At 62.5% G+C, this 56,873-nt stretch carries 51 protein-coding genes, 3 tRNA genes and 1 pseudogene (1 of these 55 running past the window's edge); 32 read left to right on the plus strand and 23 right to left on the minus strand.

Annotated features, from left to right (window positions below; genetic code table 11):
- The 5 genes and pseudogenes from FF80_RS21765 to tilS form a co-directional block, all read left to right on the plus strand.
- Window positions 1-656, plus strand: a pseudogene (locus tag FF80_RS21765) (hypothetical protein); the annotation flags it as partial.
- A 60-nt stretch (window positions 657-716) separates the two neighbouring features.
- Window positions 717-2,027 (plus strand): Tol-Pal system beta propeller repeat protein TolB, encoded by a 1,311-nt coding sequence (gene tolB / locus FF80_RS00010; protein WP_052153002.1) that lies wholly within the window; start codon window positions 717-719, stop codon window positions 2,025-2,027.
- Between the two features lie 225 nt (window positions 2,028-2,252).
- A complete protein-coding gene (gene pal, locus FF80_RS00015) occupies window positions 2,253-2,741 on the plus strand; it encodes a peptidoglycan-associated lipoprotein Pal (protein ID WP_035096984.1) in 489 nt (162 codons plus the stop codon).
- A 182-nt stretch (window positions 2,742-2,923) separates the two neighbouring features.
- Window positions 2,924-3,919 carry a tol-pal system protein YbgF gene (gene ybgF, locus FF80_RS00020; protein ID WP_035096614.1) on the plus strand — a complete coding sequence of 332 codons (996 nt, stop codon included), beginning with the start codon at window positions 2,924-2,926 and terminating at the stop codon, window positions 3,917-3,919.
- Window positions 3,904-5,178 carry a tRNA lysidine(34) synthetase TilS gene (tilS, locus tag FF80_RS00025; RefSeq protein WP_052153003.1) on the plus strand — a complete coding sequence of 425 codons (1,275 nt, stop codon included), beginning with the start codon at window positions 3,904-3,906 and terminating at the stop codon, window positions 5,176-5,178. The genes ybgF and tilS overlap by 16 nt, the downstream gene beginning before the upstream one ends.
- A gap of 549 nt (window positions 5,179-5,727) precedes the next feature.
- Here tilS and uvrA read toward each other — a convergent pair.
- Both uvrA and FF80_RS00035 read right to left on the minus strand, forming a co-directional pair.
- Window positions 5,728-8,619: an excinuclease ABC subunit UvrA gene (uvrA, locus tag FF80_RS00030; protein ID WP_200877145.1), complete on the minus strand. Its 2,892-nt coding sequence runs from the start codon at window positions 8,617-8,619 to the stop codon at window positions 5,728-5,730.
- Between the two features lie 225 nt (window positions 8,620-8,844).
- On the minus strand, window positions 8,845-9,489 hold the full coding sequence (locus FF80_RS00035; RefSeq protein WP_035096618.1) for a LysE family translocator: 645 nt from the start codon (window positions 9,487-9,489) through the stop codon (window positions 8,845-8,847).
- Window positions 9,490-9,770: 281 nt separating this feature from the next.
- Here FF80_RS00035 and ssb point away from each other — a divergent pair, with 281 nt between their 5' ends.
- Window positions 9,771-10,286, plus strand: coding sequence for a single-stranded DNA-binding protein (gene ssb / locus FF80_RS00040; RefSeq protein WP_035096620.1), 516 nt, complete (start codon window positions 9,771-9,773; stop codon window positions 10,284-10,286).
- A 68-nt stretch (window positions 10,287-10,354) separates the two neighbouring features.
- Here the strand turns inward: ssb and FF80_RS00045 are convergent, their stop codons facing one another.
- Window positions 10,355-11,437, minus strand: a complete 1,083-nt coding sequence (locus tag FF80_RS00045; RefSeq protein WP_035096621.1) for an acyltransferase — start codon at window positions 11,435-11,437, stop codon at window positions 10,355-10,357.
- 306 nt (window positions 11,438-11,743) lie between these two features.
- On the opposite strand from FF80_RS00045, the gene FF80_RS00050 reads away from it, so the two are divergent.
- Complete coding sequence (locus tag FF80_RS00050; RefSeq protein WP_052153004.1) at window positions 11,744-12,538, plus strand: family 16 glycosylhydrolase; 795 nt, start codon at window positions 11,744-11,746, stop codon at window positions 12,536-12,538.
- A gap of 41 nt (window positions 12,539-12,579) precedes the next feature.
- On the opposite strand, the gene FF80_RS00055 is transcribed toward FF80_RS00050, so the two are convergent.
- Together FF80_RS00055 and FF80_RS00060 are read right to left on the minus strand one after the other, a co-directional pair.
- Window positions 12,580-13,101: a hypothetical protein gene (locus FF80_RS00055; protein WP_035096623.1), complete on the minus strand. Its 522-nt coding sequence runs from the start codon at window positions 13,099-13,101 to the stop codon at window positions 12,580-12,582.
- A 152-nt stretch (window positions 13,102-13,253) separates the two neighbouring features.
- Complete coding sequence (locus tag FF80_RS00060) at window positions 13,254-14,135, minus strand: NAD(P)H-binding protein (RefSeq protein ID WP_035096625.1); 882 nt, start codon at window positions 14,133-14,135, stop codon at window positions 13,254-13,256.
- Window positions 14,136-14,246: 111 nt separating this feature from the next.
- Here FF80_RS00060 and FF80_RS00065 point away from each other — a divergent pair, with 111 nt between their 5' ends.
- Both FF80_RS00065 and FF80_RS00070 read left to right on the plus strand, forming a co-directional pair.
- The gene (locus FF80_RS00065; RefSeq protein ID WP_244445664.1) at window positions 14,247-14,684 is read left to right on the plus strand and encodes a helix-turn-helix domain-containing protein; all 438 of its coding nucleotides are present in this window, start codon (window positions 14,247-14,249) and stop codon (window positions 14,682-14,684) included.
- Between the two features lie 103 nt (window positions 14,685-14,787).
- On the plus strand, window positions 14,788-15,171 hold the full coding sequence (locus tag FF80_RS00070; RefSeq protein ID WP_035096627.1) for a VOC family protein: 384 nt from the start codon (window positions 14,788-14,790) through the stop codon (window positions 15,169-15,171).
- Window positions 15,172-15,178: 7 nt separating this feature from the next.
- Here FF80_RS00070 and FF80_RS00075 read toward each other — a convergent pair whose 3' ends face one another.
- Together FF80_RS00075 and FF80_RS00080 are read right to left on the minus strand one after the other, a co-directional pair.
- Window positions 15,179-15,469, minus strand: coding sequence for a hypothetical protein (locus tag FF80_RS00075; RefSeq protein ID WP_035096628.1), 291 nt, complete (start codon window positions 15,467-15,469; stop codon window positions 15,179-15,181).
- Window positions 15,470-15,514: 45 nt separating this feature from the next.
- Window positions 15,515-16,567, minus strand: a complete 1,053-nt coding sequence (locus FF80_RS00080; protein WP_035096629.1) for a S66 peptidase family protein — start codon at window positions 16,565-16,567, stop codon at window positions 15,515-15,517.
- A 190-nt stretch (window positions 16,568-16,757) separates the two neighbouring features.
- Here FF80_RS00080 and gyrA point away from each other — a divergent pair, with 190 nt between their 5' ends.
- Window positions 16,758-19,505 (plus strand): DNA gyrase subunit A, encoded by a 2,748-nt coding sequence (gene gyrA / locus FF80_RS00085; RefSeq protein WP_035096630.1) that lies wholly within the window; start codon window positions 16,758-16,760, stop codon window positions 19,503-19,505.
- A 248-nt stretch (window positions 19,506-19,753) separates the two neighbouring features.
- On the plus strand, window positions 19,754-20,134 hold the full coding sequence (locus FF80_RS00090) for a GFA family protein (RefSeq protein WP_035096631.1): 381 nt from the start codon (window positions 19,754-19,756) through the stop codon (window positions 20,132-20,134).
- A 244-nt stretch (window positions 20,135-20,378) separates the two neighbouring features.
- On the opposite strand, the gene glnA is transcribed toward FF80_RS00090, so the two are convergent.
- Window positions 20,379-21,788 (minus strand): type I glutamate--ammonia ligase, encoded by a 1,410-nt coding sequence (glnA, locus tag FF80_RS00095; RefSeq protein ID WP_035096632.1) that lies wholly within the window; start codon window positions 21,786-21,788, stop codon window positions 20,379-20,381.
- A 71-nt stretch (window positions 21,789-21,859) separates the two neighbouring features.
- Window positions 21,860-22,198 carry a P-II family nitrogen regulator gene (locus FF80_RS00100; RefSeq protein WP_035079039.1) on the minus strand — a complete coding sequence of 113 codons (339 nt, stop codon included), beginning with the start codon at window positions 22,196-22,198 and terminating at the stop codon, window positions 21,860-21,862.
- A gap of 219 nt (window positions 22,199-22,417) precedes the next feature.
- On the opposite strand from FF80_RS00100, the gene FF80_RS00105 reads away from it, so the two are divergent.
- The 4 genes from FF80_RS00105 (at window position 22,418) to FF80_RS00120 (ending at window position 26,008) form a co-directional block, all read left to right on the plus strand.
- Window positions 22,418-22,765 carry a nuclear transport factor 2 family protein gene (locus FF80_RS00105; RefSeq protein WP_200877141.1) on the plus strand — a complete coding sequence of 116 codons (348 nt, stop codon included), beginning with the start codon at window positions 22,418-22,420 and terminating at the stop codon, window positions 22,763-22,765.
- Window positions 22,766-22,836: 71 nt separating this feature from the next.
- Window positions 22,837-22,921 (plus strand) — tRNA-Leu (locus FF80_RS00110).
- Window positions 22,922-22,967: 46 nt separating this feature from the next.
- The gene (gene tig / locus FF80_RS00115; protein ID WP_035096633.1) at window positions 22,968-24,347 is read left to right on the plus strand and encodes a trigger factor; all 1,380 of its coding nucleotides are present in this window, start codon (window positions 22,968-22,970) and stop codon (window positions 24,345-24,347) included.
- 188 nt (window positions 24,348-24,535) lie between these two features.
- A complete protein-coding gene (locus FF80_RS00120; protein WP_280113881.1) occupies window positions 24,536-26,008 on the plus strand; it encodes an NAD(P)H-hydrate epimerase in 1,473 nt (490 codons plus the stop codon).
- Here FF80_RS00120 and FF80_RS00125 read toward each other — a convergent pair.
- Entirely contained in the window at window positions 26,005-26,646 is a 642-nt protein-coding gene (locus FF80_RS00125; RefSeq protein WP_035096634.1) for a class I SAM-dependent methyltransferase, read from the minus strand. The genes FF80_RS00120 and FF80_RS00125 overlap by 4 nt on opposite strands.
- Window positions 26,647-26,689: 43 nt before the next feature.
- Window positions 26,690-27,142, minus strand: a complete 453-nt coding sequence (locus FF80_RS00130; RefSeq protein WP_052153005.1) for a hypothetical protein — start codon at window positions 27,140-27,142, stop codon at window positions 26,690-26,692.
- Window positions 27,143-27,287: 145 nt separating this feature from the next.
- Here FF80_RS00130 and tgt point away from each other — a divergent pair, with 145 nt between their 5' ends.
- Genes tgt through map form a run of 3 tightly spaced genes read left to right on the plus strand, consistent with a single transcriptional unit; the run spans window position 27,288 to window position 30,839 of the window.
- The gene (gene tgt, locus FF80_RS00135; RefSeq protein WP_035096635.1) at window positions 27,288-28,415 is read left to right on the plus strand and encodes a tRNA guanosine(34) transglycosylase Tgt; all 1,128 of its coding nucleotides are present in this window, start codon (window positions 27,288-27,290) and stop codon (window positions 28,413-28,415) included.
- A 23-nt stretch (window positions 28,416-28,438) separates the two neighbouring features.
- Entirely contained in the window at window positions 28,439-30,079 is a 1,641-nt protein-coding gene (pgi, locus tag FF80_RS00140; protein ID WP_035096636.1) for a glucose-6-phosphate isomerase, read from the plus strand.
- A gap of 4 nt (window positions 30,080-30,083) precedes the next feature.
- The gene (gene map, locus FF80_RS00145) at window positions 30,084-30,839 is read left to right on the plus strand and encodes a type I methionyl aminopeptidase (protein WP_035096637.1); all 756 of its coding nucleotides are present in this window, start codon (window positions 30,084-30,086) and stop codon (window positions 30,837-30,839) included.
- A gap of 2 nt (window positions 30,840-30,841) precedes the next feature.
- On the opposite strand, the gene FF80_RS21210 is transcribed toward map, so the two are convergent.
- From FF80_RS21210 to FF80_RS00160, 3 genes are all read right to left on the minus strand, one after another.
- Complete coding sequence (locus FF80_RS21210) at window positions 30,842-31,369, minus strand: hypothetical protein (RefSeq protein WP_081917090.1); 528 nt, start codon at window positions 31,367-31,369, stop codon at window positions 30,842-30,844.
- 30 nt (window positions 31,370-31,399) lie between these two features.
- Window positions 31,400-31,474 (minus strand) — tRNA-Lys (locus tag FF80_RS00155).
- 87 nt (window positions 31,475-31,561) lie between these two features.
- Complete coding sequence (locus tag FF80_RS00160; RefSeq protein ID WP_152558209.1) at window positions 31,562-32,371, minus strand: hypothetical protein; 810 nt, start codon at window positions 32,369-32,371, stop codon at window positions 31,562-31,564.
- 110 nt (window positions 32,372-32,481) lie between these two features.
- Here FF80_RS00160 and glmU point away from each other — a divergent pair, with 110 nt between their 5' ends.
- On the plus strand, window positions 32,482-33,834 hold the full coding sequence (glmU, locus tag FF80_RS00165; RefSeq protein ID WP_035096642.1) for a bifunctional UDP-N-acetylglucosamine diphosphorylase/glucosamine-1-phosphate N-acetyltransferase GlmU: 1,353 nt from the start codon (window positions 32,482-32,484) through the stop codon (window positions 33,832-33,834).
- Between the two features lie 4 nt (window positions 33,835-33,838).
- Window positions 33,839-35,665, plus strand: a complete 1,827-nt coding sequence (gene glmS, locus FF80_RS00170) for a glutamine--fructose-6-phosphate transaminase (isomerizing) (protein WP_035096644.1) — start codon at window positions 33,839-33,841, stop codon at window positions 35,663-35,665.
- A 3-nt stretch (window positions 35,666-35,668) separates the two neighbouring features.
- Here glmS and FF80_RS00175 read toward each other — a convergent pair whose 3' ends face one another.
- From FF80_RS00175 to recG, 3 genes are read right to left on the minus strand one after another with little or no spacing between them, the layout of a single operon-like run.
- Complete coding sequence (locus FF80_RS00175) at window positions 35,669-36,094, minus strand: type II toxin-antitoxin system VapC family toxin (protein ID WP_052153006.1); 426 nt, start codon at window positions 36,092-36,094, stop codon at window positions 35,669-35,671.
- The gene (locus FF80_RS00180; RefSeq protein WP_348270312.1) at window positions 36,094-36,372 is read right to left on the minus strand and encodes a type II toxin-antitoxin system prevent-host-death family antitoxin; all 279 of its coding nucleotides are present in this window, start codon (window positions 36,370-36,372) and stop codon (window positions 36,094-36,096) included. Before FF80_RS00180 ends, FF80_RS00175 begins: the two co-directional genes overlap by 1 nt.
- Window positions 36,373-36,393: 21 nt before the next feature.
- Entirely contained in the window at window positions 36,394-38,502 is a 2,109-nt protein-coding gene (recG, locus tag FF80_RS00185; RefSeq protein ID WP_035096648.1) for an ATP-dependent DNA helicase RecG, read from the minus strand.
- Between the two features lie 130 nt (window positions 38,503-38,632).
- Between recG and FF80_RS00190 the strand changes: the two genes are divergently transcribed.
- The 3 genes from FF80_RS00190 (at window position 38,633) to FF80_RS20740 (ending at window position 43,288) form a co-directional block, all read left to right on the plus strand.
- Window positions 38,633-38,923, plus strand: a complete 291-nt coding sequence (locus tag FF80_RS00190) for a succinate dehydrogenase assembly factor 2 (protein ID WP_035096649.1) — start codon at window positions 38,633-38,635, stop codon at window positions 38,921-38,923.
- On the plus strand, window positions 38,920-42,408 hold the full coding sequence (mfd, locus tag FF80_RS00195) for a transcription-repair coupling factor (RefSeq protein ID WP_035096650.1): 3,489 nt from the start codon (window positions 38,920-38,922) through the stop codon (window positions 42,406-42,408). The genes FF80_RS00190 and mfd overlap by 4 nt, the downstream gene beginning before the upstream one ends.
- Before the next feature lie 145 nt (window positions 42,409-42,553).
- On the plus strand, window positions 42,554-43,288 hold the full coding sequence (locus tag FF80_RS20740; protein ID WP_052153007.1) for an invasion-associated locus B family protein: 735 nt from the start codon (window positions 42,554-42,556) through the stop codon (window positions 43,286-43,288).
- Between the two features lie 56 nt (window positions 43,289-43,344).
- Here the strand turns inward: FF80_RS20740 and FF80_RS00205 are convergent, their stop codons facing one another.
- Complete coding sequence (locus tag FF80_RS00205) at window positions 43,345-44,508, minus strand: FAD-dependent monooxygenase (protein ID WP_052153008.1); 1,164 nt, start codon at window positions 44,506-44,508, stop codon at window positions 43,345-43,347.
- A gap of 227 nt (window positions 44,509-44,735) precedes the next feature.
- Here FF80_RS00205 and FF80_RS00210 point away from each other — a divergent pair, with 227 nt between their 5' ends.
- The 8 genes from FF80_RS00210 to FF80_RS00240 all read left to right on the plus strand — a co-directional run bounded on the left by FF80_RS00210 (window position 44,736) and on the right by FF80_RS00240 (window position 49,789).
- Window positions 44,736-45,626 (plus strand): TerC family protein, encoded by an 891-nt coding sequence (locus FF80_RS00210; RefSeq protein WP_081917093.1) that lies wholly within the window; start codon window positions 44,736-44,738, stop codon window positions 45,624-45,626.
- Window positions 45,623-46,594, plus strand: a complete 972-nt coding sequence (locus FF80_RS00215) for a quinone oxidoreductase (protein ID WP_035096651.1) — start codon at window positions 45,623-45,625, stop codon at window positions 46,592-46,594. Before FF80_RS00210 ends, FF80_RS00215 begins: the two co-directional genes overlap by 4 nt.
- Before the next feature lie 38 nt (window positions 46,595-46,632).
- Window positions 46,633-46,722 (plus strand) — tRNA-Ser (locus FF80_RS00220).
- Between the two features lie 61 nt (window positions 46,723-46,783).
- Complete coding sequence (locus tag FF80_RS21215; protein ID WP_152558210.1) at window positions 46,784-46,981, plus strand: hypothetical protein; 198 nt, start codon at window positions 46,784-46,786, stop codon at window positions 46,979-46,981.
- Window positions 46,982-47,100: 119 nt separating this feature from the next.
- On the plus strand, window positions 47,101-47,277 hold the full coding sequence (locus tag FF80_RS21770) for a hypothetical protein (RefSeq protein ID WP_160172770.1): 177 nt from the start codon (window positions 47,101-47,103) through the stop codon (window positions 47,275-47,277).
- A 168-nt stretch (window positions 47,278-47,445) separates the two neighbouring features.
- Window positions 47,446-48,129, plus strand: coding sequence for a carboxyltransferase domain-containing protein (locus tag FF80_RS00230; protein WP_081917097.1), 684 nt, complete (start codon window positions 47,446-47,448; stop codon window positions 48,127-48,129).
- Complete coding sequence (locus FF80_RS00235) at window positions 48,126-49,031, plus strand: biotin-dependent carboxyltransferase family protein (protein ID WP_052153009.1); 906 nt, start codon at window positions 48,126-48,128, stop codon at window positions 49,029-49,031. The genes FF80_RS00230 and FF80_RS00235 overlap by 4 nt, the downstream gene beginning before the upstream one ends.
- A complete protein-coding gene (locus FF80_RS00240; RefSeq protein ID WP_035096655.1) occupies window positions 49,028-49,789 on the plus strand; it encodes a 5-oxoprolinase subunit PxpA in 762 nt (253 codons plus the stop codon). The genes FF80_RS00235 and FF80_RS00240 overlap by 4 nt, the downstream gene beginning before the upstream one ends.
- A gap of 193 nt (window positions 49,790-49,982) precedes the next feature.
- On the opposite strand, the gene FF80_RS00245 is transcribed toward FF80_RS00240, so the two are convergent.
- The 5 genes from FF80_RS00245 to FF80_RS00265 all read right to left on the minus strand — a co-directional run bounded on the left by FF80_RS00245 (window position 49,983) and on the right by FF80_RS00265 (window position 55,222).
- The gene (locus FF80_RS00245; RefSeq protein ID WP_035097002.1) at window positions 49,983-50,738 is read right to left on the minus strand and encodes an ABC transporter ATP-binding protein; all 756 of its coding nucleotides are present in this window, start codon (window positions 50,736-50,738) and stop codon (window positions 49,983-49,985) included.
- 14 nt (window positions 50,739-50,752) lie between these two features.
- Window positions 50,753-51,517: an ABC transporter ATP-binding protein gene (locus FF80_RS00250; protein ID WP_200877142.1), complete on the minus strand. Its 765-nt coding sequence runs from the start codon at window positions 51,515-51,517 to the stop codon at window positions 50,753-50,755.
- An 11-nt stretch (window positions 51,518-51,528) separates the two neighbouring features.
- Complete coding sequence (locus FF80_RS00255; protein ID WP_052153010.1) at window positions 51,529-52,668, minus strand: branched-chain amino acid ABC transporter permease; 1,140 nt, start codon at window positions 52,666-52,668, stop codon at window positions 51,529-51,531.
- Between the two features lies 1 nt (window position 52,669).
- Window positions 52,670-53,701, minus strand: a complete 1,032-nt coding sequence (locus tag FF80_RS00260) for a branched-chain amino acid ABC transporter permease (protein ID WP_035096656.1) — start codon at window positions 53,699-53,701, stop codon at window positions 52,670-52,672.
- Between the two features lie 165 nt (window positions 53,702-53,866).
- Window positions 53,867-55,222 carry a substrate-binding protein gene (locus FF80_RS00265; RefSeq protein WP_035096658.1) on the minus strand — a complete coding sequence of 452 codons (1,356 nt, stop codon included), beginning with the start codon at window positions 55,220-55,222 and terminating at the stop codon, window positions 53,867-53,869.
- 190 nt (window positions 55,223-55,412) lie between these two features.
- Here FF80_RS00265 and FF80_RS00270 point away from each other — a divergent pair, with 190 nt between their 5' ends.
- Window positions 55,413-56,873, plus strand: partial view of an XRE family transcriptional regulator gene (locus FF80_RS00270; protein WP_052153011.1) — the 5' portion only. Its footprint extends 159 nt past the window's final position; the window shows 1,461 of its 1,620 coding nt (coding positions 1-1,461); its start codon is at window positions 55,413-55,415; its stop codon lies off the right edge, out of view.

A 56,873-nucleotide genomic window follows, 5' to 3' on the forward strand; every position in this document is an offset into this window, starting at 1 on the left:
TGCCTGAACCCACGCCCGCGCCGACCCCCGAGCCGACGCCAGCACCCGAGCCGACGCCCGCTCCGGCCCAGGCCCCTGCGCCGACACCGGCTGCGCGTCCGAGCAGTCTGGCGCAGCTGCGCCAGCAATTTGCCGCCGCCGAAACCGAACGCCGCCGGCGCGAGGAAGAAGAACGCCGCCGCCAGGCTGAGGCCCAGCAGCCCGCGACTCCGGCGCCGGACCCGCAGCCCAATCCGCCCCAGCCCGCCCAGCTCGATTCCGCGCTGGCGGACGACATTTCCTCGATCATCAATCGGGACAATACGACCGGCGCCACGACCGGGCAGGGCGGCTCACCCACTCTGGGCGACACCACCGGCACTTCGGCTACGCTCAGCCAGACCGAGATCGGGGCGCTGGTCGCCAAGATCAAGCAGTGCTGGTATCTGCTGCCCAATGAAGAGGCGAGCGGGGCGGAAGTCGTCGTCAATATGCGGCTGCGGCAGGATGGCTCGCTTGCCGATGTGCCGCGCATCGTCTCGGTCAGCCAGCAGCCCGAGGCCATCGGCATCGCCCAGAAGGCGGTCGGCGCTGTGAATAGCTGTGCCCCCTACAGCATGCTCTCGGCCAACACTTATGACCAATGGCAGAATATCAACGTCACTTTGCGTCCGTGACATCTTGGAAGCGCCTTTGTCTGGCAGCATTGTCGACGAATGGCAGGAATGGAGACTGAAATGACCCTTCTCACCCGGCGCAACGCCCTCAAGCTCGGTCTGGCCGGTGGCATTGCCATGGCTGCCGCCGCCAAGGCCAGCGCCCAGCTCAACATCACGGTCGAGGGCGCCAATTTCCGGCCCCTGCCGATCGCCATTCCCGATTTTGCCTCGAGCGATCCCACTTTCGGGCGCGAGATCGCCGAGATCGTGCGCAATAACCTGCGCCGCTCGGGCCTGTTCCAGCCGCTCGATCCGGCCTCGCTGCCCTTGCAAGTGGGCGACGTGAACGCCACGCCCGATTTCAACACCTGGCGCACCGCCAATGTGGACGCATTGGTGATGGGCGCCGTCGAACGCGGCGGGCAGATTTCGTCCTCGGTGCGCGTATGGGACACACGCCAGGGCGCCCAGGTGGTCGGCAGCAGCTACAATACCGATCCTAATTCCTCGCGCCGGGTCGGCCATATCATTTCGGACGCCATCTATTCCAACCTGACCGGCGGCGGCGGTTATTTCGATACCCGCGTGATCTACGTGGCCGAAAGCGGTCCCAAGGCCAATCGCGTGCGGCGCCTGGCCATCATGGATCAGGATGGCGCCAATTCGCAGTATCTGACCGATGGCAGTTCCATGGCGCTGACGCCGCGCTTCTCGCCCAATGGCGACATGGTCACCTATATGAATTTCGCCAATGGCAATCCGCAGGTCTTCCTGCTGCAATTGTCCACCGGCCGCCAGCAGCAACTGGCCTCGGTCGGCGCCATGACCTTCGCGCCGCGCTTTTCGCCCGATGGCGGCACCGTGGCCTTCTCGGTCGAGCAGGGCGGTGCCACCAATATCTATTCGGTCGGCACGGGCGGCGGGCAGCCCATGCAGCTGACGTCGGGCGCCGCGATCGATACCGGCCCCTCCTATTCGCCCGATGGCAGCCGCATCCTGTTCGAAAGCGACCGGGGCGGCTCGCCGCAGATCTATATGATGGGCGCCAGCGGCGGTAACGCGCAGCGCATCAGCTTTGGCCAGGGCAGCTATTCCACCCCGGTCTGGTCGCCCAATGGCGACCTGATCGCCTTTACCCGCCAGTCCGGCGGCCAGTTCAATATCGGGGTGATGAATCCCGACGGTTCGGGCGAACGCATGCTCTATTCGAGCTTCCATGCCGAAGGCCCGACCTGGGCACCCAATGGACGCGTCATCATGTTCTTCCAGGACCCGGGCGGCAATGACGGCCCGCGCCTGATGAGCATTGATATCTGGGGCCGCAATCTTCTGACCATCCCGACCGATGGCTATGCGTCCGATCCGGCCTGGTCTGGCCTGCGGGCTTAAGTGTTTGGGGCTGCATGAACATGATTTCGTGTTGCCCCACTTAACCTTAACGCGCTCTGTCCCACCCTCTGTGGCCAATCTGCACCATCACAAAAAAGCCCGGATTTCCGCCACATTTGTGCCCCGATAGGCAAACATTAACCAGACACGCAAACGCGGTCTTAAGAATAAGCGCGGTAAATGCCGTCCTTAAGATTGTAAGCCTTTCAGGAGCCTCCATTGGCCATTTCCGCACCCCTCAACACCGCGTTGCGCGCATTCGCAATGCTGCTCTTCGTCGTCGCGATTGCGGCCTGTTCCCGCACCCCCAATGCGATGCCGACCGGTGTCGGCAATCTGGGCCCCGGCGGCGGCGCCCCCGGCAGCCAGCAGGAATTCCTTGTTTCGGTCGGTGACCGCGTGTTCTTCGAAACCGATTCGAGCAATTTGACCCCGACCGCTATGTCGACGCTGGACAAGCAGGCCGCCTGGCTCAACCAATATTCGAACTACCGCATCATGATCGAAGGCCATGCCGACGAGCGCGGTACCCGCGAATACAATATCGCCCTGGGCGCCCGCCGCGCCTCCATCGTGGTCAATTACCTGACCTCCAAGGGCGTCAATGGCCAGCGCATCACCAGCCAGTCCTTCGGCAAGGAACGCCCGGTGGCCATCTGTAACGACATTTCCTGCTGGAGCCAGAACCGCCGCGCGGTTACCGTGGTCCAGTAAGACAAAACCGGCCCTGCCGATTGGCAAGGCCGAAGCGATCCAGTGCAAACTGGAGGCAAGAGCGCCCGGAGCCCCCAAAAGGGCCCGGGCGCTTTCTTTTGACCAAAATTGGCCTTTATTGCCTGGCCTCCAAAGGTTCATGGTGCGCCGTGCAGTCACGACGCGTTTGGAGGCTTATTGCTTTGACGACCATTCATTTGAAGGCGCGACTGGTGCTGGCGACGGCGTTGGCCCTCGTTGTGGCAGCCCCGGCTTTCGCCCAGTCCGCTGCGACGCCGCCAGCCCTGGTGGGCCGTACGCTGAGCGACGAGACGCCGCCGGTTCTGGTAGCGCAGGCCAATGACACGGCAACGCTGATGCTGCGTATCCAGCAGCTCGAGGAGCAGATCCGCTCGCTCAATGGCCAGGTCGAGGGACTGACCTTCCAGCTCACCCAGATACAGACGCTGATGCAGCGCCAGAGCGAGGAAAATGCCGCGCGCTTTCAGGCGCTCGAAGGCGGTGCGCCGGGAAATCCGGCGGGCGCGAGCCAACCTCAGGCTTTGCCGCAGGCCCCTGCCGACGAATCCACTGTGCCGCTGACCGATATTCCGGCCCAGGGCGTGCAGCCGCTGCCGGGCGAAACCGAGTTCGACCCAACGTTCGACGATGGCAGCGTGCCGATGGACGATCTGGGTAATTCCAACGATCCGCTGGTGGGCACCGGCCGCACTGGCGGGACGGATTTGACCACGGGTGAGCCGCTCGACCTGACCTACGATCCGGCCGCCGGCCCCTCGGGCAATCCCGATGCCGATGCGCAATTCCGTGCCGGCTACGAGGCCCTGGCGCGCGGGGATTATGGCTTTGCCGAGGATCAGTTCAGCCAGTTCATCGAGCTTTACCCGGACAATCCCCAGGTTACCGACGCCGCCAATTGGCTGGGCGATGCCCTATTGCAGCGCCAGGCCTATAGCGAAGCGGCCGATGTGCTGCTCAACGCCTTCCAGAAGGCGCCGGACAATCCGCGGGCGCCCGAATTGCTGCTCAAGCTGGGCATGTCGCTCTCCGGCGCCGGTGAGCGTGAAACCGCCTGCCGTACCTTTGCCGAAGTCGATCGCCGCTACACCACGCTGCCCGATGCCGTAAAAGGCCGCCTGGCCGAGGAAAAGACCAAGGCCGAATGTCCGCCCGCTTGACCCCCGATTTCGACGACGCGGCGGCGCTGGACCAGCTCTTCGCGGCGGTCGCCTGGGAACGGGCGATCGGGCTGGCCGTGTCTGGCGGCGCCGATAGCCTGGCGCTGCTGCTGCTGGCCCATAGCTGGGCCAGTGCGCGCGACAATGCGCCCGTCTTGCATGTCTATTCGGTCGATCACGGCCTGCGTGAGGCAGCCGCCGCCGAAGTCAAAATGGTGCTCGCTACTGCCAAGCGGCTGAGTATCGCCGCCAGCGGTCTTAAATGGAATGCGCCCAAGCCCGTGGCCGGCCTGCAGGAAGCGGCCCGGATCGCCCGCTACCAATTGATCGGCGATGCCATGGCCAAGGACGGGGTCACCGTCCTGCTGACCGCCCACCATCGCAACGATCAGGCCGAAACCGTCTTGATGCGCATGGCCCATGGCAGCGGCATCGAGGGCCTCAAGGGCATGTCGGCCATGGCCGTGGTCGAGGGTGTCAGGGTCCACCGTCCGCTGCTCGATACCGATCCGGCGGCCCTGCGGGCAGTGGTGGATGCGGCGGGGCTCGTGCCCGCCGAAGACCCGTCCAATAATGACGAGCATTATGAACGTGTGCGCTGGCGCAAAGCCCTGCCGCAATTGGCAAGCCTGGGGCTCGATGCTGCTGCGCTTTCGGTTTTTGCCGAGCGCATGGCGGAAGCCGATGCGGCGATTGCGCAGATGGCCGAGAGCTGCTTTCCCGCCCTGGTGCGGCTGGATGGATTTGGTTCGGCGCGGATCGAGCTGGCCGGCTTTATCGGCCTTAGCCCTGCCATTTCCGTGCGCGTGCTCGGCCGGGTGCTCAACATTGTCGGCGGGCGGCAAAAGCCGCGCGCGCTGGGGCAGGTGGAGCGGCTGCGCCAATCCATTGCCGATGGCGCCCTGCCCAAATCCACCACCGTTCTGGGCTGCGTCATCCGCCTCAAGGACGATGCCGTGGTGATCGCCCGCGAACCCGGCCGCGCCGTGCCGCCCGACGCGATTCTGCGACCCCATGCCGAACTGGTCTGGGATGAGCGTTTTCTCATCATCAACGGTTCGGACGAAAGCGATCTCACCGCCAGCGTCGCCGATTACCTGCCCCGCCATCGGCTCGAAGAGTTTTTAGGCTTCAAGGTCCCCGCCCCCGCCGAAGCCATCCGCACTGCCCCCATCGTCCGCGACGCCGCCGGCGGCGTGCTGTCGCTGGGCGGCTGGTCATTCGATGAACGCATCTCAGTGAAGCTGCTGATCGACTGACCCGAAACGTCCTCCTGGATTTTGTTTAGGCCTAACTTGATGATGGGGTTGCGCGATCGCCGCCGGAGCGGTGGCCCAGCGTTTGGAATCAGCGGCGATGGCGAGACCAGGGTCCCGGATTGGGTCGTAAAAAAAGGTGAAACCAAGGTCTCGCCATCGCGCCGGGTCTTGTCGTGCCTGTCCGACCAGCCACCCTTTCGGGCCGCATGCGGTGCCGGGGGCTCAAGGCGTTAAGCCTGCTGTCGCCGATCCGGTCCTACACCCGACTGCAATCATCCACATCAACACGTGAGCCTGGGCGACCCCATGCTCCCCAGCCATCCCCACGCTCCTCACTCGTCATGATCGCGCTTGGCGTGGGTGACGAGGGGATGATGGCATGAGCTGCGGCGGGTGGGGATAAGGGGAATAAGTTGGGGTGGGATGTTGACGGACCGGCTCCCGCACCCTCTCCCAACCTCCCCCGTCGAGGGGGAGGTGCTGGCCTAGTGGGTGGGCTGCATGGGGGGCGGAATGACGGCCGGCTGGTGTGGCACCGCAACCGCCGGCCTATTCCGCCGCCTGGCTCGTGCGCATTGGGCGGCGGGCCATGATTTCCTTGAGGAAGGTGCCGGTGTGCGAGCGCGGATTGGCCGCGATATCCTCGGGCGTGCCGACCCCGACGATCTCGCCGCCGCCATCGCCGCCTTCGGGGCCCAGATCAATGACCCAGTCGGCAGTCTTGATGACTTCCAGATTATGCTCGATGACGATTACGGTATTGCCGCCATCGACCAGCTCATGCAGCACTTCGAGCAGTTTGGCCACGTCGTGGAAATGCAGGCCCGTGGTCGGCTCGTCCAGCATATAGAGCGTGCGGCCGGTGGCGCGCTTGGAGAGTTCCTTGCTCAGCTTGACGCGCTGCGCCTCGCCGCCTGAGAGGGTGGTAGCCGGCTGACCCACCTTCACATAGCCCAGGCCGACGCGCTGGAGCGTGGCGAACTTGTCGCGAATGACCGGCACGGCGGAGAAGAAATCGACGCCCTCGTCAATGGTCATGTCCAGGATGTCGGAGATCGACTTGCCCTTGAACTGCACTTCGAGCGTTTCGCGATTGTAGCGCTTGCCCTTGCACACATCGCAGGTGACGTAGACGTCGGGCAGGAAGTGCATCTCGATCTTGAGCACGCCATCGCCTTCGCACTTCTCGCAGCGCCCGCCCTTGACGTTGAAGCTGAACCGCCCCGGCCCATAGCCGCGCGCCTTGGATTCCGGCAGGCCGGCAAACCATTCGCGCAGCGGGGTGAAGGCGCCGGTATAGGTGGCCGGGTTGGAGCGCGGCGTGCGCCCGATCGGGCTCTGGTCGATATCGATGACCTTGTCCAGGAATTCGAGCCCGGTGAGGCTTTCATGCGGGGCAGGGACCACGCGGGCACCATTCAGTCGCCGCGCAATGGCCTGATACATGGTGTCGATCATCAGGGTCGACTTGCCGCCGCCCGATACGCCGGTGATGGCGACGAACATGCCCAGCGGCACATCGACCGATACGTTCTTGAGATTATTGCCGGTCGCGCCTTTGACGCTGAGCGCCTTGCCCTTCTTGGCCACGCGCCGCTCCGCCGGCAGGGGAATGCCCATGCGGCCGGAGAGATATTTGCCGGTCAGGGAATCGGGATGGTTGAGAATGTCCTGCGGCGAGCCCTCGGCCACGATATGGCCGCCATGCACGCCGGCGCCCGGCCCGATATCGAGGACGTAATCGGCGGTGAGGATGGCGTCTTCGTCATGCTCGACCACGATGACCGTATTGCCCAGGTCGCGCAACCGCCGCAATGTATCGAGCAGGCGCGCATTGTCGCGTTGATGCAGGCCAATGCTTGGCTCGTCGAGCACATAGAGCACGCCGGTCAGGCCCGAACCGATCTGGCTGGCGAGGCGAATGCGCTGGCTTTCACCGCCCGACAACGTGCCCGAATTGCGCGACATGGAGAGATATTCCAGCCCCACATCGTTGAGGAAGTTCAGCCGCTCGGTGATTTCCTTGAGAATGCGTTCGCCAATCTGCTTCTGATTGGGCGTGAAGCGCTCGGGCAGGGCGGCGAACCAGTTCGAGACATTGCGGATCGACTGCTCGGTGACCTGGCCGATATGCAGCCCATCGATCTTGACGGCCAGCGCCTCGGGCTTGAGCCGATAGCCGCCACACGCCACGCAGGGCTTGGCCGACATGTATTTCTCGATTTCCTCGCGCATGCCGGCACTTTCGGTTTCCTTATACCGGCGCTCGAGATTGCCGATCACGCCCTCGAAGGGCTTGGTCGTCTTGTATTGGCGCAAGCCATCGTCATAGACGAAATTGATCGGCGTCTTGTCGGTGCCATAGAGCACGGCATGCTGCACCTCAAAGGGCAGGTCCGACCAGGCGGTGCCGGTCGAGGCGCCGAAATGCTTCACCACGGCCGAGAGCGTCTGCAGATAATAAGGCGCACTGGTCTTGGACCAGGGCAGGATGGCACCATCCTTGAGCGACAGGCTCGCGTCCGGCACGATCTGGTCCGGATCGATCTTCTGCTCGGTGCCAAGGCCGTCACAAACCGGGCAGGCGCCGAACGGATTATTGAACGAGAACAGGCGCGGCTCGATCTCGGCAATGGTGAAGCCGGAGACCGGGCAGGCGAACTTTTCCGAGAACGTGGTCTGGCGCGGCGTGCCATCCTCGTTTTTCTCATCGGCGTATTCGATCAGCGCGATGCCTTCGGCCAGCTTCAGCGCGGTTTCAAAGCTCTCAGCCAGGCGCCCGGCAATATCGGGGCCGACCACCACGCGGTCCACCACCACTTCGATATCGTGCTTGAACTTCTTGTCGAGCGCCGGAGCGTCCTCGATCTCGTGATATTCGCCATCGATCTTGACGCGCTGGAAGCCTTTGCGCATCAGGTCGGCCAATTCCTTCTTGTACTCGCCCTTGCGGCCACGTGCGATCGGCGCCAGCAGGAACAGCCGCGTGCCCTCGGGCAATTCCAGCGTGCGATCCACCATCTGGCTGACAGTCTGGCTTTCGATGGGCAGGCCGGTGGCCGGGGAATAGGGAATGCCGACGCGCGCATAGAGCAGGCGCAGGTAATCATAGATCTCGGTGACGGTGCCAACCGTAGAGCGCGGGTTACGCGATGTGGTCTTCTGCTCGATGGAAATCGCGGGCGACAGGCCCTCGATATGCTCCACATCGGGCTTCTGCATCATTTCGAGGAATTGCCGCGCATAGGCGCTCAGCGATTCCACATAGCGCCGCTGCCCCTCGGCATAGATAGTGTCGAAGGCCAGCGAGGACTTGCCCGAGCCGGACAGGCCAGTCATCACGATCAGGCTGTCGCGCGGCAACCGCACGTCGATGCCCTTGAGATTGTGTTCGCGGGCGCCGCGCACGACGATCTCCCGGTTCTGGCTGGGCTTTTGCATCATTGTCGACGTCCATGGCTGGCTGCGCCGTGTGGGCACAGGGCGGCAAATTAAATTCGTATCATTGGGCTGGCAGCCTGCAGAGATAGGAGCCAGCGGGCTTGGCCGCAAGCGGCCATCTTACCGGGCGTTGAGCGCCGGCGTTACCTTATCGTGTCAGGGCAGCTTTGCGCAAAACGCCTTTCCTTATCGCACAGGAACGTAAAAGGAACAAACTGGATTCGGTCAAGTCCCGGCATAGCCGAACACTCCATGCCAGGCGGCAAACAGGGCGGCCACGACAAACAACACGCCAGCGCCCCGGCCGATCCATTGGGTAACCTGCGGGTTGCCGATCAGCGCGTCGCGCCCCTTGGCCGCGGCCAGCGCCAAGCCGCCATAAATCAGCATCTGCATCAGCACTGTCATCACGCCCATCACCAACGCCTGCCGCCAGAGCGGGCCGAATTGCGGCCGGATGAATTGCGGAAACACCGCCACCACGAACATGTAGGCCTTGGGATTGAGCAGGCAGGTGATCAATCCCTGCCGGAACGCGACCCGGCCCGACCGGCTCGGCGCCTTGCCGATATGATCCACCGTGATCGAACTGCGCACCAGCGTATAGCCGATCCATGCGATATAGGCGGCTCCGACGAGGATCATCGTCCGGAATACTTCGGCTGGCAGTTGCGTCAGCACGCCGACTGCCAATGCGCCGAACAGTGTATGCACCGCGCCGCCCAGCATGATCCCGCCCGTCGCCATGAGGCCCGCCCGCCGGCCACCCGTCAGCGCATTGGCCAGCACGAAGAACATATCCATGCCGGGCACGATGATGATGCCGAACAGCAGGATGAAGTAGAGCCAGAGCGCCTGGGCGTAATCCAATCATGGTCTCGCATGGGGTGAGGACGGTCTGCGTTGGCTTGGCCGAGCCCTGCTGACAATCTGTGTCAGCAGCGATCTTGACGTCCACGCAGAAATAGAACATATAGGGAACATGTGTGGAAGGCCAGCGATCACTTCTGTTCAAAACGCCAAGTTTGGCGCGCGGGACGGGGCGGGGCGGAGTAAGGTCTGGCGATCACGGGGCTTGTTGCCCCGGCAACGAGATATGTGAGCGTCCTGGCGGCACAGCGGCCCGGGACTGAATTGAAAGGATTTTTGCTATGGCAGGCAGCGTCAACAAGGTGATCCTCGTCGGCAATCTGGGTGCCGATCCCGAAGTGCGCAATCTGCCGAGCGGCGGCAAGGTGGTGAACCTGTCCATCGCCACCTCGGAGCGCTGGAAGGATCGCACCAGCGGCGAGCAGCGCGAAAAGACCGAGTGGCACCGCGTGGTGATCTTCTCGGAAGGCCTGACCCGCGTGGCCGAAAGCTATCTGCGCAAGGGCAGCAAGGTCTATATCGAAGGCCAGTTGCAGACCCGCAAATGGCAGGACCAGTCCGGGCAGGACAAATATTCCACCGAAATCGTGCTGCAGGGCTTCAATTCGAACCTGACCCTGCTCGACGGCCGCGGTGATGGGGACAATGCCGGGGGCGGCGATGGCGGTTTCCGCAGCGCCGACAATGGCGGCGGCTTCCGCGGCGCCCGTCCTGCGGGTGGCGGCGGCGCCCAGCGTCCGGCCTCCAACGCCCCGGCCTTCGAGCCCGGCGGCATGGATGACGATATCCCGTTCTGATCCGGTTGCGTTCCGGCAAGACTTGGAAAAGGGGGCCTGGTGGCCTCCTTTTTTGTTTCTGCTGGGAGCTATGCCCCGCGACCGCCGGTCGTGAAGGAGGCGAATTGCGGCAGGATCAGGCTGAACAGCCGGAATGCCAGGGCGCTGACGATCGCAATCACCAGCGGCAGCACGAGCCACAGCGCCAATCCCGTGAACGAGTTCGAGACTTCGACGCCCAGTGCAAGCACACCGAACAGGATGATGCCGTGGATGAGGTAGATGGGGAAAGCGTATTTGGCCAGCCGCGCCAGTTTTTGCAGCGCGCGCGAGCGATGGACCAGCGCTGTCAGCGTCCAGATGGTCAACCCGCCCAATATGCTGATCAGCAGGCCGCTGCTCTCGCTCGGATAGTAATAATGCGTCACGCAGGCCACCAGCAGTAGCGGGATAAAATACGGCCAGCTGCGGTCCAGGGCATCGAGGGGTACTTTGTAGATGGCCAGCGCCGCGCCGATGAAGAAGGCGATCAGCATCGGTGTGCGCAGGATGAGATTGCCGTCGAGATTGTACTCGGCGATCAGCACGCTGACCGCGATCACCGGGATGACATTGGCGCGCACCACTCGCGACGCCACGATGGCGATCAGCGAAATGACGAACAGGTCGCGCAGGAAATAGAGCGGATAGTTTACTGGCCGCGTGCTCCACGCCAGCGTCGCATCGGCCCAGGTCTGGGCATTGGCCGTCAGCAGATCGAGCCGCTGGCCGCTCAGGATGCCCAACCGTTGCGCCAGATAGAGGGCGGCCACCAGGCCCAGATTCCAGAACAGGAACGGCACCAGCAGCGTCCGGACCTTCTTCTCCACCGTCTTCATACCGCGCTGATCGGCATGTTTGGTAAACATGATGAAGCCCGACATGATGGTGAGAATGGTCACCGAGAAGCGCAGGAACGTGGCATTGGCAATAAAGGCCGGGTCCAGCGGCGTCAGCGCATTCAGGCTGCGCTCTGCGGGCACCGACAACGGGAAGTGGACATAGACGACCAGCACGATCAGGATCAGCCGCGCCAGCGAGAGCCGCTGGGAGAAAATATCCACCGCGTCGCGGGGCTTGCTGGTAGCCGCCGCCAAAGGGGCAGGGGCCGTTTCCAGGACTTCCGCAGTCATCGGCCGCTCCAATACAAGTTTGGTCGTGTTGGGACTGCGGATTAAGCAGCAGGGCCGGGTTAATGTGTCAAGCACGGCGCCGGGAAGGCGTCAGCATGGTGCCGGTTTTCTGGTAAAATATGCGATGGATTTCAGGTCGTTACGCGCGGGAGTTGTGCTCTGGGCGCAGGGCTGCGATGAGCCTATCGGGACCCGGCGGGCTATTTGTGGTCGGAATTGACCCATAGTCTGATTTCACCTGCGTAGATGAGGGCCGGTACCCCCTGTTGCCGGCGACGAGTGGCAAATATCAGCGTGAGATGGTCGATGAATAAACACGGATTTCTGGCGTATATTGCTCTTCCGGCCGCAACCATGGCGGCGGGCCTGCTGACGGCCTTGCCGGCCTTTGCACAACAGGCCAGCTTCTTCGACGATTTCGACAGTTTGAGCAGCCAGCGCTGGTATGTCGCCGATGGCTGGGCCACCGGCACCTACCAGAATTGCACCTGGAAATCCGACCAGGTGAAGGTCGAGGACGGGATGCTCACGGTCGGTTTTGCGCCCAGCCCCTACAAGGACCGGCAATATAGCTGCGGCGCGCTGCAGACCAAGCAGGCGATCGGCTATGGCACCTTTGAAGCACGCCTCAAGACGCCGTCTGGCTCAGGGCTGAATGCCGCGTTTTTCAGCTATATCGGCCCCACCCAGGGCAAGCCGCATGACGAGATCGATTTCGAGGTGCTGTTGCGCGACACCGGCAAGGTGCAGACCACCACTTTCGTCAACGGCATCAGCGGCGATGGCGAAATCGGCAGCGGGCAGGACCATGATCTGCCCTATCCGTCGGACTCCGATTTCATCAACTACGCGGTGACCTGGACGCCCGAGACCATCCAGTATTTCATCAATGGCAAGCTCGTCCGCACTATCGACGAGGCGTTCCGCATACCGACCAATCCCCAGCGGATTTTCTTCAGCCTCTGGGGCTCGGACACGCTGACCGATTGGATGGGGCCGTTTACGCCCGTCACGGCTCCCATCAGGATGGAAGTGGACTGGGTGGCCTACACCGCCCTTGGCGAGACCTGCCAGTTCCCCGAATCCGTGCTTTGCGACTAGGCTATCCGTAGCCGCTGCTGTGACGATGGCAGCGGCCGCGCCTACTTGCTGAACGGCACTTCGGCGCGCAGATATTCGCCGGTGGCGATATACATGACGTCGAAATTGACATCGATGGCGCCGGCATTGAGCACGATCTGCGCGCTGATGCCGATCTCCTTGCCCACTTCATCCTGGTCGCGCTCGCGCAGGTTGAAAATCAGGCCGCTGCCGCGCTTCTGCCCGACTGCAATGCCGCTAAAGGCGACATTGGAGGTCATGGCGGCCTCGTACCGCTTGCTGGCCTCGACATAGGCTATGGTGCCGTTCATCGATAGCTGGCTGCCGGCCACGGTGCAGCGCCCGCTATAATTGACCTTGTCCTGATTGCCTGGCTTGAGCGAGAGGCGGCACACCACGGTTTCCGAACTGGCGCCCGTAACGGTGCCGCGCCCGCGCCAATCCCCGATATAGGATTTGAGCAGGCCCACATCGGCTGGCGCCGCATGGGCCGGCAGGGCAGCAGCGCCCGCAATGAGCAGGCCCAGGGCCAAAGCACGCGACACGAGCGCGGAAAAGGTCATTGCGGGTGGCTCCAGTCAGCACGCCGAATCATCGTGTCATTGTTGTAGTCGGGAGCCAAATTCGCGCGCAAGGCGGGGCACTGACTTGTGCGGTTGCCTTCTCCCGCAGGGGGAGAAGGCAGGTCGGGTGGTCAGGCCGAAGCCGATCGGGATTACCCCACCAGCGCCGCGCGGTTGGCTGCCAGGAACGCCGCCAGCGTTTCCGGCTTGCGGCCGCTGAACTGCTCGACCGTGCCGGTTACAATGGCATGATACTGATCGGCGGCATCCACATCGAACGCCACCATCACATCGGCCATGCCTTCGGGCAGGCCAGCGGCGATCAGGCCGCCGCGCAGCTGCTCGCCGGTCAGCCCGACGCGCGCCACCGGCTTGCCGCTTGCCTTGGCGAATTCGGCTGCCAGTTCTGCCTGAGTCACGGCCGCCGGGCCGGTCACGTCGAAAATGGCCTGGCCTTCGGCGGTCAGCAGCGCACCAGCCGCGGTGCGGGCGGCGTCGGCCCGCGTCACATAGGAGCGGCCGCCACCGTTGGTTGCGTCATAAAGGTGGCCCGAGCCGATGGCCGGCGCGGCGCCGAGCAGGCTGATTTCGGCATAGATGTGATTGCGCAGGAAAGTGAAATCGAGCCCGGACGCGGCAATGGCCACCTCGGTCCAATAGTGCTCGGGCGAAACACCGGTGCCTGGGTTGGGACGGGGATTGGGTGCTGAAGTATAGACGATGTGCTTGACGCCGGCGACCTGGGCCGCCTCTACCGCATTTTTCTGCTGCGCCACGCGGCTGCCCACCGCATCGGTGCTGATCAGCAGCACACGCTCCACGCCGGCAAAGCCGGTGGCAAGGCTGGCCCTGTCGTCAAAGTCGAGCTGGCGCACTTCAACGCCGCGGGCGGCCAGATCGGCCAGCTTGGCGGGATCGCGCGTGCCGGCGATGAGCTTGGTGGCGCCGCGCGCCAGCAATTCTTCCACCGCCAGGCGCCCGAATTGCCCCGAGGCGCCAGTTACCAAAAGCGTATTGTTCTTGAAGTCTGCCATGTGTCTCTCCTTGGTCAAACACCGCTCCCTTGCAGCACAGGCGCTGAGAGAGTAAGTATCGAATGGAGAGTGCTATCTAATGTGCCTGCTCACGGCGCGAAAGGAGGCACTTTGCCGGGACAACGTCACCTCAAGGTAACCACCATGCGCGCCGCACTCGAAGAAGCCACAGTCTTTGTTGAAAAATGGAGCGCCAATGTCGGCCTGCCGGTCGGCAATTGCCCGGTGCGCGGTGTGCTCGACAAGATTTCCGACAAGTGGAGCATGCTGCTGGTGATGACGCTGGCCAGCGGCCCCAAGCGGTTCAATCAGCTGCGCCGTGAAATCCCTGATATTTCCCAAAAAATGCTGACCCAGACGCTGCGCGACCTGCAACGCGACGGCATGGTTTCCCGGCAGGTCTTCGACACCAAGCCGCCCTCCGTGGAATACCGCCTCACCGCTTTGGGCGAATCCGTTATCGTCCCCTTCGGCTATCTGATCCGCTGGGCCGACGAGAACTTTGCCGATATCGACCGCTCCCGCGCCGAGTTCGACCAAGCCGCGTGAGGCTGCTTTTTTTGCGCGCGCAATAGTCGAAGCCATGGGAAGCCGCGCGTCGAGGTGATGAACCGGCCTGTCGCCGGCCAGCCAAATCGGAAGGGAATTCCCCATGCGCCTGAATGCAATCGAAGTCGTCACCCTGTTCGTCGAAGATATCGCCGCGGCCAAGAGCTTCTACCAAAAGGTCTTTGCCGCCGAAATCGTCGGTGAAGACCCTGTCTCGGCGTTGCTCAAGTTCTCTGGCTCTATGCTCAATCTGCTTGCTGCCAGTCAGGCCCCTGAGCTGGTCGCCCCGTCGCCAGTCGGCGCTACGACCTCCGGCGCCCGCATGCTGCTCACGGTCCGGGTCGATGACGTCAACGCCACTTATGCTGATTTGCAAAGCCGCGGCGTGACTTTCCTCAATGGCCCGATGGATCGGCCCTGGGGCCGCCGCACGGCCGCCTTCGCCGATCCGGCAGGGCATGTCTGGGAGATTGCGCAGGAGATTTAGGCCAGGGCTAAAGCGCCACCCGCGGCGGCCGGACGCGTAACGAAGCCGTTGCCGATCTGCGCCGCCGTTCCTCGGCCTTGCAATTGCGGATGATGCCGCGAACCCGCCGGATGACGCCGACGCCAAGCCCTGGCTGTTTCAGCAGCTCGGGGCCTTCCATTTCGTCGATTTCACCCAGCGTCTTGAGCCCCGCCGATTGCAGCAGCTTGCCAATGCCATCGAGCGATCGCAGATCAATCACCGCGATGTTTTGCCACTTTTCCGCCCCGCGAAGCCACGCCCGATAAGTATCTGCCATGGCCCTGCATAGTGCAGCGGGGTGGCGATGACCAGTCTCGGTGGCCTAGCGCACCCCGGCTTCCAGGATACTCAGTCGTCCCGAAGCACAATCGATCAGCGCCTGCACGCCATAGGGCAGGGTGAGCATGGGCTGGGTATGTCCGAAATCCAGGCCCGACAGCACTGGGAGGCCAGCCAACCCACTCTCTGCCAGCACCGATACGAGCACTTGTTCCAGTTTCTCCTGGTAGCGCGCGTCGCCTTTAGGATCCGGCCGCGCCAGCAGGATGCCGTTGAGCACACCAAGAATACCCTGCGCCGCATAATTGCGCAGCCAATAGCGAAAGAAGCCAGGCGGAGGGGCCTCCTCGGAGGTCTCGATGAAAAGGATCGCCCCGCGCCATGCGTCCAGCGGAGGCCACCACGCGGTGGCCTTGACCATTTCCAGCACTTCGGCACATCCGCCCAGCAGATGCCCCTGTGCGACGCCGGTGCCCTGCAGCACACGTACCGGATCGGCGGGCTGCAGCACACGCCGCTGGTCCTGCAGCGCAGGATTGCCCCAGCCCAGGCGCTCGGCTGTCCAGCCTTCCGTATTCACCGGCACCAGCCCCGGCGGCTCATGGCTGAACAGCGTCTGCCGCACGCTACCGGCGGTATAGTCATGCATGCCGCCATTCTCGGCAAAGCCGGCCATGATGCTGGGGCCGTAAAACGAGGTCAGCCCGGCCGCAAAACAGGCCAGATGCAGGCTTGTCGTGTCCGAGAAGCCGAGAAAGACCTTGGGATTGTCGCGGATGACCGCGAGATCGAGATAGGGCAGCAGCCGGATGGAATCGTCCCCGCCAATGGTGCAGAAAATCCCCGCAATGGACGGATCGGCAAACGCGGCCATCAGATCCTGCGCCCGCGCCTGGGGATTGGCCGCAACCCGATCGGCATCCGCCAGCGTGTGCACCATCTCGACGACGCTCACCCCAAAAGCGGCTTCGAGCTGCCGCTTGCCGGCCTCATAACGCTGCGGAAACGCACCCGGTCCACCCCATGACGGCGACACCGCCGCGATCCGGTCGCCGGGCATAAGGGCGCGGGGCTTTCGCAATGATGCTGCTATCATCCGCGTCCTCTCACGGTGTCGATCCCGCGAAAGCGGCAACCTCCGTTTCCTTTATTTCAGTCGCAAGACGCAATGGCGAGCCCGCTTTGTCCCCGCCCCACGCCTCTCCACAGCTTCCCCCGGCAAAAATTAGCATTTTTGGCGCAGATCGCTTACATATTGGCTAGTTCGAACAACCAAGAATCACCCAGTGACCGATACGCCTGACAACGGAACCGGCGCGCCGCAGCCGTCCGACATTTCCCTGATCTCGATCACCGACGAGATGCGCAAATCCTATCTCGATTACGCCATGAGCGTGATCGTGAGCCGGGCGCTGCCCGATGTGCGCGACGGGCTCAAGCCAGTGCATCGCCGCATCCTGTTTTCGATGAACGAGAACGGCTACGAATATAACAAGCCCTATCGCAAATCGGCCCGTGTGGTCGGCGACGTTATCGGTAAATACCACCCCCACGGCGACAGCGCGGTCTATATGGCCCTGGTGCGCATGGCCCAGGATTTTTCCATGGGCGAGCTGCTGGTGGAAGGGCAGGGCAATTTCGGCTCGGTCGATGGCGATATGCCCGCCGCTATGCGTTATACCGAAGTGCGCATGCAGCGCATCACCAATTCCCTGCTCGATGACCTCGACAAGGACACGGTCGATTTCCGCGACAATTATGACGGCTCCGAGCATGAGCCGACCGTGCTGCCGGCCCGGTTCCCCAATATGCTGGTCAATGGCGGCGGCGGCATCGCCGTGGGCATGGCCACCAATATTCCTACCCACAATCTGGGCGAGACGATCGACGCCGCGCTGTTGATGTTGGACAATCCTTCTGTCACCACCGAGCAAATCCTCGAAGTGCTGCCGGGTCCCGACTTCCCGACAGGCGGCATTATTCTGGGCCGCGCCGGCATCCGCTCGGCCTATGAGACGGGCCGTGGCTCGGTGCTGGTGCGTGGCCGGGTCGCGATCGAGGAAGTGCGCAAGGAGCGCGAGGCGCTCATCATCACCGAGCTGCCCTATCAGGTGAACAAGGCCACTCTGGTCGAAAAGATCGCCGAACTGGTGCGCGACAAGCGCATCGAGGGCATTGCCGACATGCGCGACGAATCCTCGCGCGAAGGCATGCGCGTCGTGGTCGAAATCAAGCGCGACGCGCTGGCCGATGTCGTGCTGAACCAGCTTTACCGCTTCACCCAGCTGCAATCGTCGTTCGGCTGCAATTTTGTGGCGCTCAATGGCGGCAAGCCGCAATTGATGAACCTCAAGGAAATCCTAGAGGCCTTCATCGCCTTCCGCGAGGAAGTGGTGACCCGTCGCGCCCGGTTCCTGCTCAACAAGGCCCGTGACCGCGCCCATATCCTGGTCGGCCTGGCCGTTGCCGTCGCCAATATCGATGAAGTCATCGCGCTGATCCGCACCGCGCCAGATCCGGCGACGGCGCGCGAGCAATTGATGACCCGCCGCTGGCCCGCCAGCGACGTGGCGCCGCTGATCGCGCTGATCGATGATCCGCGCCACCGCATCAATGACGACGGCACTTTCAATCTCTCCGAGGAACAGGCCCGCGCCATTCTCGAATTGCGCCTTGCCCGCCTGACTGCGCTGGGCCGCGATGAAATCGGCGACGAACTCAACGGCCTGGGTGCTGAAATCGAGGACTATCTCGCTATCCTGCGCAGCCGCGAGCGCGTGCAGACCATTATCCGCGAAGAACTGATCGCCATCCGTGATCAGTTCGCCACGCCACGCCGCACCGAGATTTCCGACGTTGCCGGCGATTTCGACGACGAGGACCTGATCGCCCGCGAAGACATGGTGGTCACCGTCTCCCATGGCGGCTACATCAAGCGCGTGCCGCTCTCGACCTATCGGGCGCAGAACCGTGGCGGCAAGGGCCGCTCGGGCATGGCGACCCGCGACGAGGATTTCGTCGCGCGGCTCTTCGTCGCCAATACCCATACCCCGGTGCTGTTCTTCACCAGCCGCGGCATCGCCTATAAGCTCAAGGTCTGGCGCCTGCCGCTGGCCGCCGCCAATGCGCGCGGCAAGGCTTTGATCAATATCCTGCCCCTCGAGCAGGGCGAGCGGATCACCTCGATCATGCCGCTGCCCGAGGATGAGGATAGCTGGGCAAACCTGGACATCATGTTCGCCACGACCCGCGGCACGGTGCGCCGCAACTCGTTGGCCGACTTTGTCGAAGTGCGCCAGAACGGCAAGATCGCCATGAAGCTCGACGAGGGCGACCAGATCGTGGGCGTCGAAACGGCCACCGCCAATCATGACGTGCTGCTGACCACGGCTCTGGGCCAGGCCATCCGCTTCCAGGTGGATGATGTCCGCGTGTTCAAGGGCCGCGATTCCATGGGTGTGCGTGGTATTCAGCTGGCCAAGGACGACGTGGTCATCTCCATGGCCGTCATCAACCACTCCGACGCCACGGCCGAAGAACGTGCCGCCTATCTCAAGATGAGCCGCGCGGTGCGTGGCGAGGAACAGTCCGAAGAAGCGGGCTCGGACGAGGGCGATGTGGTTGCCGGCGAGCTCAATCAGGAGCGCTACGCCCAGATGTCTGCCATCGAGCAGTTCATCCTGACCATCTCCGAAAACGGCTATGGCAAGCGCACCTCCAGCCACGAATACCGGATCACCGGCCGTGGCGGTAAGGGCATTGTCGCCATGGCGGTCAACAAGCGCAACGGCAACCTCGTCGCCAGCTTCCCCGTGGCCGATGATGACCAGATCATGCTGATCAGCGACGGCGGCCAGACCATCCGCCTGCCGGTCGGCGGCGACAAGCCCATCCGCATCGTCTCGCGCGGCAGCCAGGGCGTCATCGTCTTCGATACGGCCGAAGACGAAAAGGTGGTGTCCGTCGAGCATATCAGCGAGCCGGAGGACGACGAGGAAACCCCGGATACGCCCGAGGCGCCGGCTGACGAATAAGAAAAGGGCGCTGCGGCGCCCTTTTTGTTGGTTGGTCTGTGGAGAGCAGCTGGGAAAGTGAAGGAATCAGAGGTTCCCGCCTGCGCGGGAATGACACCGAGAGAGGGGCATGTTCTGCGCAGACCCCCTCCACCCACAATGTCATTCCCGCGAAAGCGGGAACCTCCGTTTTGTGAGTTTAGGCCTACCTCCGGTTTGACACTTTCGCACCCGCCTTGCGAAAGTGCCGATGCAATGGGGAGGCAGAAATGAACAAGGGCTCGTGCCTATGCGGCGCCATCAGCTTCACGGTCGAGGGCGCTTTGCCGATGGGCTCGGCCTGTCACTGCACCAAGTGCCGCAAGCATACCGGGCATTATGAGGCCGGCGTCGATGTGCCGCGCTCGGCGGTGACGATCGAGGGCGGGGAGCATGTGACCTGGTATCATTCGTCGGAAAAGGTCCGGCGCGGCTTTTGCGCTATCTGCGGCTCGTCGCTGTTCTTCGATCCGGTGGATCGCGACTGGATCGGGATCTCCCTGGGCGCGTTCGACACGCCCACCCATACCAAGCTGGCGATGCATATCTTCGTGGCGGACAAGGGGGATTATTACGAGATCGCGGACGGCGTACCGCAGAATTTGCAGTGAGTGGGTCGTGGGGCGCCGCCACAGGGTTCCATCCACAGTGTCATTCCCGCGAAAGCGGGAACCCCTGTTTGCGATGTTCAGGAAGAAAACAGAGGTTCCCGCTTTCGCGGGAATGACACCGAGGAGGGGGGTGTTCCGCACGGAACCTATCCACTGACGAGGTCAGCGGGGACACCTCACCGAACGTCATCCCCAAACAAAAAGGGACCCTTTCGGGTCCCTTTTCTCATTGCACCAACGCGGCTTAGGCCGAGTAGTACATTTCGTATTCGACCGGGTGCGGGGTCTGCTCGAACTTGACGACTTCGGTCATCTTCAGCTCGATATAGCTGTCGATCTGGTCGTTGTCGAACACGCCGCCGGCGAGCAGGAACTCGCGGTCGGTGTCGAGGCTGGTCAGGGCTTCGCGCAGCGAGCCGCAAACGTGCGGGATCTGCATCAGTTCCTGGCGCGGCAGCTCGTACAGATCCTTGTCCATCGGCTCGCCAGGGTGGATCTTGTTCTTGATGCCGTCGAGGCCGGCCATGAGCATGGCCGAGAAGGCCAGGTACGGGTTGGCCAGCGGATCGGGGAAGCGGATTTCGATGCGCTTGGCCTTCGGCGACTGGCCGAAGGGGATACGGCAGGAAGCCGAACGGTTGCGGGCCGAATAGGCCAGCAGCACGGGGGCTTCAAAGCCCGGCACCAGGCGCTTGTAGCTATTGGTGGTCGGGTTGGTGAAGGCATTGATCGCCTTGGCGTGCTTGATGATACCGCCGATGTAATACAGCGCTTCCATCGAGAGGCCCGCATACTGGTCGCCGGCGAACAGCGGCTTGCCGTCCTTCCAGATCGACTGGTGGCAATGCATGCCCGAGCCGTTATCACCGAAGACCGGCTTTGGCATGAAGGTCACGGTCTTGCCATAGGCATTGGCGACCTGGTGGATGACATACTTGTAGATCTGCACGTCATCGGCAGCCTTGATCATCGGCGCGAACTTGATGCCGAGTTCGTGCTGGGCCGAGGCCACTTCGTGGTGGTGCTTTTCGACCACGACGCCCATGTCGGCCATGGCGGCAAGCATTTCGCCGCGAATGTCCTGGGCGCTGTCGAGCGGGGGAACCGGGAAATAGCCCTTCTTGAGACCGATATGGTGGCCGGAATTGCCGGCTTCATAGGCGGTGTCATTGTTGGAGGGCAGTTCGGGATGGTCGACTTCAAAACCCACCTTGTAGGGAGTGTTGGAGTACTTGACGTCATCGAACATGAAGAATTCGGGCTCGGCGCCGAACACGACCGTGTCGCCAATGCCCGAGGCCTTGAGGAAGGCTTCAGCCTTCTTGGCCGTGGTGCGCGGATCGCGGCTGTATGGCTGGTAGGTCAGGGGCTCGAGGACGTCGCAGTTCACCACCAGCGTGGACGCGCCGAAGAAGGGGTCCATATAGTGCGAATTGGGATCGGGCATCAGCACCATGTCGGACTCGTTGATGGCCTTCCAGCCACCGATCGAGGAACCGTCGAACATGGTACCTTCTTCGAACAGGTCCTCATCGACGATCGACACGTCGAGCGTGACGTGCTGCAGCTTGCCGCGCGGATCGGTGAAGCGCAGGTCGAGATACTTGATGTTCTCGTCTTTGATCTTCTGAAGGAGGTCGCTTCCGGTGGTCATTAGGTCTTCCCCTGTCTAAATCGGAATGCTTGTTGTTTGTTCGGGCGGCTGGCGTCTAAAGGGGAGGGCCCTCAGAGCGCGTCGTCGCCAAATTCGCCGGTGCGGATTCGGATAGCCTGCTCGATCGAGTAAACGAAGATCTTGCCATCGCCAATGCGACCAGTTTGTGCTGCGTTGCGGATCGCTTCGATGGCTTTTTCGGCTAGCTCGTCGGGGCACACGACCTCGACCTTCACCTTGGGCAGGAAATCCACGACATATTCGGCGCCGCGATAAAGTTCAGTGTGGCCCTTTTGCCGGCCGAAGCCTTTCGCCTCGGTAACGGTGATGCCCTGCAGGCCAACCTCCTGCAGTGCCTCTTTGACTTCGTCGAGCTTGAACGGCTTTACGATAGCCTCGATTTTTTTCAATTGAGCCTCCACGTGCCTGACTTAGGCGGATACCGCCATCCCGTATGCACGGCCTGTGCCACGCTGGCGGAAACATAAAAAAGATCGATTTGTTAATGGCTTACTGGCTTGTCCTGAAGTTTATAAGCACCACCAGCGTGCAGTCCATGATCAAAATAGCGCCGTGATGCACAGATTTTGTGCACTTATCCATCCTTCGTTGAACGAGCCGAGCCAAAAATGACTATGATGACGCCACTGCAATGTGTCCAGCTGCAGTTCGAGGCCTATAATGCACGCGATCTGCCGCGGTTTCTGTCGGCCTTTGCCGAGGATATCAGCAGCTTCCGCTTGCCGGACATGACACCGCTATTGGCCGGAAAAGCGGCTTATGGCGAATTCTATGGCAAGGAACGGTTCGTACATGCCGGGCTGCGGGCCGAGCTGGTCAATCGCATTGCGCTAGGCAACACGGTGATCGACCATGAGGTGATCCATGGCCTGGGGCCCGAACCCATCGAAACGGCTATCATGTTCGTCATCCGCGACGGCTTGATCGCCCAGGTCTTCGCCATTCCCGCAAAATAGCCAACCAAGGCTTTGACTGGCAGTACAAGTTAGGCTAGACCCACGCGCAACCCGGCCAGACGGGTACCCTTGCGGGTGTGGCGGAATTGGTAGACGCACTGGATTTAGGTTCCAGCGCCGCAAGGCGTGGAGGTTCGAGTCCTCTCACCCGCACCACATTGGACACTGGCCCTGACATTAATTGAATACGGGATTGAACCGAATGCAGGTTACCGAAACCCTCAATGAGGGCCTGAAGCGCAAGCTCAGCGTTACCATTCCGGCCGCCGACCTGGTCACACGCCTCGATGCCAAGCTCCAGGAGCTCAAGGGCCAGGCCAATATCAAGGGCTTCCGTCCGGGCAAGGTGCCGACCTCTTATCTCAAGAAGGTCTATGGCCGCTCTGCCATGAGTGAAGTGATGACCGACGCGATCAACGCGACCGTCTCCGAGACCCTGGACAAGCGCGAAGAACGCGCCGCCGCTCAGCCCAAGGTTGACCTGCCTGAAGATCAGGCGGTGATCAACGAAGTGCTCGACGGCAATGCCGATCTGGCATTCGTGGTGGAATATGAAGTTCTGCCCCCGGTCGAACTGATGGACCTCAAGGGCGTCAAGCTCGACAAGCCCGTCGTTGAAGTGACCGACGAAGAGCTGGATGCCGAAGTCAATCGCGTGTTCGCGCAGAACCGCGGCTATACCGACAAGGGCGACGAAGGCGTTGTCGAAAACGGCGACCGCCTGGGTCTGTCCTTCGTGGGCAAGATCGACGGCAAGCCCTTCGATGGCGGCACCTCCGACCATGCGCACCTCACTGTTGGCTCGGGCGAGTTCATCCCCGGCTTTGAAGAGCAGCTGATCGGCGTCAAGAAGGGCGGCTCCAAGGAAGTCAAAGTGACGTTCCCGGCCGACTACCAGAGCGAAGAGCTGGCCGGCAAGGACGCCGTGTTCGACGTCACCGTGCTGCATGTCGATGGCCCCAATACGGGCGAGCTGGACGACGAATTCGCCAAGCGCCTCGGCGTTGAAGACGTCGCGGCCCTGCGCAATGCCGTCAAGGAGCAGATGGAAGCAGCGCTTGCTTCGATGAGCCGCCAGCACGTCAAGCGCCAGATTCTGGACGCACTCGACGACGGTCACAAGTTCGACGTCCCGGCCCAGCTGGTCGATGCCGAATTCGAGACCATCTGGAGCCGCGTGCAGCACGAAGTGGAAAGCCACGGCCGTTCCTTCGAAGACGAAGGCACCACCGAGGAAGCCGCTCGCGAGCAGTACCGCAAGATCGCCGAGCGCCGCGTGCGCCTGGGCCTGGTCGTTGCCGAAATCGGCAACAAGAACGACGTCAACGTCACCGAGGAAGAGCACCAGCAGGCACTGATCGCCGAAGTGCGCCGCTTCCCCGGCCAGGAACAGCAGGTCTATGACTATTACCGCAAGAACCCGCAGGCTCTTGCCGGTCTTCGCGCTCCGGTGTTCGAGAACAAGGTCGTCGACTATGTCGCTGACCTGGGCGAAATCACCGACAAGAAGATGACCCGCGCCGAACTTGCCAAGCTGATCCAGGCTGACGAGGACGAGGTTCCGGAGGAACACCACCATTAAGGTGTTCTGATCTATTTCAGGATTTTTAGAGCCGCCCAGAAATGGGCGGCTTTTTGTTTTTGCTGTGGACGCTGTGTTTGACCTCATCCTGAGCCTGTCGAAGGACGACGGCAAACCTGCCACAGTGCCACGCCCTCGTGGTTCGACAGGCTCACCATGAGGTCTGTTGGAAATTCGGAGTTGCCCCGTTGATCGCTTCAAGCACCGATATCCTGCTCACCCCCAGCCAGATGGCCGAGGCGGATCGCCTTGCCGTGCAGGGCGGCGTCAAGTCGCTGGCCTTGATGGAGGCGGCGGGCAAGGCCGTGGTCGAGGCCATTACCGAGCGCTATTACCAGCGCTCGGCCCTGGTCCTGTGCGGGCCGGGTAATAATGGCGGCGACGGATTCGTCGTGGCGCGGCTGCTCAAGCAGAAGGGCTGGCCGGTGCAATTGCGGCTGATCGGCTCGCGCGAGGCGCTCAAAGGTGACGCGGCAGTGATGGCGGGCCAATGGACCGGCCGGGTGGAGGCGCCCATGGCTGCGGATATCGAGAATGCCGACCTGGTGGTGGATACGCTGCTGGGGGCCGGGCTTGACCGTGACGTAGAGGGCGATTTCAAGAACATTATCGAGGCGGTGAACGCCAGTGCGCGGCCCGTGGTCAGCGTGGACGTGCCCAGCGGTATTGATGGCGCGACCGGAAGGGTGCGCGGCGCCGCTATCCACGCGGAAATGACGGTGACCTTCTTCCGGCTCAAGCCGGGGCATCTGTTGCAGCCGGGACGCGCGCTATGCGGGGACGTGGTGCTGGGCGACATCGGCATTCCCGATACCGTGCTCAACCAGATTGCGCCAAATGCCTGGCAGAATACGCCCAGCCTGTGGTCGCTTCCCGCGCCGGGCGACGAGGGCAACAAATTCGATCGCGGCCATTGTGTCGTCATGTCCGGCGGGCCGTTGCAGACCGGGGCGGCCCGGCTGGCGGCCATGGGGGCGTTCCGAGCGGGGGCCGGGCTGGTGTCGCTGACGGGGTCCGAGCAGGCGCTGCTGGTGCATGCGGCCCATGTCACCGCCATCATGCTCAAGCCGGCGGAAGACGCGGCCGCCTTGGCGGAATTGCTGGGCGACAAGCGGGTGCGCTCGGTGGTGATCGGCCCGGCGGCGGGGATTGGGCAGCAGACGCGGGACAATGTGCTGACTGTGTTGGCGTCGGAGGCAGCAGTGGTGCTCGATGCCGATGCGCTGACCAGCTTTTCGGACGGCGCAAGCGCGTTGTTCGCGGCCATCCGGGCCAAGCCGCGCCCGGTGGTGATCACCCCGCATGAGGGCGAATTCCAGCGGCTGTTTGGGGGTGTGCCCGGCGGCAAGCTCGACATGGCGCGAGCCGCGGCGGCGCATTCGGGCACTATCGTCGTGCTCAAGGGCAGCGATACGGTGATCGCTGCGCCGGATGGCCGCGCCGCCATCAATGCCAATGCGCCCGCCTGGCTGGGCACGGCCGGCTCGGGCGATGTGCTGGCCGGCATGATCGCCGGGCTGATGGGGCAGGGCATGGACGGCTGGGAAGCGGCCTGCGCCGGCGTGTGGCTGCATGCGGAAGCCGCGAACCGCTTCGGCGGGCCGGGGCTGATCAGCGAGGACCTGCCGCTGCTGATCCCCGGTGTGCTGGCAAGTCTTTAGGAGCGCTTGCGCGCCACGATATAGGGGCGGTTATCGTTTCCCTTGGTCGCGTGATTTTCCACTGCGACGATCTCGAAACCTGCGGCTTTGATCTGCTGTTCGAGCTCTGCCGCGCGGAACACGCTGGCATGCGGGGCCTTGCCGATGGCGCGCATGGCCGGCAGCAGGAGCATCCAGATCAGCGGGTTCATCTCGCCCACACAGGGCGTCTTGGAAATGAACACGCCATCGTCCACGAGCAGTGCATGGATCTGCCGCAGGGTGGCGGGTACGTCGCGGACCAGGTGGAGATAGTTGAAACCCAGGATAGCGTCGAACTGCCCCGCATCAGGTGCCATCGCCTCGGCGGTCGCGGTGCGGAAGGACAGTGCGGGGACGGGCTTGGCGGTGTGTTTTTCCTCGGCAATGGCGATCATCGCTGCGGAAATATCGGTCGCCAGATAGAGGCGGACATCGCCCGCCAGCAGCAGCGCGGTGCTTCCTGTGCCGCAGCCCAGTTCCAGCACGCGCGAATCGGGGCGCAATAGGGCGCGGGTACGGTCCAGCGTGCGGTCATACCCTGCCTGGTCCGCCATCGCGGATGCGGCATAGTGGCGGGATGTCCGGTCCCAAAACCGGGCGTCGCTCTCGGTGCTCATGGTGATGTGCTCCTTGGGCCGACGCCCGGCCTCTGGCTTAAGCCTAGTTTATCGCATTCACACTGATCAACTGGCCGGAAAAGCCGCAGGAAGCGCCGTGATAGGCGATACAGCCGCTGCGTTCCTCGATATTGAGGAAACCGTCCTCGTCGAAATTGACGCCGATTTCGCAATAGCGCTCATTGGTCAGCGGGCTACTGGAGTTCTGCACATAATCTTCGTTCTCGACGAAGAAATTGCCGCCTGTCTCGGTCATGATCATTTCTCCGTCGATACCGCCGCCACAGCCGGGAATGTCGTTTTCCATCGGCACGGTCGTGCTGATCGAGATGGCGTAGATGTCGTCCTGCAAATGGGTGATCTCGGCGCTCAACTCGCCTTCGCCGGAGCCGACAAACTGCCCCACCTTGTCGCCCAGCGGGCCGGTATTCTCCTGGGCGAAGACGGGGCTGGCAAAAAGAGCCAGAGTTGCAGCAAAAACACTTAGTCGGATCATCAGGTCACCGGGTAATCGAGTTGGACATTATCGTTAGACGCCACCGCACCATCAAACCTTTGGCGGAAATCTGCAAAATCGTACTTTCGCCGGCCTGATCGAGGTGCATTGTCGCGCGCCCGGCAATTGTCTAGAACCTGCGCCCATGAAACAAGTCACTTTCACCCTTTCCGCCACCGACGGCATGGCCCGGCGCGGCCGTATCGACATGCCGCGTGGCGATATCCAGACGCCCGCCTTCATGCCCGTGGGCACCGCCGGTACCGTCAAGGCCATGTATCCCGAGCAGGTCCGCGCCACCGGCGCCGATATCCTGCTGGGCAATACCTATCACCTGATGCTGCGCCCCGGCGCCGAGCGCGTCGCCTCGCTGGGTGGTCTGCACACCTTCATGGATTGGGAGCGCCCGATTCTCACCGATAGCGGCGGCTTCCAGGTCATGTCGCTGGCCCAATTGCGCAAGCTCACCGAGCGCGGCGTCACCTTCAAATCGCATATCGATGGCTCCTCGCACGAGCTGACGCCCGAGCGTTCCATCGAAATCCAGACCTTGCTGGATAGCGACATCATCATGCAGCTCGATGAATGCATCGCACTGCCCGCCGAGCGCAAGGAAATCGAGCGCGCCATGGAGCTTTCGCTCCGCTGGGCCGATCGCTCCAAGACCGCTTTCAACAACCAGCTCAATCGCGCCCTGTTCGGCATCGTGCAGGGCGGCGACGACGCCGAGCTGCGCGCCCGCTCGGCGCAGGGACTCAAATCCATCGGCTTTGACGGTTATGCCGTGGGTGGCCTCGCCGTGGGCGAGCCGCAGGAGGTAATGTTCCGCGTGATCGAGGACATCACGCCTGAGCTGCCGACCGATCGCCCACGCTACCTCATGGGCGTCGGCAAGCCCGACGACATTCTGGGCGCCATTGGCCGGGGCATCGACATGTTCGATTGCGTCCATCCCACCCGCGCTGGGCGCCACGGCCATGTCTATACCCGGTTCGGCGTCATCAACCTGAAAAATGCCCGGCATAAGGATGATCACCGTCCGATCGACGAGGCCTCGCCCAATCCAAATTGCCGCCGCTTTTCGCGCGCCTATCTCCATCACCTTGTTAAGACTGAAGAGATTTTGGGCGCAATGGTCCTTTCCCAGATCAACCTGCACTATTATCAAGAGCTGGTGCAGGGCTGCCGGGGGGCAATCGAGGCCGGCCGGTTTACCGATTTTGCGGCGGAAACGCGGGCGGCATGGGCCGCTGGCGATCTGCCGGTTCTTTAACGTTCAGAAAAGGGTTCAACGTCATGGCGAAATCCGGGCGCAAAGCGGGCTTCGAAGCCCTTGGCAAGCTCAAGAAGCGCCTGGCTGACCAGCCCATGCGCGTGCAGTTCGCAGTCGATCCCAACCGATTCAAACGCTATTCGGCTACCGGCGCGGGCATCCTGCTGGACTATTCCAAGAACCGCATCGACGAAGACGTCATGGCCGCCCTGTTCGACCTGGCGCGCGCCGCCGGGGTGGAGGAGCGCCGCGACGAGATGTGCGAAGGCGAGCATATCAACATCACCGAGGATCGCGCGGTGATGCATATGGCTCTGAGGTATCAGGGCGATCATCCGGTGCCGGTCGACGGCAAGGATGTCATGCCCGATATCCGCGCCGTGCTGGCCCACATCGAGAGCTTCAGCAACGCCGTCCGCAATGGCGAAATCCGTGGCCAGAGCGGCGAGCAATTCACCGACGTGGTCAATATCGGCATCGGCGGCTCGGACCTGGGCCCCGCCATGGTGACGCTGGCGCTCGAGCCCTATACCCGTGCCGATCTGCGCGCCCATTACGTCTCCAATGTCGATGGCGCCCATATCCACGATATTCTCAAGCGCCTCGACCCCAAAAAGACGCTGTTTATCGTTGCCTCCAAGACCTTTACCACCGACGAGACGATGACCAATGCGGGTTCGGCCCGCAAGTGGATTGCCGACGCGTTGGGTGACGCTGCCGTAGCCGATCACTTCGCCGCCGTCTCGACCAATATTGCGGCCTGCCAGACATTTGGCATTCGCGAAGACCGCATTTTCGGGTTCTGGGATTGGGTCGGCGGCCGTTATTCGGTGTGGTCCGCCATCGGCCTGCCGATTGCGCTCGCCGTCGGTTACGACAATTTTGCCGCCTTCCTTAAGGGTGCCGACGCCATGGACCGGCACTTCCTCAGCACGCCGCTGGAGGAAAACCTGCCGGTTATCATGGGCCTGCTGGGTGTCTGGTATCGCAATGTCTGGGGCTTCTCGACCCATGCCGTGCTGCCCTATGACCAGCGTTTGAGCCGCTTTGCTGCCTATCTGCAGCAGCAGGATATGGAATCGAACGGCAAGTCGGTGACGCTGGCCGGTAAGCCCGTCGCCTGGTCCACCGGCCCCATCGTCTGGGGCGAGCCGGGCACCAATGGCCAGCACGCTTTCTACCAGCTGATCCACCAGGGCACTGACGTCATTCCGGCCGATTTCCTGATCGCCGCCCGGCCGCATGAAAGCCTGCCGCCGCATCACGACAAGCTCGTCGCCAATGTCCTCGCGCAGTCCGAAGCGCTGATGCTGGGCAAGACCGAGGAAGAGGTCGTGGCCGAACTCAAGGCCCAGGGCCTCGATAAAGCCGCGATCAAGGAGCTGGCTCCGCATAAGGTATTCCCCGGCAACCGCCCGTCCAATACCCTGTTCTATCAGCAGCTTACGCCGGAAACGCTGGGCTCGCTGGTGGCGCTTTACGAGCACAAAGTGTTCACCCAGGGCGTCATCTGGAACGTCAATTCCTATGACCAATGGGGCGTGGAACTGGGCAAGCAGCTGGCCAAGGCGCTGCTGCCCAAGGTCGAAGGCAAGGAAAGCGGGGAGGGGCATGACAGCTCCACCCAGGGACTGCTAGCCTATTACCTATCCAACAAGGGCTAGACGTTTGACGATTACCACCGAAGAGCAGCTCGAACGCCTCAAGGCCATCGGTCGCATTTGTGCCATCACCCGAGACGCCATGGCCGCCGCCATGCGTCCGGGCATGACCACGGCCGAGCTCGACGAGTTCGGCGCAAGGCTGCTGGCCGAGCATGGCGCACGCTCGGCGCCGATGATCACCTATGATTTCCCCGGCGCCACCTGCATTTCGGTCAATGAGGAAATCGCCCATGGCATTCCGGGCGAAAGGGTGCTGCGTGAGGGCGATCTGGTCAATATCGACGTCTCGGCCGAAAAAGACGGTGTCTTCGCTGATACCGGCGCCTCCTTTGTGCTGGGCGTTGGCGACAAGCGGCTCGATGCGCTCTGCCGGGATGGCAAGAAGGCCATGTGGACCGGCATCCGCGCCGTCAAGGCCGGCGCGCCGCTGGCCGATATCGGTGAGGCCATCGGCAAGTTCGCCAAAAAGGGCGGCTATACACTGATACGGAACCTGGCCAGCCATGGCGTGGGCGATAGCCTGCATGACGAGCCCGGCGAAATTGCCACCTGGCCCGACAAGACCGAGCGCCGCCGGATGAATAATGGCCTGGTGTTCACCATCGAGCCCTTCCTGTCGCTGGGCGGCAAGATGGCCGATCAGAAATCGGACGACGATGAATGGACGCTGGTCAGCACCCCATCGGCCCCCTGTGTGCAATATGAGCACACCGTGGTGGCGACGCCGCGTGGCGCCGTCGTGGTGACGCTGGCGGCTTAGGCCTAAAGCGCCACCAGCACCATCGGCCCGAGCAGCACCAGGGCGATGGCGATAACGAAGCGCAGATTGCCCAATTGGCGCAGGGTGGGGACGCTGAGCAGGGTCGAAAGCACCCAGAAGCCGGCCAGCACGATCAAGACCGGCGTCAGTGGCGACAGCGAGAAGGCGGTGCCTTCGGTGAGCTGCAGATAGGCCATGTGTCCGCCGACAAAGCCCAATAGCGCGGTGATCACCACGGTTACGGCCTTGGAGACGATCAGCAGCGCCATGTCGATCGTGTTGCTGGCGATGAACAATGCCAGCCCGGTCGCGGTGAGATGAACGGCAGCCAGCGTCGTGAACAGGCGATTGTCGGCCAGCAGCGGCACGATCTCCGGCGGCGCGCGCAGCGGCAGCGAGCCGACCATTGGCAGGTTGGCGCCATACTGAGCCAGCAACAGGATGGCATAGAGCATCACCAGCGTGCCGACCGCAAAGGTCAGTGCGGTCACGGCCAGCACCTTGAGTAGATCGAGACTACCTTGCGACACGGGCACGATCCGGGTGATGAAGAAGGGAGATGGTATGCCGGGAGGGGGTCGAACCCTCGACCATTCGATTAAAAGTCGAATGCTCTACCACTGAGCTACCGGCACAGACCGAAACGGCCAACGCCATCGGCGTTGCGGCGGAACATAGCCAGACGGCTTGCGCTGTCAACCGCAATTGCGCCACTTCCCGCCTCAGTTGGGGAGAGGTGAGCCGGTAAACGGCATTGGTGTGCACGAAATCGATACGGTTTCCAGCCGTGTGCAGAGCGCCCGAGCCGCGGAAATGTCGGCTATAGGGCCGACAACTAGCCGCTTTTCGTCGCTGTCCAATTGATCCGCCAGACGCGGTCCAAGCCCGAGCAACAGCGGGCCGACCTTGGTGGATATGTCGGTCCAGGCCAGGTTTGCGTCACCAGCAGCGATGCCCGGACCTACCGCGATGCCGAAAGCCACGATGGCCGAGCTATCGATGCTGGCGGTTTTGACCGGGTCGGGCAGGGCCTGAACAACGGGCGGCAGCGCCTGGGGCATGGGCTGCTGGCTGACTTTGATCGAGCCGCCTTCAGCCGGGAGGAGTATGGCTTGGCCGTCGCCAATGGACGAGGTCAAGGTGCTGCGGTCGATATTGGCACTGTCCGGCACGGCCTCGAGCAGGCGGGGAATGCTGACTTCGAGTGCGCCGACGCGGCGCGTGACCTCGCCGCCCGATTGCTCCTGCAGGGAAAACCGGGTCAGCAGGGTGGCGTTTTCCGTTTTGAGGCGCAGGGTTTCGCTGCGCAATTGGGCCACATCGCTGCGCAATTGCTCGACGGAAGCGCCCTCAATGCGGGTCTTGTGCAGGCCTGCCAGCAGGCTTGGCGGGATGATTGCCGACACATTGGCGCTGAACACGGCGACGCCGCCAATCATCACCGCCACAAGTCCCCAAGTGGTGACATCCGATTGCCGGAATTGTTCCGATGCGTTAGCCAATGCCGCCACCCCGCGACGCAGTCGAATCAAGTCTTGCGCCGAATATTACAATGCCGCCCCTGTTATCGGTTCGCCAACTCTTGCGTGCCATAAATTTGTGAAAATCGGCGAAGAGAAGATCGTGCCTCGGAGAACGCGCCATGACTGAATTGCTGTCGATCATTCTTGCCGCGGGCGAAGGCACCCGCATGCGATCGACAACGCCCAAGGTTTTGCACCCCGTCGGGGGGATGCCGATCGTCGGGCATGTGGCGCGGGCTGCGCGCGAAGCCGGTTCGAGCAGGATCGCGCTGGTGACCGGTCCCCGGCATGAGCAGATCCGCAAGGCGGTGTCGGCCATGGACCCGGCGATCGAGCATTTCGAGCAGACGATTGCCAAGGGCACCGCGCACGCCGCCTCCATGGCTCGCGCAGCGTTTGAGACCGCCAAAGGCTATATTGCCGTGGTTTACGGCGATCATCCGCTGCTGCGCGGCAACAATTTCCGCGTGGTGCTGGACCGGCTCGATGCAGGGCTCGATGTGGCGATACTGGGCTTTGAGCCCAAGGACCCGAGTGGCTATGGCCGCTTCATCACCGATGGCGAAACGCTGTTGGCGATCCGCGAGCATAAGGACGCGACCGACGAAGAACGCCGCATCCGCCTCTGCAATGCCTGCATTCTGGCCTTCCGCGCCGAGGTGTTCCGCGACCTGATCGACAAGGTCGAGAACAACAACGCCCAGAGCGAATACTATCTCACCGACCTGGTTGGACTTGCCAATGCCGCCGGCAAGAAGGTCGGCTATGGCGTGGCGCCGGAAAACGACGTCATGGGCGTCAATGATCGCAGCCAATTGGCACGGGCCGAGGGTCTGTTCCAGGAGGTTCGGCGCGAAGACTTCATGAAGGCCGGCGTGACGCTCAAGGACCCCAAAAGCGTCTGGTTTTCCTATGACACCGAAATTGCCAGCGACGTGACGATCGAGCCCAATGTGGTGTTCGGCCCGGGCGTGGTGATCGAGCAGGGCGCGGTGATCCATGCCTTCAGCCATATCGAAGGCGCTCATGTCGGCCGCAATGCCTCAGTCGGCCCCTTTGCCCGGCTGCGGCCGGAAGCCGATCTGGGCGAGGACGTAAAGGTCGGCAATTTCGTCGAGGTCAAGAAGGCCAGGATCGGCAAGGGCGCCAAGATCAGCCATCTGAGCTATATCGGGGACGCTACGGTCGGGGCTGAGGTCAATATCGGCGCTGGCGTCATCACCGTGAATTATGATGGCTACAACAAGCATCAGACGATCATCGGTGACAATGCCTTTATCGGCTCCAATTCGTCCCTCGTCGCGCCAGTGAGCATTGGCGCCGGGGCGCTGGTCGCCAGCGGCAGTGTGATTACCGAGGATGTCGAGGCCGATGCCCTGGCGCTGGGGCGCGCCCGGCAGGCGGCAAAGCCGGGCCGTGCAAAAGAGATTTTCGCCAAGGCTGCGGCCAAGAAGCAGTCGAAGAAGGGATAAGACCATGTGCGGCATTGTTGGTATCGTCGGCAGCGAGCCGGTCGCCGGTCGTCTCGTCGATGCGCTCAAGCGCCTCGAATATCGCGGCTATGACAGCGCCGGTGTCGCCACGCTCGAACATGGCGCTATCAGCCGTCGCCGGGCCGAGGGCAAGCTGGGCAATCTGGCGCAAAAGCTGGCTTTTGAGCCGCTCGACGGGCGGATCGGCATCGGCCATACCCGCTGGGCCACCCATGGCGCGCCGACCGAGTTGAATGCCCATCCGCACGCCACCGAGCGCGTCGCAGTGGTGCATAACGGCATTATCGAGAATTTCCGCGAAATGCTGGCCGACCTCGCCAAGGACGGCTATCTGCCCAAGACGCAGACCGATACGGAATCGGTAGCGCTCTGGGTCAGCCGCGAATTGGCCAATGGCGCCGATCCCGAACTGGCCGTGGCGCACACGCTCAAAAAACTCAAGGGCGCCTTCGCGCTGGCCTTCCTGTTCAAGGGCGAGGAAAGCCTGCTCATCGCCGCCCGCCACGGCGCGCCACTGGCCATCGGCTATGGCACGGCGGAAATGTATCTGGGCTCGGACGCCATGGCGCTAGCCCCGTTCACCTCCCGGCTGACCTATCTCGAAGATGGCGATTGGGCAGTGATCACGCCCACCGGCGTCACCATCCGCGATGGTCTCGACGCCATCGTGCAGCGCGAGCAGCAGATTTCGCAGACCTCGGCGCTGATGGTGGACAAGGGCAACCACCGCCATTTCATGGCCAAGGAAATCTACGAGCAGCCCGAGACGATTTCGCACACGCTCAGCCATTATGTGGATATGGGCGCCGAACGGGTCGCTATCCGCGAGACGCTGCCCTTTGACTTTGCCGATCTGACCCGGCTGACCATCAGCGCCTGCGGTACGGCCTATTTCGCTGGCGCGGTAGCAAAATACTGGTTCGAGCGCTATGCGCGCCTGCCGGTGGACATCGATGTGGCGTCCGAATTCCGCTATCGCGAACCGCCGCTGGAAAAGGGCGGGCTATCGCTGTTCATCTCCCAGTCCGGCGAAACCGCCGACACGCTGGCTGCTCTACGCTATTGCGCGGGGCAGGGGCAGCACGTGGCCTCGCTGGTCAATACGCTCGAATCCACCATTGCCCGCGAATCCGGCGTGGTCTTCCCCATTCTGTGCGGCCCCGAAATCGGCGTTGCCTCGACCAAGGCCCTCACCGCCCAACTCACCGCCCTCGCCAGTCTCGCCATCGCGGCCGGTCGTGCCCGCGGCGTGCTGAGCGTCGAGAAGGAAACCGAGCTGGTGCGCTCGCTGGTCGAACTGCCGGCGGCCGTGTCGGCAGCACTGGGCGCTGAAAGCCAGATCATGGATATCGGCAAGCGCCTCTCCAAGGCCAAGGACGTGCTTTATCTCGGCCGTGGCCCGATGTTCCCCATCGCCATGGAAGGCGCGCTGAAGCTAAAGGAAATCAGCTACATCCACGCCGAAGGTTATGCAGCAGGTGAACTCAAGCATGGTCCGATCGCACTGGTCGATGAAGCCATGCCGGTGATTGTCGTCGCCCCCTCCGACGAGCTGGTCGACAAGACCCTCTCCAACATGCAGGAAGTCTCGGCCCGTGGCGGCAAGATCATCCTGATCACCGATGCTGAAGGCGCCGAGCATGTCGGCCACGGCGTTGCCGATATCATCCTCATCCCGCATGTGCACAGCTTCGTGGCCCCCATCCTGGCGACGATCCCGGTGCAATTGCTGGCCTACCACACGGCTGTATTCATGGGCACGGACGTTGACCAGCCGAGGAACTTGGCGAAATCGGTGACGGTGGAATAGGGGCTAGCTGATCAACTCGACATCGTAGCCGAGCGCTTCGGCGCCGGCTGCAAAACGTTTGTCGAAGGTGCAAAGCGTGGCCTCCGTCATGCTGGCAATAGCCAGGTGAATGGCGTCGCCGGGTCGGATACCAGCCTGATGGGCATCGCAAATTTCCGTCGCCAACGCGAAGTGACGCAAATCGAGCGAGATGATCGTGGCAACCGGCAGCCATGCCTCACGATATTCCTCCAAGGCGTTTAGGCGCTCGATAGATGTGATGCGGCCCATGCGCAACTTGCGCGACAGCGCGCCGCTCAGTTCGACATCCACCCACGGGCTGCTGACGATTTCATCGTCGTTCAGGACGGCCAGCCACAATAAAGCGCGGCCGGACGTCTCCTCCGGGACCAGTGCTGAGACGAAAACAGACGTGTCGATGTATTTCATCAGTAGCGGTCGTCGTCTTTCCACTCGCTGATCGCTTCGTCGGCCGGCTGCGGAGGCGAGGTAAATTTGGCTTGATGTCGGCGGAGGCGCTCAATGTCGAGCTTTTTGGTTGGCCGCTGCATGGGGGAGATCACGGCCACAACCTTACCACGCTTGCTGATCTCGATCGTTGCACCGGCCTCGACCTCGGCGACCAATTCGCTCAGATGCGCCTTGGCTTCCGCCAACCCTACCTGTCTCATTGAAACCTCCTGACCAGATAGTTGGTCATATATCATGACCAACTCAAGGAGGCAAAGTCAGCCCGCCCGTATCAGCGGGATCGCCAGGTCTCTCCTGAACAGATAGAGCGCGGTTCGTGCCGCATCGCCTTCCGGCCCGGTTAGGCCGGGATTGCGGGCCAATAGCGCCTTGGCGTCGTCATGGGCATAATCGATGAGATGGCGGTGAACATCCGCTACCGCGAGGCGGTAGCCGGGCATGCCGGATTGTCTCGTGCCGAGCACATCGCCCTGGCCGCGCAGTTCCAGGTCGCGTTCGGCGATTTCGAAGCCGTCTTCGGTGGATTTGATCGTGTCGAGGCGTGCCTTGGCGGTTTCGCTGAGCGGGTCCTTGTAGAGCAGGAGGCATGCCGAGCGCACCGAACCGCGCCCGACGCGACCGCGGAGCTGGTGGAGCTGCGCCAGACCGAAGCGCTCGGCATGTTCGATGATCATGATCGAGGCGTTGGGGACGTCGACTCCCACTTCGATCACCGTGGTGGCTACCAAGAGCTTCAATTCATTGGCCGAAAAGCGCTGCATAACCTCCTGCTTGGCGGCGGCGCTCATGCGGCCATGCACCAGCGCGACCTGATCGCCAAACACTTTCTGCAACTCGGCAAAGCGGTCCTCGGCGGAGACGACGTCGAGATGCTCGCTTTCCTCGACCAGCGGGCACACCCAGAAGGCCTGCGCGCCCTCGGCGAGGCGTGCCTGGAGACGGGCAATGACGCGGCCATAGTCGCCAATGGACAGCACGGCGGTGTCGATAGGCTGGCGTCCTCGCGGCTTTTCCCGCAGCACGCTGACGGCCATGTCGCCGAAATGGGTGAGTACGAGCGTGCGCGGAATGGGCGTGGCGGTCATCACTAGCAAGTCGGTATGGCGGCCCTTGTCGGAGAGCGCGAGGCGTTGATGCACGCCGAACCGGTGCTGTTCATCGACGACAGTCAGACCCAGATTGTGGAATTCGACGCCGCTTTGAAACAGGGCATGCGTGCCCACCACAATGGTGGTTTCGCCGCTGGCGATGCGCCCGAGAATGGCGCGGCGCTCGCCGGCCGGCATCTTGCCGGTCAAGAGTTCGCAGCCAAGCCCCGCCATATCGCAGAGCGGCTTGAGCGTCTTGAAATGCTGGGTGGCGAGGATTTCGGTGGGCGCCATCAGTGTCGATTGCGCGCCGCCCTCGGCCACCGCCGCCATGGCCATCAGAGCCACGACGGTTTTGCCAGAACCGACATCGCCCTGCAGCAGCCGCGACATGCGATCGGGCGAAGCAAGGTCGGCGCGGATTTCGCTTACCGCCTGTTGCTGCCCCTCGGTCAAGGAGAAGGGCAGGGCATGGGCGACCCGCTCGGTGATTTCGCCAGTGAAGACGCGCGCAATGCCGCGCGCGGCGGTCATAGTCGAGCGGATGAGTTGCAGCGTGAGCTGGCCGGCAAAATATTCGTCATAGGCCAGCCGCATGCGGGCTGGGCTCCAAAGCTCGGCCTCGGCAGGTTGTTCGGGCAAATGTACCGAGCGCATAGCCTCGATAAAGCTCGGCCATTTGTTCTTTGCCAGGGTTTCCGGGTCGATCCATTCCGGCAGTTGGGGTACGCTATCCACGACCTGCCGCACCAGTTTGGCTAGCGCCTTGGAACTCAGCCCTTGGGTCAGCGGATAGACCGGTTCAACCAGCGGGAGCGTCGCAAACTTGTCCGGTTCCACCACGTAATCAGGGTGGGTGATCTGCTTTTCACCGTTGAAGAAGCCGATCTGCCCGGAGACGAACCTCTCTTCGCCAATGGGCAGCGCCTTTTCCACCCAGCCGCCCTGGGCGCGGAAGAATACGAGCTGGATATCGCCGGTATCGTCATGGGCGAACACCCGATGGGGCACATGCGGCTTGCCGCGCGGCGGGGGCTGGTGGCGATCGACATGCAGGCGCAGCGTCACGATCTGGTTGAGATAGGCCTCGGCAATGCCGACCTGCCGGCGGCGATCCACCACGCCGCTGGGCATATGCATCAAGATGTCCAGCGCAATGGCTTCCTGCCCCTCGGGCGCCCCGAAAAACCGTGTCAGCAGCGCAGCCAATTTGTCGCCAACACCCTTGATGGCGTGCAGCGAGCGGAACAGCGGCGATAGGCTTTCAGGGCGGGACACGATTCGATGAGCCTCTTTGGACCCTGAAACTAGCGTTCGGCGGCAGGCCCGTCACCCCACCGGCATTGATGGCTGACAAGCTGGCTCATTCCGCGTAAACAGAGGGGAACAAATCGGGAAGTTTGGAATCATGGCGCAGCAAAACGCAGCCGGTGAAGACATTGCTATGCGCCGCAAGAAAATCCGCTATCGGGCATGGCACCGCGGCACGCGGGAAATGGACCTCGTGCTGGGGCCATTTGCCGACGAGCATACCGAGAGCATGGAGGAGGCCGAGCTGGATCGGCTTGAGACGCTGATGGCGGAAGAAGATCCTCATCTGCTCAAATGGGTCATGGGGCAGGAAGTGCCGCCGGAAAGTGTTGATGTCGCGTTGCTCGATCGGGTGATCGCAGAGCACAAGGCGCGCGTGTCCAAATGAATGAAGTCGTGCCGCTGCGGCCTACGCGTACCATTTCCAATGTGCCCGATGGCATGCAGCCCATGGTGCTGTCGCGCCTGGTGGAACAGCGGCTGAGCGCTGCGCCGGACGATGCGGCGAGCATTGTCTTTGTGGCGCGCGACGGGCGGCGGCTGCAACGGATGGCCGATATCATCACCGCCATGCTGCCCGGCCACACCATCCTGACGCTGCCGGCCTGGGATTGCCTGCCCTATGATCGGGTGTCGCCCAACAATGTCACCATTGCCGCGCGGATGAATACGCTGGCGGCGCTGACTTCGGGCGCGGCCAAGGGCGCTATCGTGCTGACGGCCGTCAATGCGCTGATCCAGAAGGTGCCGCCGCGCGATGTGGTGGAAACCATGTCGTTTTCGGCCGTCTCCGGGCGCATCGTCGAGAGCGAGAAGCTGATTGGCTGGGCAGCCAGGAATGGCTATCTGCGTGTGCCGACCGTGCGGGAATCGGGCGAATATGCGGTGCGCGGCGGGCTGGTCGATCTGTTCCCGGCCAGCGCCGAAGCGCCGCTGCGTTTTGATTTCTTCGGTAGCCAGCTCGAATCGATCCGCAGCTTCGATCCCGATAGCCAGCGCACGACGGGCACGCTCAAGCGTGTTGATCTGACCCCGATGAGCGAAGTCGTACTCAACGAGGAAACCATCCGCCGCTTCCGCCAGAATTATACGGCGAGCTTTGGCGGCAACACGGTCGATGACACGCTCTATGCCTCGGTCAGCGGCGGTTCGCGTTATTCGGGCACCGAGCACTGGCTGCCTTTCTTCTACGACCATCTCGATACGCTGGCCGACTATGTTGGCGATGCGCCCTTCGTGTTCGACGAGCAGGCGGCCGAGGCCTATGCCGACCGCGTGACGCAGGTGCGCGATTATTACGAGGCCCGCGAGGCCGCGCGGATCTTGCCGGTGGTTGCCGGGGCAGGGGCGCCCTATAAGCCGGTAAAGCCTGAGCTGCTGTATGCTGTCGATCAGCATCCCTATGCGCTGGCTGGCGCCTCGGTGGTCCAGTTCAGCCAATTCCTCGCGCCCGGCGCCAAAGCCAGTGACGACGCGGGTGGCCGTATCGCGCCCAGCTTTGCCGCAGAGCGGCAGGCGACCGACACCAATCTGTTCCAGGCGGTGGTCGACCGGTTGCTGGCCGAGCGCCGCAACGGCCGCCGGGCCGTCGTCGCCTGCTGGAGTACGGGCACGCGCGACCGCATGGTGCAGGTACTCAAGGACCATGGCCTGACCAATGCGCGGCTGGCGGAAAACTGGCGCGATGCCGAGACGACGAGCGCCGCGACGACCTCGCTGGTCGTGCTGCCGCTCGAAACCGGCTTTGAAACCAAGGACATGCTGCTGCTCTCCGAGCAGGACATTCTGGGCGAGCGCATCCTGCGGCCGCAGCGCAAGAAGAAGGCCAGCGACGCGCTGACCGAGGCGGCAAGCCTTGCTGCGGGTGATTTGGTGGTTCACGTCGATCATGGTATCGGCCGTTTCCTCGGCCTCAAGGTGATCGAGGCGGGCGGGGCGCCGCATGAATGCGTCGAGCTCGAATATGGCGGCGATACCAAGCTCTATCTGCCGGTCGAAAATATCGAGCTGCTGACCCGCTATGGGTCCGACGATGCCAATGCGACGCTCGACAAGCTGGGCGGCGTGGCCTGGCAGGCCAAGAAGGGCCGGCTCAAGAAGCGCATCCGCGAAATGGCGGAACAGCTCATCAAGATCGCTGCCGCGCGCCTGCTTACGCGGGCCGATGTGGTCGAGATCAGCCCGGGCGCCTATGACGAATTCGCCGCCCGCTTCCCCTATGAGGAAACCGAAGACCAGATGGCCGCCATCGAGGCGGTGTTCGATGACGTCACTTCGGGCCGCGTGATGGACCGGCTGGTCTGCGGCGACGTGGGCTTCGGCAAGACAGAAGTGGCGCTGCGCGCGGCCTTTGCTGTGGCGCTCTCGGGCAAGCAGGTGGCCGTTGTCGTACCGACGACGTTGCTGGCGCGCCAGCATTTCAAGACGTTTTCGGAGCGCTTTGCTGGCCTGCCGGTGCGGGTGCGTCACGCCTCGCGCATGGTGAGCGCCGCCGAGCTCAAGGCCACCAAGGAAGGCTTGTCCGATGGGCAGGTCGATATCGTGGTGGGCACCCATGCCTTGCTCAGCAAGACCATCAAATTCAAGGATCTGGGCCTGCTGATTATCGACGAAGAGCAGCATTTCGGCGTGGGTCACAAGGAGCGCCTCAAGGAACTCAAGGCCAATGTTCACGTGCTGACGCTGACGGCCACGCCAATTCCGCGCACGCTGCAACTGGCGCTGACCGGGGTGCGGGACCTGTCGCTGCTGGCGACCCCGCCAGTCGACCGGCTGGCCATCCGCACCTTCATCTCGCCCTTCGACGCGCTCTCGATCCGCGAAGCGCTACTGCGCGAGAAATATCGTGGCGGGCAGAGCTTCTATGTCGTGCCGCGCATCAAGGACCAGCACGAGATCGCGGACTTCCTCAAGGCGCAGGTGCCTGAAGTCAGCTTTGTGATCGCCAATGGGCAGATGCCGCCAGGCGAGCTCGACGACATCATGAATGCCTTCTACGACAACAAGTTCGACGTGTTGGTCGCCACCACTATCGTCGAGTCGGGGCTCGATATTCCCAATGCCAATACGCTGATCGTGCATCGCGCCGATCATTTCGGGCTGGCGCAGCTGTATCAGATCCGTGGCCGAATCGGCCGGGCCAAGGCGCGCGCCTATGCGCTGTTCACCGTGCCCTCTGACAAGAAATTGACCGATACGGCCGAACGGCGGCTGGGCGTGCTGCAATCATTGGAAAGCCTGGGTGCCGGGTTCCAACTGGCCAGCCACGACCTGGACATTCGCGGGGCAGGGAACCTCTTGGGGGACGAGCAATCGGGCCATATCCGCGAGGTTGGCTATGAGCTGTATCAGGCCATGCTGGAAGAGGCGGTCGCCAATCTCAAGAATGGCGACGAGGACTACGAGGACAAGAACGAGTGGAGCCCGCAGATTTCTCTGGGCATGCCCGTGATGATTCCCGAACATTATGTGCCCGACCTGCAATTGCGCATGCAGCTCTACCGGCGCCTGGGCGATCTGACCGATATTCGCGATATCGACGCGGCTGGCGCCGAATTGATCGACCGTTTCGGCCCATTGCCGGAAGAGGTCGAGGCGCTGCTCAAGGTGATCCTGGTCAAGGCTTTGTGCCGCCAGGCCAATGTCGAAAAGGTCGATGCCGGCCCCAAGGGCGCGGTTATCACCCTGCGTAACAACGAATTTCCCAATCCTGCGGCGCTGGTCCGGCTGGTTTCCGACCCGGCCAATCAGGTCCGTATCAAGCCCGATCAGAAGCTGGTATTCGCCCGCAACTGGCCTACGCCCGACGCGCGCCTCAAGGGCGCCGCGGCAATCCTGTCGCGCATGGCGAAACTGGCCGAAAATGCGGCCTGATCAAGTCCTTGTTATGAGGGGTGGCCATAATGCTTTGGCAATGACAATCGGTCATGTTATTGCCCGATTTCAGCACTTGAAGGGCAGTTCTATTTTCATGGTGACAGAACGTCGCCGGGACCGCCAAGGAAGCCAAGGATATTCTATGAAGTTCAGGAAACCCCTCGTCGCCGGTTTTGCGGCGGCCGCGCTGATGCTGTCCCCGTTGTCGGCTTTCGCCCAGGAAACCACGCCGCCGGCTGCTCCTGCCGCTGAGGCACCCGCCGCTCCGGCCGATGGTGCTGCCGCTCCCGCTGCCACGCCTGCCGGCGTGACGAGCCAGAACTGGCTCAAGGTTTGCGATCCGCTGCCCGATGGGCAGAAGGCCTGCATCATGCGCCAGGTCGTGCTGGCCAATGGCCAGTTCCTCGGCTCGTTCCTGCTGCGCGACGATCCGGGCCAGGAAAGCCGGCTTCTTGCGGTCGCAGCTGTCCCCCTCGGCGTGTTGCTGCCGTTCGGCCTGACCTGGCAGATCGATGGCGCCAAGCCGATCCGCGTGCCCTATATGCTGTGCGACCCCACCTCGTGCGCCACCCAGCTGGTGATCAACGAACAGTATGTGAACTCGCTCAAGAAGGGCGGCACGCTCAAGCTGACCGCCAAGAACCGCCAGAACGAAGATCTCACCATCGAGATCAACCTGGCTGGTTTCACCGCCACCTATGATGGCGACGCTGCGCTGACCTTCGACCAGTTCCGCCAGGAAACCAGTGGCTCCAATGCTCTCGAGCAGGTGCTGCAGGATCGCGCCGAAGAACTGCGCAAGCAGCTCAATGGCGAGACGCCGCCGGCTGAAGGGGCAACCCCACCGGCAGAAGGCGCAGCGCCGGCTACGCCGTAAGCGCAAGCTCAAGAATAGAGATTTGAAGGGCGCGGGAAACCGCGCCCTTGGCTTTTTCAGCGATTGCCCATGCCGATGGTGAACGCCTGCTTGCGCAGGGCCGGCAACAGACGCAACGCCCATAGCCCGCCCGCCCGCAGCCCCTGAGCGGGCAACATATCGGCCAGCAGCGAGCGGAATAGCGCATCGACCATGGTGCCGGTGCGGGCCAGATCGCCAGCGCGCAGGCTGGCATAGCTTTCGCTGACCTTGTCAGCCCAATCCGGCAGTGCCCGGTCCACGCCCTGCAAGGAATCGGCCAGATCGGCCACATCGCGCAGGCCCAGATTGAGGCCCTGGGCGCCGATAGGCGGGAAGGCGTGGGCCGCTTCCCCCACCAGGACCACGCCTTGTTTGCCGGGCTTGCTGACGCCGAGCGTGCTGAGCGGGAAGATATGGGTTGGCGTGACCAATTGGATGGCGCCGAACAGCCGCTGCGATTTCCCGGCAAAGAGCTTTGCCAGCGCCTCCGGTCCACCATTGCGGGCGGCTTCCAGGGCCGACCGCTCGTCGATCCAGACCAGATTGGCCCGCTTGTCGCCGGCCGGCACCAGGGTGAAGGGACCATTGGGATAGTGAAATTCGATGGATGTGCCGCCGATGGGACGGCCAAGATCGAGATCGCAGACCAGCGCCGCCTGCTCGAACTGATGTTCGTGGATCGGAAAACCGGCGGCAGTGCGAATGAGGGATGACTTGCCATCGGCGCCGATGATCAAGGAGGCAGAAAGCGTGCTGCCATCGGCCAGCGTCAGCGTTCCGCCGGTATCGTCCGCGGCAAAGGCGGTGGCGCCCATATTGCGGATTTCGAGCCCGGCGAGGGTCGCAGCCACGCTGTGGAAACGCTCCACCAGGCGGGCATTGGCGAAGTTCCAGCCGAAGGCCGTGAGCCCGGCTTCCTGGGCATCGAATAGCGTTTCGGGCGCGCGAATGAGACGGTCAGTGGCGTCGATGATGCGGATTTGCGTCAGGGGATGGCCGATATCGACGGGATCATCGATCAGCCCAGTGGCAATCAGATAATCCACGCTGGGCATCATCAGTGCCGATGTTCGCCGATCCGGTGGTCCGGCAGGAGCCAGATGGATGGTCTTCAGCCCGGCCTTGGCCACGGCAATCGCTGCGGCGACGCCAGCGAGGCCGCCGCCAACGATAATGGCATCGGCGTCGTGCGCACTCATCGGACCGCAACCGCGCATACACTGTCTGTCGCGGTGGGGGTAGAACATTCCATGGCTATGACTCGCAAGGCTGATTGGCCGCAGACTAACATCGCGCCCGTCATGCCGACCAGCACGCCGCAATGTGCTTTCTGCCGCAGGTGGACGAAATCTGGGGATGCTGCCTTCCCCTGTGCGGGCACACCGCATAAGTTTGGTGCCATCAAAGACCCTGAACGGAGCCGGAAATGCTTGAGCTATTGGCCGATCCCAATGTGTGGATCGCCTTTGCAACCCTGACGGTCATGGAGATCGTGCTGGGCATCGACAATATCGTATTCATTTCCGTGCTCGTCTCGCGCCTGCCGCGCGAGCAGGCCGAATTCGCCCGCAAGCTAGGCATTGGCCTGGCACTGGTGTTCCGCATCATCCTGCTGCTGCTGATCAGCGTGATCGTGCAATTACAGGACCCGGTGGTGACCCTGTTCGGGCTGGCGCTATCCTGGAAGGACCTGATCCTGATCGCCGGTGGCGCATTCCTGATCTACAAGGCCACCCACGAAATGCACGCGGCTATCGAAGAACCGCATGAAATGGACCTGGCTGAAAAGGCCAAGGCAGGCCTGCAGGCGATTATCCTGCAGATCGTGGTGATCGATATGGTCTTCTCCATCGATTCCATCATCACCGCCGTCGGCATGGTGCCGCCCGATCAGGTCGCAGTGATGATCGCCGCCGTGCTGGTCGCGGTCGCGGTGATGTTTTTTGCATCCGGCCCGATTGCCAAATTCGTGGCCGACCACCCCACTACCAAGATGCTGGCCCTGGCTTTCCTGCTGTTGATTGGCGTGACGCTGGTGGCCGACGGCTTGGGCTTCCATATTCCCAAGGGTTACATCTATTCGGCCATGGCCTTCTCGGTGCTGGTCGAGGCGGTCAATATTTTCGCCAAGCAGCGCCGGGTTAACAAGAGCGGACACGCGCCCAAGCCGATCGCACCTTTTACCGGCGCCACCGGTGCCGTTGCCGCCCAGGCTGGCGCCGCTGTCGCTAAGCCACGTGCCAAGGCCACGCCGGCCGCCAGGGCGCAAGCGCGTCCGAAATCGGCGCCCCGCAAGCCCAAGGCACCCAAGCCATGAGCCAGGCAATCGTCGTCCATCAGCACGGTGGCCCCGAAGTCCTGAGCTATGAGGAGTGGCCGCTGGCCGCTCCCGGACCGGGGCTGGTTGCCGTGCGGCAGACCGCCATCGGGCTCAATTTCATCGATACCTATCAGCGATCGGGCCTCTACCCGCAAAAACTGCCCTTTGTTGCCGGCAGTGAAGGCGCGGGCGTGGTGACGGCGCTGGGCGAAGGGGTCGCCGAGTTCAAGGTGGGCGACCGCGTCGCCTACCAGGGGCAGATTGGCGCCTATGCCACCGAGCGGCTGCTGAATGCCGAACGCATCGTCGCCATTCCCGATGGCGTGGATGACCAGGTCGCCGCTGCCATCATGCTCAAGGGCCTCACCGCCTATTACCTGCTGTTTCAGACCTGGCCGCTGGCTGCGGGCGAAACTATTCTGTGGCATGCCGCGGCTGGTGGCGTGGGGCAGATCGCTACGCAATGGGCCAAGTCGCTTGGGGCCAGGGTCATCGGTACGGCGGGCAGCGCTGAAAAGGTGGCGCTGGCGCTCGAAAATGGCTGCGATGCCGTGATCAACTATTCCACCGAGGACTTTGCCGGGCGGGTCAAGGAACTGACCGGGGGCAGGGGCGTCGACGTCGTCTATGACGGGGTGGGCAAATCCACCTTCGACAAATCGCTCGATTGCCTGCGCCCGCGCGGATTGATGGTGAGCTTCGGCAATGCCTCGGGCGTGGTCTCGATTCCCGACCTCACCGTATTGTCGCGCAAGGGCTCGCTCTATGTGACCCGGCCGACCACGGCTCACTACGTCGCCGAACGCTCCGCGCTCGTTGTTGCGGCCGGTGCCCTGTTCGACGCCGTCGCCAGCGGCAAGATCAAGGTGGCGGTCAACCAGACCTTTGCGCTTAAAGACGCCGCCGAGGCACATCGTGCCCTCGAAGGGCGGCAGACCACCGGCTCGGTTGTGTTACTGCCCTAGACAGTTTTGCGATCAACCGCTAAACGCTGACCTCCAACGGGTAGGTGGCAGAGCGGTTGATTGCTCCGGTCTTGAAAACCGGCGAACGTGAAAGCGTTCCGGGGGTTCGAATCCCTCCCTACCCGCCAAACTCTGCGCAAAGGTCATACAGTGAGCCGCAAGGAATTCGATGCATCGCGAATGCGCCGCATGAAGCGGCTCGCAGGACGCTATGGCCTGACCATTCTGACGGCGGAAAAGCTCACGGCCAAGCAGGGCAAGGGCGGCCACGCCATCCGGGAAGATGAGAGCTTCAAGGTCATTTACGGCCACAGCCCGCTGCCGTTTTCGGCAACGCTGGAAGATATCGAATCTTATCTGGAGAAGCTCGAAGCGGGCGAAGAGTAAGCCCCGCTGCCGTATCTGGCAATTGCCCACCTTATGGGCACAGGCAGATTTCCATTATTCAATCCGTAAGGGGAATCGCGTCACAATCCCTCCATTGGCTACTTTGGAGGCGCGTTATTGTGTTTACTCTGATCAACGCCGACGCTGAAGACGACGACGCCGAAATCACCGATCCCCAGGAAATCGCGGAACTGTTCGCCGCCATAGCAGCTGTCGCCATCGAGGCGATCGGTGCTGGGCAGGCCCGGCAATTGTTTGATGCCGTGGTCGAACAGGACGGCAGAGATCCGAACTGACCGGACAAGCCCGGCCGGTCATATCTGGCTGGTGCCTTCGGGTACTGGCGTGAACAAACGGTCTTCCGGGGGCAAGCAGAGCCTTCGCCCCCATCGACCGGGTTGACCCATAAGGGCAGGTCCGACAGGACTAGGGCTCATGCATGAATCAGCCGAGGAGGCTGTGCCATGGCCGGCCCGGCCCCTTTACCGATGCTGCCACCGCCCACGCTGCTGCCTCTGGGCGACGCTGCCCTGCTGATCCGCTTTGCAACCTCCTTGACCGATCTGGCCAACCGGACCGCGATTGGCTGCGCGCAAGCGCTCGCCCGCGACCCCGTGCCCGGTGTGGTCGAAGTGGTGCCGAACCTGGTGTCCGTGCTCTTGCGCTACGATCCCCGGATTGTGGCGCTGAATACACTCATGGGCGAAGTGCGGCTGCGATTGTTCGGCCTTTCGTTCGATGCGGCGGCGTCGCCGGCGGCGGCGTGGACCATTCCGACCCGTTTTGGAGGTGGGGCTGGTCCTGATCTTGAAGAGGTCGCAGCGGCTTTGGGGCTAACGGCCGAAGCGTTCGTAGCTGCGCATAACGGCACCACGCTGCGCGTCCTTGCCACCGGCTTTGCGCCCGGCTTTGTCTATTGCGGCTTTCACTCCGAAGCCCTGGTATTGCCGCGCCGGAATGTCGTGCGTCGGTCCGTGCCCAGGGGCAGCGTCTTGTTCGCCGCTGGGCAAACCGCAATCACGGCAACGGAAATCCCTACGGGCTGGCACGTCATCGGGCATACCGATTTTGCCAATTTCGACATGGCGGCGCTGCCGCCCACCACGCTCGCGCCCGGCGACCAGTTGATATTCGAGGCGCTGGCATGAGCGCGGTTTTGACCATTTCCCGTGCCGCCCCGCTCAGCACCATCCAGGATGCGGGACGCTTCGGCATGCTGCGCCATGGCATCAGCGCATCGGGCGCCATGGACGCCGGCGCTTTCCGGCTGGCGGGTGCATTGGCTGGCGTGCAGAGCGATGGCGCCATCGAATTCACCGCTGCGGGGCTCGACATCGAAATGAGCAAGGGCCGCTGTGTTGCGGGTATGGCGGGCGGGGGCTTCAAGGCCGCGCATAACGGGACTTCATTGGCCTGGCCCGGCCGGGTCGAGCTGAAGGCGGGGGACAGACTATCCATCACGCCGGGCGATTGGGGCAATTACGGCTATCTGCGCTTTGACCGCAATTTCGATTTACCTGTTGTGATGGGGGGCCTCTCAACCAGCACGCGAGCGATGATCGGTGGCCTGGAGGGGCGGGCGCTGAAGGCAGGCGACGTACTGGCTTTGGCAGGCGTTGGCTCACCATTGAAGGACAGCGTCATAGAACCACGGCAGTATGACGGCCCTATTCGCGTGATTTGGGGCCTGCATGCGGACATGTTCACGCAGTCCCTGCGGCAGCGTTTTCTCCATGCCACTTTTGCCATTGCGCGACAGATGGACCGCATGGGCGTCCGCCTGAGCGATCCATCAGGAGTGTTTGCGGCGGCAAAAATCTTGTCTTTAGTGTCCGACGCCGTGGTGCCGGGCGATATCCAGATCATGGGCGATGGCACGCCCGTCGTCTTGATGCGTGACCATCAGCCGACCGGCGGCTATCCGCGCATCGCGACCATTGCCAGCGTCGATCTCGACCGCTTCGCGCAGTTGCGGCCGGGCGCCCCAGTTGCTTTCCAGTCCATCAATGTGGACCATGCCCACCTATTGTTGAGGAGCGGCCAGCCATGACCAGTATCGATCTCAATGCCGACCTGGGCGAAGGCATGGGGACCGACGAGGACCTGCTGGCCATTGTTTCCAGCGCCTCTATCGCCTGTGGTGGCCACGCGGGCGATGCGCCGACAATCCGGCACATTCTCAAAATCTGCAAGGGACGTGGGGTGCGGGCAGGGGCTCACCCCGGCTATGCCGATCCGAAACGGTTCGGGCGCTTTCGCGTGGTCATGCCACTCGATCAATTGCTGGGCCAGATTCGCTCCCAACTCTTTCTGGTGCGTTTCATCGCCGACGAGGTTGGTGTGCCGCTATCCTATGTGAAGCTGCATGGCGCGCTGGCGAACCAGACCGCCGAGGAATTGGCCTTCGCTGTCGGCATATTCTCCACCATTCAGGCGATGAATCCCAAAATGGCGGTGCTGGCGCTCGACAATAGCCAGCAGGTGCGCGCGGCCAAGGCCGTTGGCATGCCACTGATCCGCGAGGCCTATGCCGACCGGGCCTATACGGCCGAGGGACTGCTGGTGCCTCGCAACCAGGAGGGTGCCGTGCTGCACGATACTGATGCCGTGATCGAACGCTGCCTGCGGCTGGCGCAAAAGGGTGAATTGGTCGCGATTGATGGCACCGTGCTGAAATCGTCGGCGCGCTCGATATGCCTGCATGGGGACACGCCGGGCGCCATCGACCTGGCGCGCGAAGTGCGCGATGCGCTGGAGGGCGAGGGGATCGAAATCACGGCGGAGCCCCCTGAGCCGCCTACCGCCTGAAGTTTACCCTGGGCCTCTCTATGGGAGAGGTGAAGTCGGCGGAATGCCTTTTGGTCGAAAGACCCAGGGTAATTGGTAGAAGGCCTCATGGTGAGCCTGTCGAACCACGAGGTCGAGCGAATGGAGTGCGGAGTGCCACGACCTCGTCCTTCGACGGGCTCAGGATAAGGTCTACTGGAGCAACATGCTTCTCCTAGATGGCCAGGTATTCGTGGCGTAGCTCGGTATTGTCCAACACCTCCTTGGCGGTGCCCGAGAAGGCGACCTCGCCGGTATCAAGGATCACTGCGCGGTCGGCCAGCTTGAGCGCCGCGACGGCGTTCTGCTCGACAATGATCGTGGTAATGCCCAGCGGCTTGATCGAATGCAGAATGCGCTCGATTTCCTGCACGATGACCGGAGCGAGACCCTCATAGGGCTCGTCGAGCAAAAGGAGCTTGAGTTCGCGCGCCAGCGCCCGGGCGATAGCGAGCATCTGCTGCTCGCCACCCGACAGCGTCACACCCTCCTGCTTGCGCCGTTCGGCAAGCCGGGGAAAACTCTGATAGATTTGCTCCAGGCTCCAGCCATTGCCTGGGGCAACCCTGGCGAGGGTAATGTTCTCCTCGACCGTGAGACCCGCAATGATGCGCCGGTCTTCGGGGACGAGCTGAATGCCCGCTCGCGCGGCCTCAAAACTCTTCATCTGGTGGATAGGCTTGCCATCCAGCCAGATTTCGCCTTGCCGCATCTGCGGATCATCGGTACGGGCGATGGTGCGCAGAGTCGAGGTCTTTCCTGCGCCATTGCGGCCCAGCAGGGCCAGGATTTCGCCTTGCCGCACATCGAGCGACACGCCTTGCACGATATAGCTCTCGCCATAATAGGCGTGCATGTCGCGCACAGAAAAGAATGGCCGCGTGGTCTCGATACTGGCAGCCTGGCTATTGCCGAGAATTTGGGTCTCCATGGCGATTGCACTCATCAATGGGTGCCTCCGAGATAGGCTTCCTGCACCTTGGGATTGCCCCGCACCTGATCGGGCGTACCGTCGGCTATGATGCGGCCCTGCGCCAGCACGGAAATCTTGTCGGCCAGCGAAAACACCACATGCATGTCGTGTTCGATGATCACCTTGGTCATGCCGCGGCTCTTGATCTTCTTGAGCAATTCGATTGTCGTATTGGTGTCGTGGCGGCTCATGCCGGCAGTTGGTTCGTCGAGCAGCAGCAGGCGAGGATGCTGGATCAGGCACATGGCCAGCTCCATCCGCCTTTTGTCGCCACGGCTGAGGCTGCCGGCGGCCATATCGCGGCTACTGGTCATGCCGACATCTTCCAGCATGTCCTGCGCCTCGGCGCGAATGCCGGTTTCGCTATCGAGCGCGCGCAGCATGTTGAGCTTGAACGCGCCGTCGCGCTTGGCGAGTGCCGGGATCATCACATTGTGCAACACGCTGAGATCGGAAAAAATCTCCGGCGTCTGGAACACCCGGGCAATGCCGAGCTGGTTGATCTCGTATGGCTTGCGCCCGGTCAGGATCGCACCGTCGAACACCACCGTGCCGCTGGTCGGCGCCAGCTTGCCGATGATGACATTGAGCAGGGTGGATTTACCCGCCCCATTGGGGCCGATAATGGCGTGGGTCTGGCCTTCTTCCACCTGCAGGTCGATATCGGCCAGGGCGTGAAGGCCCCCAAAGCGTTTGTGAACATCGGCAACGTGCAGAACAACATTTGGCATGGTCATCGTGTCCGGTCCTATTCTGCGGGCTGCACTTGGGCTGGCGTGTGCCGTGGCGTTTTGCCGGAACGGTTGAACAGGCCAACAATGCGCCGTACGCCCTCCATGATGCCTCCGGGCAGGAAGACCACGATCAGCACGAAGACCAGGCCCAGCGTCAGGAACCAGCCTTCGCCCACGAACTTGCTGGCGATGGTGACGGCCACATGGTCGGCTCCCTCGGGCAGGAAGGCAAAGAAGCGCGTGAGGATGCTGTCATTGATGGCCGAGAAGATATTCTCGAAATATTTGATCAGCCAGGCACCGATCACCGGGCCGACAAGCGTGCCCGCGCCGCCCAGGATCGTCATCAGCACCACCTCGCCCGAGGCGGTCCACTGCATGCGCTCGGCGCCAGCCAATGGGTCGGTGATGGCCAGCAGCGCACCGGCCAGGCCCGCATACATGCCCGAAATCACGAAGGCCGCGAGCGTATAGGGCTTGGTGTTGAAGCCAGTATAGTTCATGCGCGTCTGGTTGGATTTGATGCCTTTGAGCATCATGCCAAACGGCGAACCCGTAATGCGCTGGGCAATGAAGAACGCGATGATCAGGAAGCCGGCGCAGAAGTAAAATCCGGCATAGCCCGTGAGCGGGGCCCCAAGCAGGGTGGGCGAGGGCAGACCCGCGGGCGCTGCCGAAAATGCCCGATCCAGATAGCGCGGATCGGCCAGGTCGAGTTGCAACCCGGTCTCGCCATTGGTGATGGGCGTCAGCACCGAATAGGCAAGATTATAGCTCATCTGCGCAAAGGCCAGCGTCAGGATGGAGAAATAGATGCCCGAACGGCGCAGGCTCACATAGCCGATCAGCAGGGCAAATATTCCCGAGACGACGATGGCAAAGGCCATTGCGGGAATGGCGTCCATGCTCAGTAGCTTGAACGACCAGACGGCCGCATAGGAGCCAACGCCGAAAAAGGCAGCGTGACCGAAGCTCAGATAGCCGGTGAGGCCAAACAGGATGTTGAAGCCCACAGCCAGGATCGCATAGATCGTGAATCGCTGCAGCAGGTCGGGATAGGCCGCACCGAATGGCTGCAGCCAGATCGGCATGGCCAGCACGGCGATGGTGAAGCCCAGAAACAGCAGGAGGTCGTTGCGTGACATGGCGAGCATTTCAGGCCTCCATCACGCCGCGGCGGCCGAACAGGCCACGCGGGCGAACCAGTAGAATGACCACCGCTACGAGATAGATGATGATCTGGTCGATGCCCGGAACGATGGCTTTGATCTGCGTCATCGAGGCGAAGGACTGAAGGATCCCCAGCAGGAACCCGGCGGCCACAGCGCCGGGCAGCGAGCCCATGCCACCCACCACGACCACGACAAAGCTCAGCACCAGGAAATCCATGCCGATATGGTAGTTCGGCGGCAGTAGCGGAGTGTACATCACCCCTGCCATGCCGGCGACGACCGCGGCGAGGCCGAACATGATGGTGAAGCGCCGGTCGATATTGATGCCGAGCAGCCCGACGGTTTCCCGGTCGGCCATACCAGCGCGAACCACCAGGCCGAAAGTGGTGAACTGGAGGAAAGCAAAGACGCCGCCAATGATCACCCCGGCAAAGAGGAAATACACCAGACGCCAGATCGGATAGGTGATGACATTGGCCTGCATGCCGAGCCAGGCGCCGATATCGGCCGCACCGCGCAAACCTTCAGGCATGGGCTGGGGGATCGGATTGGGGCCGAAGAACGACTTGATGATCTCCTGCGCCACGATGGCTAGGCCAAAAGTCACAAGGATTTGTTCGGCATGCGGGCGTTTGTAGAAGTGCTTGATGATGCCGCGCTCAAGCGCAATGCCGATCACCAACATGACCGGAATGGTGAGGAGGATTGAGAACGGCACCGAATAATTGACCAGCACCGCGCCGAAATCACCGAACCAGGTCTGCACCAGCGGCGCGCGCACCTCGAGTGGCGCACCCCAGGGCGACAGCTTGGTCGGATCGATGGTGACCGTTTCAAACGTGATGAGCTGACGGAACAGTACGGCGCAGAAGGCGCCCAGCATGAACAGCGCGCCATGTGCGAAATTGACGACGCCCAGCGTACCGAACACCAGCGTCAGCCCCAGCGCGATCAGGGCATAAGCGCCGCCCTTGTCCAGGCCGTTGAGGAACTGCAGAAAAATAACTTCGAACATGTTGTGCTCCGATCGAGCCTCAATCGTCCAGTAGACCGCATGGTGAGCCTGTCGAACCACGAGGGCGTGGCACGATGCCCGGTGGTACGCCCTCGTCCTTCGACAAGCTCAGGATGAGGTCTACTGGGAGAAGGCCCGCCCCGTTGCGGGGGCGGGCGCAAGCAATCAGCAGATCGGCGCGGGTTCCGCCGGGCCGAGATCGCCGCCGAAGATGGCCGGATCGTAGGCCACCGCGTCGCGCGGTATTTCCTGCACGACGTTGAGCACGTCATATTCGCTGGTTGGGCTCTCATTGCCCTGCACCACAAGCACGTTCTTGATGCATTGGTGGTCTTCGGCGCGATAGAGCGTGGGGCCATTGCCCATGCCGTCGAACTCGAATCCTTCCAGCGCCTTGATGACTTCGGGCGGATAGAAGGTGCCGGCGCGCTCGCAGGCGTCGGCGTAAAGCAGGGCCTGCACATAGGCCGTGTGGGCAGCCTGCGATGGCGGCGCACCATAGGCGGCGCCGAACGACTTGGTGAACGCTATCGTGCCCGGATCCTGCAGGTTCCAATGCCAGTTCGAGGTGCCGTAGATGCCCTTGATATTGGCGCCGGCGCCCTTGGCCATCAATTCGGAGAACAGCGGCACGACGATCTCGAAATTCTTACCATTGGTCTGGCGATCGCGCATGCCGAACTGCACGGCCTGGGTCAGTGAATTGACCATGTCGTTGCCGTAGTGGTTGAGGATCAGCACGTCGGCGCCCGAATTCAGCACAGGCGTGAGGAATTGCGAGAAGTCGCCCGCACCAAGCGGTGTGCGTACGGCCTGAACCGTCTCCCAGCCAAGCTCTTCGGTCGCCGCTTTCATCGACTCTTCCTGGGTCCAGCCCCAGGTGTAGTCGGCCGTCAGGTGATAGGCCCTGCGGTCGGCGCCATAGGCTTTGACAATGGCTGGGGCCAAGCCGATACCGGACTGGTAGGCGTTGAAGAAGTGGCGGAAGCCGTAGCGCTTCTTGTCCTTGCCGGTGGTATCGTTGGAATGGGTCAGGCCCGCCATGAAGATGACGCCCATTTCCTGGCACAGGCCCTGCACGGCTACGGCTTCGGCCGAGGACGACCCGCCCGAAACCATGATGGCGCCGTCGCGTTCGATCATGCGGGTGGCGCCGGCGCGGGCCACGTCGGCTTTGGTCTGGCTGTCCGAGGTCACGAATGCGACCTTCTTGCCCAGCACACCATTGCCCTTGAGCGCGGTGGGCGTAAGCACGCTGATCAACCCGCCATCGCCCTCGCCATTGAGATGCTGGATGGCCAATTGATAGGCCTTTTGCTCATCGGCGCCTTCTTCGGCATAGGCACCGGTCAGTGGCAGGTTGAGCCCGAATGTGACGGTGTCGCCGGTCGGATTATTGCAAAACTCCTGCGCCCAGGCGCCACGACTAAGAATTAGCGGCGCCACGCCGGTCGCGAGAATACCGGCCAGGCCGGTTTGCAGCACACGGCGACGGCTGGGACCGCGCTTGAAAACTGTCATCGATTTCCTCCTCATTGGCGCGGGGCAATTGGTGCATAGCCAATTACTCGCCGCATTAGGAGTATTTGCCTTCACTGCAAACGATGGCAATACAGCATTGTAATCGCAGCAACATCCTGTAAATTATTGCACTTATCTGGCGCAACAATAGTCAATTCATTGACAGGGTGCCGGTGGGGAGGTGTTACGAATGCGCGCGCCAATTGGCTTTCGCATCAGCAGCCGCCGGAAATCGTTGAGGATTTCGCAGGCGGCGCTGGCGCGGTTGATCGGCATTTCGCCGAGCTATCTCAACCTGATCGAAAACAACAAGCGCGACATCGGCGGGGCGCTGCTCAACCGCGTTGCGCAGCATCTGCACATCGATATCGACGAGCTGGCCGGCCGTGCAGAGCAAAAGCTGTTGCAGGACCTTGAGGAGGCCTTTGCCGATCCGATGCTTGAGTCGCTGCCCTTCCGCCCGGACGAGCGCCGCGAACTGGTGGCGCAATACCCAGCCAGCGGCGCTGCATTGGCGCGTATGCACCGCGCCTATATTAGCGCGCAACTCAGCGCCGATGCCTATGCCGATCGCCTGCGCTCGGACCCATTGTTGTCGCAGTTCCTGCACCAGATCCTCTCCGGCGTAACCGCCATCCGCTCCAGCGCCGAAATCCTGGTCGATGTGCCTGATCTGGGCGAGGCCGAGCGCCGGCAATTCCTTTCCGCCATTGGCCGCGAAACCCTGGCATTGACCGATGTGGCCCGCAATCTGATCGGCCAATTCGACATCGCCCGCCGCGATAGCCGGGATATTTCCCCGGCACGCGAGATCGACGATCTGCTGATCGAGCAGAACAATTATTTCCCCGAACTCGAGACGGCTGCAGACTCCTTGCGCAGCGAGATCGAACGAGCCGGCCCCTTTGGCATGGCCACGCTGACCCATTTGCTGGCAGAACGGTTCGGCATCACCGTGAATATCGGCGGCGCCGCGCCGGAAGGCTTTCCGGGTCAATACCGGTTCGATGGCGAGCAGCGCGTCATGTGGCTGCAAGGCTCGACCAAGCTCGCGACGCGCCAATTCCAGCTGGCCCGGCTGTTTGGCGAACTCGCGGCGCCGGACGTGATTGCCCAGCAGCTCATGAACGCGCGGCTTTCATCCCCGGTCGCGCAACGGCTCGCATCCCGCGCCTTGGGCTCTTACTTGGCCGGTGCGATGATCCTGCCCTATCGCCGGTTCCGCGACCACGCCGAAGCAGCGGCCTATGACATCGATCACCTCTGCCAGATCTACCACGCCAGCTACGAGCAGGTGGCCCAGCGGCTGGTGACATTGCGGCGGCCGGGCGAGGAGGGGGTGCCCTTCGGCTTCCTGCGATCGGACCCTGCCGGGCGGCTCACCAAGCACTTTCCGCTGCCCGGCCTGTTGCTGCCCAATAGCGGGCATGCCTGCCCGCTCTGGGCCATCTATGGTGCCTTCCGCACGCCGGAGACGCCCGTGCGGCAAGTGGTCCGCTTTTCCGACGGTTCCCGCTATCTGTTCATCGCGCGGACGGTGCAACGCCGTACGGCCTCATTCCGCGAGCAAGCGCCGACCGCCTCGATCATGCTGGCCTGCGACGTGCTGCATGCTGACCGCACCATCTATGGCTCGGGTCTCGATCTCTCC

Source organism: Devosia sp. LC5 (assembly GCF_000735585.1).
Taxonomy (GTDB): domain Bacteria; phylum Pseudomonadota; class Alphaproteobacteria; order Rhizobiales; family Devosiaceae; genus Devosia.

Bases quoted from the DNA above. Each gene is read 5' to 3' on its own strand.
- tolB (WP_052153002.1), top strand. From the start codon at position 717: ATGACCCTTCTCACCCGGCGCAACGCCCTCAAGCTCGGTCTGGCCGGT.
- tilS (WP_052153003.1), top strand. From the start codon at position 3,904: ATGTCCGCCCGCTTGACCCCCGATTTCGACGACGCGGCGGCGCTGGAC.
- uvrA (WP_200877145.1), bottom strand. From the start codon at position 8,619: ATGCAAAAGCCCAGCCAGAACCGGGAGATCGTCGTGCGCGGCGCCCGC.
- ssb (WP_035096620.1), top strand. From the start codon at position 9,771: ATGGCAGGCAGCGTCAACAAGGTGATCCTCGTCGGCAATCTGGGTGCC.
- FF80_RS00045 (WP_035096621.1), bottom strand. From the start codon at position 11,437: ATGACTGCGGAAGTCCTGGAAACGGCCCCTGCCCCTTTGGCGGCGGCT.
- FF80_RS00050 (WP_052153004.1), top strand. From the start codon at position 11,744: ATGAATAAACACGGATTTCTGGCGTATATTGCTCTTCCGGCCGCAACC.
- FF80_RS00055 (WP_035096623.1), bottom strand. From the start codon at position 13,101: ATGACCTTTTCCGCGCTCGTGTCGCGTGCTTTGGCCCTGGGCCTGCTC.
- FF80_RS00060 (WP_035096625.1), bottom strand. From the start codon at position 14,135: ATGGCAGACTTCAAGAACAATACGCTTTTGGTAACTGGCGCCTCGGGG.
- FF80_RS00070 (WP_035096627.1), top strand. From the start codon at position 14,788: ATGCGCCTGAATGCAATCGAAGTCGTCACCCTGTTCGTCGAAGATATC.
- FF80_RS00075 (WP_035096628.1), bottom strand. From the start codon at position 15,469: ATGGCAGATACTTATCGGGCGTGGCTTCGCGGGGCGGAAAAGTGGCAA.
- FF80_RS00080 (WP_035096629.1), bottom strand. From the start codon at position 16,567: ATGATAGCAGCATCATTGCGAAAGCCCCGCGCCCTTATGCCCGGCGAC.
- FF80_RS00090 (WP_035096631.1), top strand. From the start codon at position 19,754: ATGAACAAGGGCTCGTGCCTATGCGGCGCCATCAGCTTCACGGTCGAG.
- glnA (WP_035096632.1), bottom strand. From the start codon at position 21,788: ATGACCACCGGAAGCGACCTCCTTCAGAAGATCAAAGACGAGAACATC.
- FF80_RS00105 (WP_200877141.1), top strand. From the start codon at position 22,418: ATGACTATGATGACGCCACTGCAATGTGTCCAGCTGCAGTTCGAGGCC.
- tig (WP_035096633.1), top strand. From the start codon at position 22,968: ATGCAGGTTACCGAAACCCTCAATGAGGGCCTGAAGCGCAAGCTCAGC.
- FF80_RS00125 (WP_035096634.1), bottom strand. From the start codon at position 26,646: ATGAGCACCGAGAGCGACGCCCGGTTTTGGGACCGGACATCCCGCCAC.
- FF80_RS00130 (WP_052153005.1), bottom strand. From the start codon at position 27,142: ATGATCCGACTAAGTGTTTTTGCTGCAACTCTGGCTCTTTTTGCCAGC.
- tgt (WP_035096635.1), top strand. From the start codon at position 27,288: ATGAAACAAGTCACTTTCACCCTTTCCGCCACCGACGGCATGGCCCGG.
- pgi (WP_035096636.1), top strand. From the start codon at position 28,439: ATGGCGAAATCCGGGCGCAAAGCGGGCTTCGAAGCCCTTGGCAAGCTC.
- glmU (WP_035096642.1), top strand. From the start codon at position 32,482: ATGACTGAATTGCTGTCGATCATTCTTGCCGCGGGCGAAGGCACCCGC.
- glmS (WP_035096644.1), top strand. From the start codon at position 33,839: ATGTGCGGCATTGTTGGTATCGTCGGCAGCGAGCCGGTCGCCGGTCGT.
- FF80_RS00175 (WP_052153006.1), bottom strand. From the start codon at position 36,094: ATGAAATACATCGACACGTCTGTTTTCGTCTCAGCACTGGTCCCGGAG.
- FF80_RS00180 (WP_348270312.1), bottom strand. From the start codon at position 36,372: ATGATATATGACCAACTATCTGGTCAGGAGGTTTCAATGAGACAGGTA.
- FF80_RS00190 (WP_035096649.1), top strand. From the start codon at position 38,633: ATGGCGCAGCAAAACGCAGCCGGTGAAGACATTGCTATGCGCCGCAAG.
- mfd (WP_035096650.1), top strand. From the start codon at position 38,920: ATGAATGAAGTCGTGCCGCTGCGGCCTACGCGTACCATTTCCAATGTG.
- FF80_RS20740 (WP_052153007.1), top strand. From the start codon at position 42,554: ATGAAGTTCAGGAAACCCCTCGTCGCCGGTTTTGCGGCGGCCGCGCTG.
- FF80_RS00205 (WP_052153008.1), bottom strand. From the start codon at position 44,508: ATGAGTGCGCACGACGCCGATGCCATTATCGTTGGCGGCGGCCTCGCT.
- FF80_RS00210 (WP_081917093.1), top strand. From the start codon at position 44,736: ATGCTTGAGCTATTGGCCGATCCCAATGTGTGGATCGCCTTTGCAACC.
- FF80_RS00215 (WP_035096651.1), top strand. From the start codon at position 45,623: ATGAGCCAGGCAATCGTCGTCCATCAGCACGGTGGCCCCGAAGTCCTG.
- FF80_RS21215 (WP_152558210.1), top strand. From the start codon at position 46,784: ATGAAGCGGCTCGCAGGACGCTATGGCCTGACCATTCTGACGGCGGAA.
- FF80_RS00230 (WP_081917097.1), top strand. From the start codon at position 47,446: ATGGCCGGCCCGGCCCCTTTACCGATGCTGCCACCGCCCACGCTGCTG.
- FF80_RS00235 (WP_052153009.1), top strand. From the start codon at position 48,126: ATGAGCGCGGTTTTGACCATTTCCCGTGCCGCCCCGCTCAGCACCATC.
- FF80_RS00240 (WP_035096655.1), top strand. From the start codon at position 49,028: ATGACCAGTATCGATCTCAATGCCGACCTGGGCGAAGGCATGGGGACC.
- FF80_RS00245 (WP_035097002.1), bottom strand. From the start codon at position 50,738: ATGGAGACCCAAATTCTCGGCAATAGCCAGGCTGCCAGTATCGAGACC.
- FF80_RS00250 (WP_200877142.1), bottom strand. From the start codon at position 51,517: ATGACCATGCCAAATGTTGTTCTGCACGTTGCCGATGTTCACAAACGC.
- FF80_RS00255 (WP_052153010.1), bottom strand. From the start codon at position 52,668: ATGCTCGCCATGTCACGCAACGACCTCCTGCTGTTTCTGGGCTTCACC.
- FF80_RS00260 (WP_035096656.1), bottom strand. From the start codon at position 53,701: ATGTTCGAAGTTATTTTTCTGCAGTTCCTCAACGGCCTGGACAAGGGC.
- FF80_RS00265 (WP_035096658.1), bottom strand. From the start codon at position 55,222: ATGACAGTTTTCAAGCGCGGTCCCAGCCGTCGCCGTGTGCTGCAAACC.